This is a genomic window from Micromonospora sp. WMMD708, assembly GCF_049315245.1.
GTDB lineage: Bacteria > Actinomycetota > Actinomycetes > Mycobacteriales > Micromonosporaceae > Micromonospora > Micromonospora wenchangensis.
Map to the genome: position 1 here is coordinate 4,905,159 of NZ_CP186060.1, position 57,671 is coordinate 4,962,829.

47 protein-coding genes and 1 riboswitch (1 of these 48 only partly in view) are annotated in these 57,671 nt (G+C 74.6%); of the genes, 15 read left to right on the forward strand and 32 right to left on the reverse strand.

Going from position 1 to position 57,671, the window contains the following annotated elements:
* Positions 1 to 2,106, reverse strand: the 5' portion of a protein-coding gene (locus ACN260_RS21580) for a Na+/H+ antiporter subunit A (RefSeq protein WP_422752781.1). 729 nt of this gene lie to the left of the window's left edge; only the first 2,106 of its 2,835 coding nucleotides appear in the window; the start codon lies at positions 2,104 to 2,106; its stop codon lies off the left edge, out of view.
* 107 nt (positions 2,107 to 2,213) lie between these two features.
* Positions 2,214 to 2,591: a hypothetical protein gene (locus tag ACN260_RS21585; RefSeq protein ID WP_422752782.1), complete on the reverse strand. Its 378-nt coding sequence runs from the start codon at positions 2,589 to 2,591 to the stop codon at positions 2,214 to 2,216.
* 179 nt (positions 2,592 to 2,770) lie between these two features.
* On the opposite strand from ACN260_RS21585, the gene ACN260_RS21590 reads away from it, so the two are divergent.
* Entirely contained in the window at positions 2,771 to 7,444 is a 4,674-nt protein-coding gene (locus ACN260_RS21590; protein ID WP_422752783.1) for an Lhr family helicase, read from the forward strand.
* Between the two features lie 55 nt (positions 7,445 to 7,499).
* Here the strand turns inward: ACN260_RS21590 and ACN260_RS21595 are convergent, their stop codons facing one another.
* A complete protein-coding gene (locus tag ACN260_RS21595) occupies positions 7,500 to 8,018 on the reverse strand; it encodes a hypothetical protein (RefSeq protein ID WP_422752784.1) in 519 nt (172 codons plus the stop codon).
* Between the two features lie 126 nt (positions 8,019 to 8,144).
* Between ACN260_RS21595 and ACN260_RS21600 the strand changes: the two genes are divergently transcribed.
* On the forward strand, positions 8,145 to 8,939 hold the full coding sequence (locus ACN260_RS21600; RefSeq protein ID WP_422752785.1) for an SAM hydrolase/SAM-dependent halogenase family protein: 795 nt from the start codon (positions 8,145 to 8,147) through the stop codon (positions 8,937 to 8,939).
* A 63-nt stretch (positions 8,940 to 9,002) separates the two neighbouring features.
* The gene (locus tag ACN260_RS21605; RefSeq protein ID WP_240762684.1) at positions 9,003 to 9,224 is read left to right on the forward strand and encodes a CPCC family cysteine-rich protein; all 222 of its coding nucleotides are present in this window, start codon (positions 9,003 to 9,005) and stop codon (positions 9,222 to 9,224) included.
* 51 nt (positions 9,225 to 9,275) lie between these two features.
* Here the strand turns inward: ACN260_RS21605 and ACN260_RS21610 are convergent, their stop codons facing one another.
* Entirely contained in the window at positions 9,276 to 10,520 is a 1,245-nt protein-coding gene (locus tag ACN260_RS21610; RefSeq protein ID WP_422752786.1) for a hypothetical protein, read from the reverse strand.
* A gap of 145 nt (positions 10,521 to 10,665) precedes the next feature.
* Between ACN260_RS21610 and ACN260_RS21615 the strand changes: the two genes are divergently transcribed.
* Both ACN260_RS21615 and ACN260_RS21620 read left to right on the forward strand, forming a co-directional pair.
* A complete protein-coding gene (locus ACN260_RS21615) occupies positions 10,666 to 11,496 on the forward strand; it encodes a zinc finger domain-containing protein (protein WP_422752787.1) in 831 nt (276 codons plus the stop codon).
* Positions 11,497 to 11,648: 152 nt separating this feature from the next.
* Complete coding sequence (locus ACN260_RS21620; protein WP_422752788.1) at positions 11,649 to 15,242, forward strand: fibronectin type III domain-containing protein; 3,594 nt, start codon at positions 11,649 to 11,651, stop codon at positions 15,240 to 15,242.
* Positions 15,243 to 15,317: 75 nt separating this feature from the next.
* On the opposite strand, the gene pspM is transcribed toward ACN260_RS21620, so the two are convergent.
* The 11 genes from pspM to ACN260_RS21675 form a co-directional block, all read right to left on the reverse strand.
* Positions 15,318 to 16,106 (reverse strand): phage shock envelope stress response protein PspM, encoded by a 789-nt coding sequence (gene pspM / locus ACN260_RS21625; RefSeq protein ID WP_422752789.1) that lies wholly within the window; start codon positions 16,104 to 16,106, stop codon positions 15,318 to 15,320.
* A gap of 22 nt (positions 16,107 to 16,128) precedes the next feature.
* Positions 16,129 to 17,001 carry a PspA/IM30 family protein gene (locus ACN260_RS21630; RefSeq protein ID WP_422752790.1) on the reverse strand — a complete coding sequence of 291 codons (873 nt, stop codon included), beginning with the start codon at positions 16,999 to 17,001 and terminating at the stop codon, positions 16,129 to 16,131.
* Positions 17,002 to 17,187: 186 nt separating this feature from the next.
* Complete coding sequence (locus ACN260_RS21635) at positions 17,188 to 17,631, reverse strand: helix-turn-helix domain-containing protein (RefSeq protein WP_145918449.1); 444 nt, start codon at positions 17,629 to 17,631, stop codon at positions 17,188 to 17,190.
* 167 nt (positions 17,632 to 17,798) lie between these two features.
* A complete protein-coding gene (locus ACN260_RS21640) occupies positions 17,799 to 18,374 on the reverse strand; it encodes a CinA family protein (protein ID WP_422752791.1) in 576 nt (191 codons plus the stop codon).
* 129 nt (positions 18,375 to 18,503) lie between these two features.
* Positions 18,504 to 19,169 carry a response regulator gene (locus ACN260_RS21645; RefSeq protein ID WP_422752792.1) on the reverse strand — a complete coding sequence of 222 codons (666 nt, stop codon included), beginning with the start codon at positions 19,167 to 19,169 and terminating at the stop codon, positions 18,504 to 18,506.
* 124 nt (positions 19,170 to 19,293) lie between these two features.
* On the reverse strand, positions 19,294 to 21,351 hold the full coding sequence (locus tag ACN260_RS21650) for a sensor histidine kinase (RefSeq protein WP_422752793.1): 2,058 nt from the start codon (positions 21,349 to 21,351) through the stop codon (positions 19,294 to 19,296).
* A gap of 45 nt (positions 21,352 to 21,396) precedes the next feature.
* A complete protein-coding gene (locus ACN260_RS21655; RefSeq protein WP_422752794.1) occupies positions 21,397 to 21,858 on the reverse strand; it encodes a hypothetical protein in 462 nt (153 codons plus the stop codon).
* Positions 21,859 to 22,261: 403 nt separating this feature from the next.
* Positions 22,262 to 25,453 (reverse strand): hypothetical protein, encoded by a 3,192-nt coding sequence (locus tag ACN260_RS21660; protein ID WP_422752795.1) that lies wholly within the window; start codon positions 25,451 to 25,453, stop codon positions 22,262 to 22,264.
* Between the two features lie 197 nt (positions 25,454 to 25,650).
* Complete coding sequence (pgsA, locus tag ACN260_RS21665) at positions 25,651 to 26,238, reverse strand: CDP-diacylglycerol--glycerol-3-phosphate 3-phosphatidyltransferase (RefSeq protein ID WP_402892389.1); 588 nt, start codon at positions 26,236 to 26,238, stop codon at positions 25,651 to 25,653.
* Between the two features lie 68 nt (positions 26,239 to 26,306).
* Positions 26,307 to 27,845: a 30S ribosomal protein S12 methylthiotransferase RimO gene (rimO, locus tag ACN260_RS21670; RefSeq protein WP_422752796.1), complete on the reverse strand. Its 1,539-nt coding sequence runs from the start codon at positions 27,843 to 27,845 to the stop codon at positions 26,307 to 26,309.
* Between the two features lie 182 nt (positions 27,846 to 28,027).
* Positions 28,028 to 28,951: an ornithine cyclodeaminase family protein gene (locus ACN260_RS21675; protein WP_422756784.1), complete on the reverse strand. Its 924-nt coding sequence runs from the start codon at positions 28,949 to 28,951 to the stop codon at positions 28,028 to 28,030.
* Positions 28,952 to 29,042: 91 nt separating this feature from the next.
* Positions 29,043 to 29,109, forward strand: a riboswitch (guanidine-III (ykkC-III) riboswitch).
* Between the two features lie 57 nt (positions 29,110 to 29,166).
* Between ACN260_RS21675 and ACN260_RS21680 the strand changes: the two genes are divergently transcribed.
* Positions 29,167 to 29,481 (forward strand): DMT family transporter, encoded by a 315-nt coding sequence (locus ACN260_RS21680; protein WP_145918443.1) that lies wholly within the window; start codon positions 29,167 to 29,169, stop codon positions 29,479 to 29,481.
* Positions 29,482 to 29,517: 36 nt separating this feature from the next.
* Here the strand turns inward: ACN260_RS21680 and ACN260_RS21685 are convergent, their stop codons facing one another.
* Positions 29,518 to 30,048 carry a DinB family protein gene (locus ACN260_RS21685; RefSeq protein ID WP_422752797.1) on the reverse strand — a complete coding sequence of 177 codons (531 nt, stop codon included), beginning with the start codon at positions 30,046 to 30,048 and terminating at the stop codon, positions 29,518 to 29,520.
* A gap of 160 nt (positions 30,049 to 30,208) precedes the next feature.
* On the opposite strand from ACN260_RS21685, the gene ACN260_RS21690 reads away from it, so the two are divergent.
* Positions 30,209 to 30,454 (forward strand): hypothetical protein, encoded by a 246-nt coding sequence (locus ACN260_RS21690; protein ID WP_088645592.1) that lies wholly within the window; start codon positions 30,209 to 30,211, stop codon positions 30,452 to 30,454.
* 97 nt (positions 30,455 to 30,551) lie between these two features.
* Here the strand turns inward: ACN260_RS21690 and ACN260_RS21695 are convergent, their stop codons facing one another.
* A complete protein-coding gene (locus ACN260_RS21695) occupies positions 30,552 to 33,023 on the reverse strand; it encodes a DNA translocase FtsK 4TM domain-containing protein (RefSeq protein WP_422752798.1) in 2,472 nt (823 codons plus the stop codon).
* Between the two features lie 113 nt (positions 33,024 to 33,136).
* On the opposite strand from ACN260_RS21695, the gene ACN260_RS21700 reads away from it, so the two are divergent.
* Together ACN260_RS21700 and ACN260_RS21705 are read left to right on the forward strand one after the other, a co-directional pair.
* A complete protein-coding gene (locus ACN260_RS21700) occupies positions 33,137 to 33,613 on the forward strand; it encodes a YbjN domain-containing protein (RefSeq protein WP_422752799.1) in 477 nt (158 codons plus the stop codon).
* Positions 33,610 to 35,214 carry a YbjN domain-containing protein gene (locus ACN260_RS21705; RefSeq protein ID WP_422752800.1) on the forward strand — a complete coding sequence of 535 codons (1,605 nt, stop codon included), beginning with the start codon at positions 33,610 to 33,612 and terminating at the stop codon, positions 35,212 to 35,214. The genes ACN260_RS21700 and ACN260_RS21705 overlap by 4 nt, the downstream gene beginning before the upstream one ends.
* Before the next feature lie 81 nt (positions 35,215 to 35,295).
* Here the strand turns inward: ACN260_RS21705 and ACN260_RS21710 are convergent, their stop codons facing one another.
* Positions 35,296 to 36,495, reverse strand: coding sequence for a S1 family peptidase (locus tag ACN260_RS21710; protein WP_422752801.1), 1,200 nt, complete (start codon positions 36,493 to 36,495; stop codon positions 35,296 to 35,298).
* 183 nt (positions 36,496 to 36,678) lie between these two features.
* On the opposite strand from ACN260_RS21710, the gene ACN260_RS21715 reads away from it, so the two are divergent.
* Positions 36,679 to 36,918, forward strand: coding sequence for a hypothetical protein (locus ACN260_RS21715; protein ID WP_422752802.1), 240 nt, complete (start codon positions 36,679 to 36,681; stop codon positions 36,916 to 36,918).
* A gap of 117 nt (positions 36,919 to 37,035) precedes the next feature.
* Here the strand turns inward: ACN260_RS21715 and ACN260_RS21720 are convergent, their stop codons facing one another.
* The 5 genes from ACN260_RS21720 to ACN260_RS21740 form a co-directional block, all read right to left on the reverse strand.
* Positions 37,036 to 38,724, reverse strand: coding sequence for a ribonuclease J (locus ACN260_RS21720; protein WP_363652156.1), 1,689 nt, complete (start codon positions 38,722 to 38,724; stop codon positions 37,036 to 37,038).
* Between the two features lie 52 nt (positions 38,725 to 38,776).
* Positions 38,777 to 39,703 (reverse strand): 4-hydroxy-tetrahydrodipicolinate synthase, encoded by a 927-nt coding sequence (dapA, locus tag ACN260_RS21725; protein ID WP_422752803.1) that lies wholly within the window; start codon positions 39,701 to 39,703, stop codon positions 38,777 to 38,779.
* Between the two features lie 46 nt (positions 39,704 to 39,749).
* Positions 39,750 to 40,493 carry an FAD-dependent thymidylate synthase gene (thyX, locus tag ACN260_RS21730; RefSeq protein WP_088645583.1) on the reverse strand — a complete coding sequence of 248 codons (744 nt, stop codon included), beginning with the start codon at positions 40,491 to 40,493 and terminating at the stop codon, positions 39,750 to 39,752.
* 148 nt (positions 40,494 to 40,641) lie between these two features.
* A complete protein-coding gene (locus tag ACN260_RS21735; RefSeq protein WP_422756785.1) occupies positions 40,642 to 41,220 on the reverse strand; it encodes a DUF2752 domain-containing protein in 579 nt (192 codons plus the stop codon).
* A gap of 124 nt (positions 41,221 to 41,344) precedes the next feature.
* Complete coding sequence (locus ACN260_RS21740) at positions 41,345 to 42,574, reverse strand: winged helix-turn-helix domain-containing protein (protein ID WP_422752804.1); 1,230 nt, start codon at positions 42,572 to 42,574, stop codon at positions 41,345 to 41,347.
* Positions 42,575 to 42,652: 78 nt separating this feature from the next.
* On the opposite strand from ACN260_RS21740, the gene ACN260_RS21745 reads away from it, so the two are divergent.
* Entirely contained in the window at positions 42,653 to 43,204 is a 552-nt protein-coding gene (locus tag ACN260_RS21745) for a GNAT family N-acetyltransferase (protein ID WP_422752805.1), read from the forward strand.
* On the opposite strand, the gene ACN260_RS21750 is transcribed toward ACN260_RS21745, so the two are convergent.
* Positions 43,103 to 44,437 (reverse strand): glycosyltransferase 87 family protein, encoded by a 1,335-nt coding sequence (locus ACN260_RS21750; protein ID WP_422752806.1) that lies wholly within the window; start codon positions 44,435 to 44,437, stop codon positions 43,103 to 43,105. The genes ACN260_RS21745 and ACN260_RS21750 overlap by 102 nt on opposite strands.
* Positions 44,438 to 44,473: 36 nt before the next feature.
* Here ACN260_RS21750 and ACN260_RS21755 point away from each other — a divergent pair, with 36 nt between their 5' ends.
* Both ACN260_RS21755 and ACN260_RS21760 read left to right on the forward strand, forming a co-directional pair.
* Positions 44,474 to 45,055, forward strand: a complete 582-nt coding sequence (locus ACN260_RS21755) for a GNAT family N-acetyltransferase (RefSeq protein ID WP_422752807.1) — start codon at positions 44,474 to 44,476, stop codon at positions 45,053 to 45,055.
* A gap of 115 nt (positions 45,056 to 45,170) precedes the next feature.
* Positions 45,171 to 45,551 carry a VOC family protein gene (locus ACN260_RS21760; protein ID WP_219468478.1) on the forward strand — a complete coding sequence of 127 codons (381 nt, stop codon included), beginning with the start codon at positions 45,171 to 45,173 and terminating at the stop codon, positions 45,549 to 45,551.
* Positions 45,552 to 45,563: 12 nt separating this feature from the next.
* On the opposite strand, the gene ACN260_RS21765 is transcribed toward ACN260_RS21760, so the two are convergent.
* The 7 genes from ACN260_RS21765 to truB form a co-directional block, all read right to left on the reverse strand.
* Positions 45,564 to 46,034, reverse strand: coding sequence for a GNAT family N-acetyltransferase (locus tag ACN260_RS21765; RefSeq protein WP_422752808.1), 471 nt, complete (start codon positions 46,032 to 46,034; stop codon positions 45,564 to 45,566).
* A 103-nt stretch (positions 46,035 to 46,137) separates the two neighbouring features.
* The gene (gene dapB / locus ACN260_RS21770; protein WP_422752809.1) at positions 46,138 to 46,905 is read right to left on the reverse strand and encodes a 4-hydroxy-tetrahydrodipicolinate reductase; all 768 of its coding nucleotides are present in this window, start codon (positions 46,903 to 46,905) and stop codon (positions 46,138 to 46,140) included.
* A gap of 162 nt (positions 46,906 to 47,067) precedes the next feature.
* Positions 47,068 to 48,432 (reverse strand): M16 family metallopeptidase, encoded by a 1,365-nt coding sequence (locus ACN260_RS21775; RefSeq protein ID WP_422756786.1) that lies wholly within the window; start codon positions 48,430 to 48,432, stop codon positions 47,068 to 47,070.
* A gap of 128 nt (positions 48,433 to 48,560) precedes the next feature.
* Positions 48,561 to 50,936, reverse strand: coding sequence for a polyribonucleotide nucleotidyltransferase (locus ACN260_RS21780; RefSeq protein WP_422752810.1), 2,376 nt, complete (start codon positions 50,934 to 50,936; stop codon positions 48,561 to 48,563).
* A gap of 223 nt (positions 50,937 to 51,159) precedes the next feature.
* On the reverse strand, positions 51,160 to 51,429 hold the full coding sequence (gene rpsO, locus ACN260_RS21785) for a 30S ribosomal protein S15 (protein WP_067302624.1): 270 nt from the start codon (positions 51,427 to 51,429) through the stop codon (positions 51,160 to 51,162).
* A gap of 219 nt (positions 51,430 to 51,648) precedes the next feature.
* Entirely contained in the window at positions 51,649 to 52,575 is a 927-nt protein-coding gene (locus ACN260_RS21790; protein WP_422752811.1) for a bifunctional riboflavin kinase/FAD synthetase, read from the reverse strand.
* A gap of 124 nt (positions 52,576 to 52,699) precedes the next feature.
* The gene (gene truB, locus ACN260_RS21795) at positions 52,700 to 53,584 is read right to left on the reverse strand and encodes a tRNA pseudouridine(55) synthase TruB (protein ID WP_422752812.1); all 885 of its coding nucleotides are present in this window, start codon (positions 53,582 to 53,584) and stop codon (positions 52,700 to 52,702) included.
* Positions 53,585 to 53,678: 94 nt separating this feature from the next.
* On the opposite strand from truB, the gene ACN260_RS21800 reads away from it, so the two are divergent.
* Together ACN260_RS21800 and ACN260_RS21805 are read left to right on the forward strand one after the other, a co-directional pair.
* Complete coding sequence (locus tag ACN260_RS21800; RefSeq protein ID WP_088645572.1) at positions 53,679 to 53,975, forward strand: hypothetical protein; 297 nt, start codon at positions 53,679 to 53,681, stop codon at positions 53,973 to 53,975.
* A gap of 115 nt (positions 53,976 to 54,090) precedes the next feature.
* The gene (locus tag ACN260_RS21805; RefSeq protein ID WP_422752813.1) at positions 54,091 to 55,113 is read left to right on the forward strand and encodes a hypothetical protein; all 1,023 of its coding nucleotides are present in this window, start codon (positions 54,091 to 54,093) and stop codon (positions 55,111 to 55,113) included.
* A 45-nt stretch (positions 55,114 to 55,158) separates the two neighbouring features.
* Here ACN260_RS21805 and ACN260_RS21810 read toward each other — a convergent pair whose 3' ends face one another.
* Positions 55,159 to 56,484 carry an MATE family efflux transporter gene (locus ACN260_RS21810; protein WP_422752814.1) on the reverse strand — a complete coding sequence of 442 codons (1,326 nt, stop codon included), beginning with the start codon at positions 56,482 to 56,484 and terminating at the stop codon, positions 55,159 to 55,161.
* Between the last annotated feature and the right edge of the window lie 1,187 nt (positions 56,485 to 57,671).

Below are 57,671 nucleotides of genomic sequence, written 5' to 3' on the forward strand. Positions count from 1 at the left end.
GGCGGTGGAGACGGACACGGCGGTCCGGGCCCCGGAGGCGACCAGCGCCAGCCCGGCCAGCACCACGCCCACGGCGATGCCGAGCACCCGGCGGGCCCACCGGCTGCGGCGCAGCGGCCGGGCCGAGAACCGTTCCGGCAACCGACGCAGCACCAGCACGAACACGGCGATGGTGGCGGTCTCCACCAGGAACTGGGTCAGCGCCAGGTCGGGTGCCCCGTAGAGCACGAACAGCATGGCGGTGCCGTAGCCGGTCACCCCGACCAGCAGCATCGCGGTCAGCCGCCGGCGGGCGTTGACCGCGAAGACCGCCGCGACCCCGATGACCAGCCCCACGACCAGTTGCAGCGGGCTGTCCCAGACCGCGATCCGGGTCCGCCACGGGCCGGTGCTGAGCAGCGCGGCACCCGGCACCAGCACCAGGGCCAGCAGGACGGTGCCCAGGTACAGCGGCAGCGAGCCGCGCTGGGTGGCCCCGGTGACCTCGATGGCGAGCCGGTCGAACCGGTGGGTGGCCCACTCGTACCCCTGGTTGCCGGTGAACGGCAGCTTCCACCGGGCCAGCGCCGGGGCGAGCGGGCCGCGTACCGCGTGCAGCAAGGCCCCGCCGGCCAGGGCGAGTGCGGACAGGACGAGGGCGGGGGTCAGGCCGTGCCAGAGGGCGAGCGTGGCGTGCGGCGGGCCGAAGAGTCCCGCGTACGGGTCGAGCAGGCCGTTCAGCGCGGCGGCGGCCGGGCCGGCGACCAGCCCGGCGACCGCGAGCAGGGCGGGTGGGGCGAGCATCGGCCACGGCACCGGCTCCGGGGCGGCTTCGGGGATGCCGGGGCGGGTGGCGAAGGCGCCCCAGAGGAAGCGGATGCTGTAGGCGACGGTGAGTACGGTGCCCAGGACCAGCCCGGCGAGCACCACCGGGCGGGTGGCCAGGGCGGTGAAGACCGCCTCCTTGGCGACGAAGCCGAGCAGCGGCGGCACGCCCGCCATCGAGGCGGCGGCGAGCGTGGCGACCACCGCCAGCGCCGGGGCCCGGCGGCCGAGGCCGGACAGTTCCCGCAGGTCACGGGTGCCGACGTCGTGGTCGATGATGCCGACGACGAGGAACAGGGCGGCCTTGAACAGGGCGTGGGCGAGCAGCATCGCGACCCCGGCGAGCGCGGCGTCGGCGCTGCCGGTGCCGATCGTCACGGTCAGCAGGCCGAGCTGGCTGACCGTGCCGTAGGCGAGCAGCAGTTTCAGGTCGCACTGGCGCAGCGCCGCCCAGCCGCCGACGAGCATGGTGACCAGGCCGAGGGTGAGCAGCACCGGCCGCCACGGGCCGGTGCCGGCGAGCACCGGGGCGAGCAGGCCGATCAGGTAGACGCCGGCCTTGACCATCGCCGCCGCGTGCAGGTAGGCGCTGACCGGGGTGGGTGCGGCCATCGCCACCGGCAGCCAGCCGTTGAACGGCACGATCGCCGATTTGGCCAGCGCGCCGGTCAGGATCAGCAGCGTCGCGGCGACCAGCGTCCCGCCGCCGGGCAGTGGCGCGGCGGCGATCTCCGACCAGCGGTAGCTGCCGGCGTGCCCGCCGAGGATCAGGAAGCCGAGCAGCATGGCCAGGCCACCGAGGGTGGTGACGGTGAGCGCCTGGGCCGCCGCCCAGCGGCTGGAGCGGCGCTCGGTGCTGTGCCCGATGAGCAGGTAGGAGAAGACGGTGGTGAGTTCCCAGAAGACGTAGAGCAGCAGCAGGTCGTCGGAGAGGACCAGGCCGAGCATGGCTCCGGCGAAGGCGACCAGCACCGCGACGAACCGGGGCAGGCCCGCCGAGCCGGGCGCGAAGTACCGGCCGCAGTAGACCAGGACGAGCGCGCCGACCCCGCCGACCAGCAGGGTCATCAGCCAGGACAGCGTCGTCATCCGCAACGCCACGTCGAGGTCGAGCTGGCCGATCCAGTGGTACGTCTCGACGACCGCGCCGCCGTCACGGACCGCCGGGGTGCGGATCAACGCCCAGCCGAGGGCGGCGGCGGGCACCAGCGCCAGCGGGTAGCAGGCACGCGGGCCCCACCAGCGGACCAGCAGTGGCGCGACGAGCGCCGCCACCAGATGGAGGAGCAGCAGTACGAGCACGCGTCCTCCCCGTCGAACTGGCGGCGCGCGCCGGGCGAGTTGTCCGGCCAGCACCGATCACACGCCAGTTCCGCCCGCTATGGGGCCTTTTCGGGGAAATCGTCCGGTCAACCGGTGGCTGTGTCACCACCGGGCAGCGCGGGCGTCAGGGCACGCCGGCGCTCGACGAGCAGGTCGGGACGGCCGAGCTGGAGGGCGACCTTGTCGACCACCCGCTGGGCGACGGCGAGCGAACGCACCGGCAGCATCGCGCCGCGACTCTCCCGGCGGAGCACGAAGTAGTGCACGGCGACCCGCACCTGCCCCCGGTCGGCGGCGCTGGACTGGGCGGTGGAGACGACCAACTCCCGCAGGCTGTCGGCGAGACGCTCGGCGAGCGCCAGCTCGGGGCCGCGCAGACTGGTCCGCAGGGCGGTGAGGTGACCTTCGACCTTGCGGATGAGCACGTCGGTGCCGGGCGTCGGGCCACGCTCCTCGACGAACATCCGATTCCTTTCACCTGGTGCAGCTTTCCGGGAGAAGTTACTTTATGTTGTGGGTCACTAGCAAGCAGTTAAGTAAGACTTAAAGCGCAAAACGTACAATCAGCGTGCAATTTTCTCTTAGCCAGGCAGAACGGCAGCGGTTTCGGCGGAGTGTCATACCGTCGGGGCAGGATGGGGGCGTGACGGGGCGACAGGGCGTGACGGGCGGGGCGGCGGTCCCGGCCGGGTTCGGTCCGGCCACCCGGGAGTGGTTCACCGCCGCCTTCGCCGCTCCCACCGCCGCCCAGACCGGTGCCTGGCGTTCGATCGCCGCCGGCCGCAACGCCCTGGTGGTCGCGCCCACCGGCTCGGGCAAGACCCTCGCGGCGTTCCTCTGGTCGCTCGACCGGCTGGCCGACGCGCCACCCCCGGACGACGCCCGGCACCGTTGCCGGGTGCTCTACGTCAGCCCGCTCAAGGCGCTCGCGGTCGACGTCGAACGCAACCTCCGCGCCCCGCTCGCCGGCATCCGGCAGGCCGCCACCCGGCTCGGCGTGACACCACCGGACATCACCGTCGGAATGCGTACCGGCGACACCCCCGCCGACGAGCGGCGGGCCTTCGCCCGCACCCCGCCGGACATCCTCATCACCACCCCTGAGTCGTTGTTCCTGCTGCTCACCTCCGCCGCCCGGGAGTCGCTGCGCGGTGTGGAGACGGTCATCCTCGACGAGGTGCACGCCGTCGCCGGCACCAAGCGCGGCGCCCACCTCGCACTCTCCCTGGAACGCCTCGACGGGCTGCTGGCCCGGCCCGCCCAGCGGATCGGTCTGTCCGCCACCGTCCGGCCGATCGACGCGTGCGCCCGCTTCCTCGGCGGCGCCCACCCGGTCGACGTGGTCCAGCCGGCCACCCCCAAGACGATCGAGGTGAGTGTCCAGGTCCCGGTGGAGGACATGACCCGGCTCGACGAGACCGAGCAGCCGCCGGACGACACTCTCGGCGGCCCCGGTCCCCGCCGGGCGTCCATCTGGCCGGCCGTCGAGGAACGGGTCTTCGCACTGATCCGGGCGCACCGCTCGACCATCGTGTTCACCAACTCGCGGCGCAGCGCCGAGCGGCTCTGCGCCCGGCTCAACGAGCTGGCCACCGAGGAACGGGAAGCCGCCGGGGCCGCCTCGACCGCCGGTGCGGGCGACGGGCCGGGCGGGGCGGACAACGGGCCGGGCGAAGCAGACGGGCCGGGCGGGGCGCAGCGGTGGGGCGGCCCGGTGGGGCCGCTGCGGACACCCCGCCCCCCGGCCGAGGTGATGGCCCAGTCGGGCACGGCGACCGGCGCGGAGGCGGTGATCGCCCGCGCCCACCACGGCAGCGTCTCCCGGGAGGAACGCAAGCAGATCGAGGAGGCGCTCAAATCCGGCCGGCTGCCCGCCGTGGTCGCCACCTCCAGCCTGGAGTTGGGCATCGACATGGGCGCGGTCGACCTGGTGGTGCAGATCGAGGCCCCACCGAGCGTCGCGGCCGGCCTGCAACGGGTCGGCCGCGCCGGGCACCAGGTGGGCGCGGTGTCCCGGGGCGTGGTCTTCCCCAAGCACCGGGGCGACCTGCTCTCCTGCACCGTGGTCGCCGAGCGGATGGCGGCCGGCGCGATCGAGGAGCTGCACTACCCGCGCAACCCGCTCGACGTGCTCGCCCAGCAGATCGTCGCCATGGTCGCCCTCGAACCCTGGTCGCTCGACGACCTGGCGGTGCTGGTCCGCCGGGCCGCGCCCTTCGCCGAGCTGCCCGACTCGGCGTTGCACGCGGTGCTCGACATGCTCTCCGGCCGCTACCCGTCGACCGCCTTCGCCGAGCTGCGGCCCCGGCTGGTCTGGGACCGGGCCACCGACGTGCTCACCGGCCGCCCGGGGGCCCAGCGCCTCGCCGTCACCAGCGGCGGCACCATCCCCGACCGGGGCCTGTTCGGGGTCTTCCTGGCCGGGGCGGAACGCGCCGCCCGGGTCGGCGAGCTCGACGAGGAGATGGTCTACGAGTCCCGGGTCGGCGACGTCTTCCTGCTCGGCTCGTCGTCCTGGCGGATCGAGGAGATCACCCCCGACCGGGTGCTGGTCTCCCCCGCGCCCGGCCAGGCCGCCCGGATGCCCTTCTGGAAGGGTGACCAGTTGGGCCGGCCGGTCGAGCTGGGCCGGGCCATCGGCAGCCGGGTCCGGGCGTTGCTGCGCCAGGACGACACCACCGCCCGCGACGCGCTGCGCGCCGGTGGCCTGGACGACTGGGCGGCCGACAACCTGCTGGCCTACCTGCGGGAACAGCAGGCCGCCACCCGCTCGCTACCCGACGACCGCACGGTGCTGGTGGAGCGGTTCCGCGACGAGCTGGGCGACTGGCGGCTCGCCGTGCACAGCGTGCTCGGGGCCCGGGTCAACGGCCCGTGGGCGTTGGCGATCGGCCGCCGGCTGGCCGAACGCTACGGGGTGGACGCCCAGGTCATGCCCTCCGACGACGGGATCGTGGTGCGGCTGCCGGATACCGCCGACGAGCCGCCCGGGGCCGACGTGGTGGTGTTCGCCCCCGACGAGATCGCCCAACTGGTCGAGGATTCGGTGGGCACCTCCGCGCTGTTCGCCGCCCGGTTCCGCGAGTGCGCCGCCCGGTCGCTGCTGCTGCCCCGGCGGGACCCGCGCCGCCGGCAACCGCTGTGGCAGCAACGCCAACGCGCCGCCCAGCTCCTCGACGTGGCCCGCGAGTACGCCGACTTCCCGGTCACCCTGGAGGCCGCCCGGGAGTGCCTGCAGGACGTCTTCGACCAGCCCGCCCTGGCCGAGCTGATGCGCGACCTGGCCAGCCGCAAGGTCCGCCTGGTCGAGGTCGAGAGCGAACGCCCCTCGCCGTTCGCCAGGTCGCTGCTCTTCGGCTACGTCGGCGCGTTCCTCTACGAGGGGGACGCCCCGCTGGCCGAACGCCGGGCCGCCGCGCTGGCGCTGGACTCGGCGCTGCTCGGCGAGCTGCTCGGCCGGGTCGACCTGCGCGAGCTGCTCGATCCGGCGGTGCTCGCCGAGACCGAACGGCAGTTGCGCTGGCGCACCGAGCAGCGTCGCCCCCGCGACGCCGAGGACGTGGTCGAGCTGCTGCGGGTCGTCGGCGACCTGACCGCAGCGGAGCTTTCCGAGCGGGGCGTACCGGAGGACTGGCTGACCGGGCTGGCGGCGGCCCGCCGGGTGCTGCGGGTCCGCATCGCCGGTGCGGACCGCTGGGTGGGCATCGAGGACGCGGCCCGGCTGCGCGACGCGCTCGGGGTGGCGCTGCCGGTGGGGGTGGCCGAGGCGTACCTGACGCCGGTGGCCGACCCGCTCGGCGACCTGGTAGCCCGGTACGCCCGCACCCACGGGCCGTTCGCCGCCGCCACCTGCGCCGCCCGGTTCGGGCTCGGGGTGTTCGTGGTGGAGCAGGCGTTACGCCGGCTCGGCGCGACCGGGCGGGTGGTCTCCGGCGAGTTCGCCCCGGACAGCGTCGGCACCCAGTGGTGCGACGCCGAGGTGCTGCGACTGCTGCGCCGCCGGTCGCTCGCCGCGCTACGCCGGGAGATCGAGCCGGTACCGCCCCGGGTGCTGGCCGGCTTCCTGCCGCGCTGGCAGCAGATCGGCTCGTCGGCGCGCGGGGTGGAGGCGGTGGCCGCCGCCGTCGAGCAGTTGCAGGGCACGGCGGTGCCGGCGTCGGCGTGGGAACGGCTGGTGCTGCCCGCCCGGGTCGCCGACTACTCCCCCGCCCAGCTCGACGAGCTGTGTGCCGGTGGGGAGGTGGTCTGGGCCGGTTCGGGGGCGATCTCCGGCGGCGACGGGTGGATCACCCTGGCGTACGCGGACGTCGCGCCGCTGCTGCTCCTCCCGCCGGACGACGGCTTCGTCGGCACCCCGCTGCACGACGCCGTGCTGGACACGCTCGCCGACGGCCAGGCGCTGTTCTTCCGTTCGCTCGCCGACCGGGTCGGCTCCACGGACGACGCTGCTCTCAGCGCGGCGATCTGGGACCTGGTCTGGGCGGGCCGGCTCACCAACGACACCCTGGCCCCGCTGCGGGCGGCGCTCGGCGCGGGCGGGGCGCACCGGTCCCGTCCGGCGGCCCCCCGAACCCGGTACCGCCGCCCGGGTCGGGTGGCGCTGCCCAGCCGGGGCGGTCCGCCCACGGTGGCCGGACGCTGGTCGCGGCTGCCGGAGCGGGACACCGACCCGACCCGGCGGGCCGCCGCCCTGGCCGACCTGCTGCTCGACCGGCACGGGGTGGTTACCCGGGGCGCGGTGGTGGCCGAGCAGGTGGTGGGCGGGTTCGCCGCCGTCTACCCGGTGCTCGCCGCGCTGGAGGAACGCGGCGCGGCCCGGCGCGGCTACTTCGTGGAGGGGCTGGGCGCGGCGCAGTTCGCGGTGCCCGGGGCGGTGGACCGGTTGCGGGCGTTGGCCGAGCCGGCCGACACCGGGCGCGGCGACGGGCCGACCACGGTGCTCGCCGCCACCGACCCGGCCAACCCGTACGGCGCGGCGCTGCCGTGGCCGGAGCGGGCCGTCGACTCCGGTGACGGCACCGCCCCGGGCAGCGGGCACCGGGCCGGCCGCAAGGCCGGTGCGGTGGTGGTGCTGGTCGGCGGCGGGCTGGCCCTCTACGTCGAGCGGGGCGGCCGGACGATCCTCTCCTTCACCGACGATGCCGACGCGCTGGCCGCCGCCGGGAAGGCGCTGGCCGACGCGGTGCACTCCGGCGCGTTGGGGGCGATGTCGGTGGAGCGTGCCGACGGCGGGGCGGTGCACTCCTCGCCGCTGCACGACGCGCTCACCGCCGCCGGGTTCCGGGCCACCCCCCGGGGCCTGCGGCTACGCGGCTGACCGGGCGGCCCACCCCGCGTCGCCGGCCGGGCCACCCGACCGGCGGCGGGCGGGGTCAGCCGAGCTTCGCCAGGACGTCGTTGTAGCGCTTCTGCTCGGCGGCGCTGGTCCGGGTGCCCAGGTAGTTGAGCACCACCGCACCGGCCCGGTACGCCTTGGTCCCCCACACGTCGGTCTGGTTGGTGGCGCTCGCCTCGTCGGGGAAGACGTACACCGAGACGGTGTCGGTGACCAGCAGTTGGGCGCAGCCGACACCCGTACCGTCGGGGCCGCAGTCCTTGGAGCGGTCTCGCGGGTCGGGCACCTTGAGGCCGGCGGCCTTGAACGCGTCGACCACCTTGCGGGCGGCGGGGGCGCTGGTCTGCTTGGTCGGCAGCACGAACGGCGGGGTGGAGGGGCTCTCCCGGGGCGTGCTGCCCGCCTTCCCGGCCTTCGGTGGGCCGTCGGCCGGGGGCGCCTCGCTGGTGGCCGGGGCCTTCGACCGGCCGTCGGCCCACGCCCCGCCGTCGCGTTCGTCGCCGGGATCGTCACCGCAGCCGGCGAGGGCCAGCGCGAGCAGGACGGTGGTGGTCACGGGCAGGAGGCGAAGGCGTTTCGTCACCCCGGCAGTCTGCCGAACCGGGTGCGCGCCCGGCACCGGCCGGTCGGTCGATCGGGGTGTCCGGTCAGTGATAGAGCGTCACCGCACTAGCCTGCCGGCATGACCCCGACCCCCTGGATCTCGCTGACCACCGACTACGGGCTCACCGACGGGTTCGTCGCCGTCTGCCACGGGGTGATCGGCCGGATCGCCCCGGCCGCCCGGGTGATCGACGTGACCCACCTGGTGCCGGCGGGCGACGTCCGGCGCGGTGCGGCGGTGCTCGCCCAGGCGGTGCCGTACCTGCCGTACGGGGTGCATGTGGCGGTGGTGGACCCGGGGGTGGGCACCGCCCGGCGCGGGGTGGCGCTGGTGACACCGGGCGGCCTGCTGGTCGGGCCGGACAACGGGCTGCTGCCGGCGGCGGCGCAGGCGTTGGGCGGGGTCACCGCGGCGGTCGAGTTGACCGCGCCGGGGTGGGTGGCGGCGGAGGTGTCGCGCACCTTCCATGGCCGGGACGTGTTCGCCCCGGTGGCGGCCCGGCTGGCGCTCGGCGACCCGCCGGCCGACGCGGGCCCGCCCGTCGATCCGGCCGGCCTGGTGACCCTGCCCGCGCCGGTGCTGCGTCGGGAGGCCGACGGGTTCACCGCCGAGGTGCTCACCGTGGACCACTTCGGCAACGTGCAGCTCGCCGCCGGGGCCGACCTGCTGGCGGGGTTGCCCGGCACGGTACGGGTCGACGGCCATCCGGCGCTGCGGGGCGCGACGTTCGCCGACGCGCCGGCCGGGGAGCTGGTCGTGCTCGTCGACTCCGCCGGCCTGGTGGCGGTGGCCCGCAACGGCGGCCGGGCGGTGGACCTGCTGGGGGTGGCCCCCGGTGCGACGGTGACGGTGCGGGGGCGCTCCGGAGGGTGAGCTGCGCTCCCTGTCGGGCGTCCGGTGTGGAATGCTGCTGCGGTGGGTGAAGTGTGGGTTCCGGTGGGCTGTCCCTGTTGTGCGTCCCGGACGGGTGGGGGCACCTGTCCGGTCTGTTTCTGGACCGATGACGGCCAGGGCGACGCCGATGCCGACGTGGTGCGGGGCGGTCCCAATGGTGACCTGAGCCTCACCCACGCCCGGCTGAACTTCGCCGTGTACGGCGCCAGCCACCCCCGCTACCAGGACATGGTCCGCCCGCCCCGCCCGGACGAGCGGCCCTGAGCCACCCCCGCCCCCGACCCGGCTGGTCGGTGGCGGGGGCGGCGTACCGGTTCAGCAGCGGGACACGGTGCCGCCGTACACCGTGGACACGTACGCGTGGCTGACGTACTGGCCACCGGCCAGCCGGTTCCACCTGTTGGTGGTCCGGTACGTCCCGGCGACCGTCTGCCCGGTGACGTAGCACTGGATGGGCACGTTGGCGTGGGTGGCGGCGAGCCCCCGCACCGGGTACGAGGTGCCGGGGCCGGTACGGACGTTGAGCGGCCCGGAGCCGACGACGCCGCGCGGTCCGCTGCCGGTCCACAGGTACGTCACGTCGACCCAGGCGTTGTCGGTGAGCAGCAGGCCGTCCCAGAAGGTGCCGTCGGCGAGGTCGATGCCGGCGGGGTTCAGCACGGTACGCCCGAACTGGTCCTTGCCGCCGTTGTAGCCGTACTGGTAGGCGGCCTGTGCCTCGGGTCGCCCCTGCGGCAGGTCCTTCCAGTTCTCCCGGACGGCGGCGGGGTTCCAGTAGTCGTCGCGGGTGTTCCACGGGCCGACGTCCCAGACGGGTGCGTACTCGCAGCGGCTGCCGCTGGTGGTGCAGACCCGCACGGTGTAGTCACCGGTGCCGATCGGGGACAGTCCGCGTCGGGACGGCAGGGCGACGAAGTGGTCCCGGGGTGCGATGGTGTGCCCGTTGGCGGTGACCCCGCCGACCTCGCCTTCCCGGGTGGCGAAGACCCGGTAGCTGCGGACGGCGGTGGGGGCCGGGGCGGCGGTGGTGCCGGTGTCGGCGGTGAGCCGTACCGCGCGTACCGCTGCGGCGGCGTGCGCGTCGCGGGTGGTGAGCAGCACCCGGGCCTGGACCCGGGTGACCGGGCGGTCGAAGACGGCCGGCCCGGTGCCGGCCTCCCGCCACTCGGTCCAGCCGGTGGCCCGCCAGCCGCGCACCTGGACGCCGACGGTGGCACCGGTGGCCGCCTCGGCGGTGAGGTCGACGCGGACCCGGTTGGCCGGACCGGCGAGGGTACGCGCGGGGGCGAGCAGCACCCCCTCGGCGACCGGCACGCCGAGGGCGGCGGGCCGGGTGCGCCGGGTCGGGTGGGGGTCGGCGAGGCGCAGCAGGCCGGCACCGAAGCGGACGTTGACGTCGTCGCCGCCGGCCACGGCGAGGTCGACGGTCCAGTGCTCCCCGCCGGTGGGTGCGGCTGGGGCGGCGGCGTGGCCGGTGCTCTGGCCGGGGGTACGGGGTGCGGCGGTCGCGGCGGTCGGGACGAGACCACCGGCCAGGGTCAGGGTCAGCAGACCGACCAACAGGGACGATGGGGGACGACAAGGGCCAAAGGCCATAATATTCTCCTCAAGACCCCTTCATAGTGCATTTTTTCGTAGATCGACAGGAAGTACGCTACAAATAGCGATACATGCGAATCCTGTTCGGACGAGGGAGAATGCTGGGGTGCCCGAGGGAGACACCGTCTGGAACACCGCCCGCGTCCTGCACCGCGCCCTCGCCGGGGCCCGGCTCACCGGCAGCGACTTCCGGGTGCCCGCACTGGCCACCACCGACCTGACCGGCTGGACGGTGGCGGAGTCGGCCAGCCGGGGCAAGCACCTACTGCTGCGGCTGACCGCACCGGCCCCGGTGGCCTCGACCACCGCCTGGACCCTCCACTCCCACCTGCGGATGGACGGCGTCTGGCGGGCGTACGCCCCGGGCGAACGCTGGACGGCCCGGCCGGCGCACCTGATCCGGGCGGTGCTGCGCAGCGCGGAGGCGGTGGCGGTCGGCTACCACCTGCACGAGCTGGCCCTGCTGCCCACCGCCGGGGAGGAGCGCCTGCTCGGGCACCTCGGTCCCGACCTGCTCGGCGCGGACTGGGACCCGGCCGAGGCGGTCCGCCGGCTGGCCGCCGCACCCGGGGTGACCATCGGCGAGGCGCTGCTCGACCAGCGCAACCTGGCCGGGGTGGGCAACCTCTACAAGTGCGAGCTGCTGTTCCTGCGCGGAATCTCGCCGTGGACGCCGGTCGGCGCGGTGCCCGACCTGCCCGGCACGGTGGCCCTGGCCCAGCGGCTGCTGGCCGCCAACCGGGGCCGGTGGACCCAGAGCACCACCGGTTCGCTGCGCCGGGGCCAGACCAGCTACGTGTACGGCCGGCGGGCCCAGCCGTGCCGCCGCTGCGGCACCGCCATCGCCAAGGAGGACCTGGGTGACCGGGTCACCTACTGGTGCCCGACCTGTCAGCCGGCCCCACCGCCGGCCGGCCCGGGAACACCTCCCGCCTGACGGGACAACCCGCAGACACGGACGAATGGGTAATTCCTATCCGGCCGCCGACGTCGCATGCTGCGGTGGAGCGCTCACCGTTCGTGACCATCGGACGCGACCGCCCACCACGCCGGGGTGGGGGCGGCGGGTCCCCGTGCCCGGGGAGAGCCATGACCCTGTTCCGCAGACTGCGACCGCACTGGACGACCCGGGTCGTCCGCCTCCACCGGCCCGACCGGCCCACCGTGCCGGCCGCCCGCACCGGCGAACCCGATCCCGCCCCGGCGACCCTCGACCCGGCCGCCGTGCCGCGCTGCTTCGGCCCGGTGCCCAACTTCGCCGGCAGCCCGCTGCCGGTACGCGACCCGCAGGGCCGGGTGCTCACCGGCACCGGCCTGCGCAAGTTCGTCGACGCGCTGCCGCTGCCCGGCCCGGCCGGCCGCACCGAACTGGGCGGTTACCTGCCGGTCGCCACCCCGGACACGGTGAGCTGGCCGGGCTGCGACTACTACGAGATCGGGCTGGCCGAGTACACCCAGCGGCTGCACCGGGACCTGCCCACCACCCGGCTGCGCGGCTACCGCCAGCTCAACCTGGGCACCGACCCGGACGGCCACAACACCGTCGCCCCGCCCGACCGGCCCTACCACCTCGGCCCGCTGATCGTGGCGCGGCGGGGCCGGCCGGTCCGGATCAAGTTCATCAACCAGCTCCCCACCGGCCCGGCCGGCGACCTCTTCCTGCCTGTCGACACCAGCCTCCCCGGAGCCGGGGCGGGACCGCTGGAGGGACCGGCACCCTACCCGCAGAACCGGGCCGTGCCGCACCTGTCCGGCGCGCACACGGGCTGGATCAGCGCCGGCAACCCGTGGCAGTGGGTGACCCCGGCCGGCGAGATCACCCCGTACCCGACCGGACCGGGCCTGGCCCACGTGCCGGACATGCCGCCGCCGGGGGCGGGAGCCACCACGCTCTACTACCCGAACGCGCAGAGCGGCCGCCTGATGTGCCTGCACGACAACACCCTCGGCCTGTCCCGGTTGACCGTCCTGTCCGGCCAGTTCGCCCTCTACCTGCTCACCGACCCGGTCGAGGAGGAGTTGACCGCCGACGGGGTGCTCCCCGCCGACCAGGTCCCGCTGGTGATCCAGGACCGCACCTTCGTCCCCGACGACGCCCAACTCGCCGCCGAGGACCCCACCTGGGACCGGGACCGCTGGGGCACCCGGGGCAACCTGTGGCACCCGCACGTCTACCAGCCCCGGCAGGACCCGTACCGGGACGGCGGGCGCAACCCCACCGGCCGCTGGGACTACGGCCCGTGGCTGCCCGGCGGGGACGGGCCCCGGGTCGGCCCGGTGGACAACCCGCACCACGATCCGGTGGCCGCCCCGCAGGAGCCGCCACAGGCACCCGGGGTGCCGCACCCCAGCGCCGTGCCCGAGGCGTACGGGGACACCATGCTGGTCAACGGGGTCGCCTACCCGTACCTGCGGGTGCGGCCGACGGCGTACCGGTTCCGGATCGTCAACGGCTGCGCCGACCGGTCGCTCAACCTCCAGCTCTACCGGGCCCGCTCCGACGGGCCGATGTGGCGGTCCGACGGCAGCCTCGCCGACGCCGACGCCGGTGAGGTGCCCATGGTGGACGCGGTCCGCGCCCCCGGCCGGCCGGCCGACTGGCCCACCGACGGACGCGACGGCGGGGTGCCCGACCCGGCCGCCGCCGGGCCGTCCATGATCCAGATCGGCAACGAGTGCGGGCTGCTCCCCGCCCCGGTGGTGCTGCCCAACCGGCCGGTCGGCTACCGCTACGACCGCCGCGACCCGACGGTGCTCAACGTCGACTCGGCCGCGCTGCTGCTCGCCCCCGGCGAACGGGCCGACGTGATCGTCGACTTCTCCACCCTGCCGCCCGGCGCGACGGTGCTGCTCTACAACGACTGTCCGGCCCCGCTGCCCGGCTTCGACCCCCGCTACGACCGGCACACCGCCGCCGGGGACCGGCGCGCCGAGGGCGGCGGCCCCGGCACCCTGCCCGGGTACGGCCCGAACACCCGTACCGTGCTCCAGTTCCGGGTGGCCGGCACCCCCGGCCGCCGGTACGACCTGGACCGGCTGGCCGAGCGGCTGCCCGCCGCGTACGCCGCCAGCCAGCGACCGCCGGTGGTGCCGCACCCCGTGTACGACCCGGCGTTCGGCACCACCACCGGGCGGGCGACGGCCGCCTGCCCGCAGGCCACCTCGCTCACCTTCACCCCGCCGGGCGGCACCGCGCCGGTCACCCTGCCGATCCAGGTCAAGACCGTGGGGACCGTCTTCGAGCCGGAGTACGGGCGGCGGGCCGGCCGGCTCGGCGTACCCCATCCGGGTGCCGGCCCGCTGGGGCCGGTGACCCTGCCGCTCGGCCCGACCGACCCGGCGACGGAGATCCTCGTCGCCGCCGACCCGACGGTGGGACCGGCCGACCCGGCCGACGGCATCCAGGTGTGGCGGATCAGCGGAACCGGCCGGCAGACCCACCCGGTCCGCTTCGACGGCTGCGACGTGCAGGTGGTCAACCGGATCGGCGGGGACGGCACGGTCCGCGCCCCCGACGGCGGGGAGCGGGGCTGGAAGCAGACCGTCCGGGTCAACCCGGCCGAGGACGTGGTGGTGGCGCTGCGGCCCGAGGTGCCGCCGCTGCCGTTCAAGGTCGCCGACAGCCTGCGGTTGCTCGACCCGACCCGACCCGCCGGGGTACGCCTCGACGCCGGGGTAAGCCCCTGCGACGGCCGGCCGGCGATCGTGGTCAACCAACAGGTCAACCTGGGCTGGGAGTTCCGCTGGGTAAGCGGCGCGGCGGGGCTGCGGGACCTGGGCATGAGCCGGCCGCTGGTGCTGCGGGTGTCGCCGCGCGCGCCGACCGGGCTGACCGCGACCCCGGTGCCCGGCTCGGCGACCGCGCTGCCGGCGATCGCGTTGGCCTGGACGGGCAACGGCAGCCGGCCGGCGGCCACCGGTCATCTGCTCCAGCGGGCCACCGACGCCGGTTTCACCGCCGGCCTGACCACCATCACCGTGGCGGCGACCGCGACCCGGTACACCGACGCCAGCGTCACCCCCGGCGTGACCTACCACTACCGCATCCGGGCCGAGAACGCGGCCGGCTGCTCCGCCTGGTCGAACAGCAGCCCGGCGTCGGTGCGCCTGCCCGCGCCGGGAGGGCTGGCCGCGACGGTGCCACCGGCGGCCCCGCTGCGGGTGGCGTTGCGCTGGGTGAACCGCTCCTTCGCCACCGGGCTCGACGTGCAGCGGGCCACCAACCCGACCTTCACCAGCGGTCCGGGCACCACCGCCGTGCCGGTGGCCGACCACCACCTCGATCCGGCGGTCGCCCCGGACACCACGTACTACTACCGGGTCCGGGCCACCTACCTCGGCGCGGCGTCACCGTGGTCGACGGTGGCGACGGTGACCACCCCACCGGTGCCGGAGCTGCCGACGCGGCTCACCGCGACGGTGGGCCTCCCCGCGCCGGACACGGCGACGGTGTCGGTGACCTGGGCGGCGGACGCCCCGACCGGCCCGGGAGCCGGGTTCGTGGTGCAGCGGGCGGTGGACCCGGCGTTCGACCGGGAGGTGGCCAGCTTCACCGTCACCGGCCGCAGCTTCACCAACACCGGCCTGACCCGCGGGGTCACCTACCACTACCGGGTCCGTACGTTCAACGTGGTCGGCAGCTCACCGTGGACCGCCCCGCTGCCGGTCCGCACGCCCGACTGAGGTTCCCGGCCCGGCAGCGGGCGGGACGGGCGGCCGGTCCGGCGCGGCGGTCCGGCCGGCCCGCCGCGCGGGCGCTCAGCGGGTGGGGGTGCGTTGGGGTTCGCCCACGGCACGCAGCTCGGCCAGGGCGGAGGCGACGCCGTGCAGCAGGTCGGTCGCCTCCATCAGCCGGGCGGCGGACGGGTCCGCGACGACCTCCGGGTGGGCGTCCTCGGCGACGTACCCGGCTGCGGCGGCGACCAGCCCCTCGTAGGCGGTCACCCCGGCGACCAACTGGTCGAGCAGGGCGCGGTGGGCCTCTTCGAGCCGGGGCCGGGCCTCGGGTGGGGCGAGCCGCAGGGCGCGCTCCACCCCGGCCGTGCGGTCGGCCAGGTCACGCAGCGAACGGTCGGCGGCGGCGGCCTCCAGCACGGCCGGCTCGGCCAGGCCGGTCAGCCGGGGCGCGATCCCGGCCAGGGTGAGTGCGGCCCGGTCCAGCCGGGCCCACGAGTCGGCGGCGGAGGTGCCGCGCAGCGCGAACCGGGAACGGAACCGGCGGGCCTCGGCCAGCACGCCGGGGCCCACCGGGAGGCGTTCGACGGCGGCGACCAGCCGGGCCCGGGAACGGGCGGCGGCCTCGGCCGGGTCGAGGGCGGGTGGCACCGGGCGGGCCGCGAACGCCCGCAGGTCGATCCAGCGCCAGGCGGCCAGCGCGACGGCGCTGCCCGCGGCGCCGGCCCAGGCCGCGTCGGGCAACCCCAGCCCGGCGTACGGCGTCAGCACCGCCGCCGCGCCGGTGAGCCCACCGGCCAGGACGCTCCACCGGCGGGCGGAGCGCCGCAACCGGCCCAGTCGACGGAAGTGTCGCGTTCGCTCGTCGGCCACCCGTACCTCCTCGTGCCGGCGGTCAGCCGGCGGTGGTGTCCCCCACGCCGCGGTCGCGGCTCATGCTGGCCCGGAGCTCGTCCAGCCGGGCGGCGGCGGCCGGGTCGGCCGTCGGGGCGGCCGGCTGGGCCTGCTGCTGCACCGCCGGCTGCTCCTGCCGGCTGCCGAGCTGGTCGCCGGCCATGCTGGCCCGGATCTGCTCCAGCCGGGACGACCCGGCGCTGTCCAGCGTCGACTTCTGGATCTCCAGCATCCGTCCCTCGACGGAGTTGCCGGCCAGCTCGGCGCGGCCCATCGCGTTGGCGTAGCGGCGCTCGATGCGGTCGCGCACCTCGTCCAGCGAGGGGGTGTTGGCCGGTGCGGTCATCGACGACATCGATTCCAGCGACCGGGCCACGCTCTCCTGCATCTTGGCCTGTTCGAGCTGGCTGAGCAGCTTGGTGCGCTCGGCGAGCTTCTGCTGGAGGATCATGGAGTTGTTCTCGACCGCGCGGCGGGCCTGCGCGGCGGCCCCGATCGCCTGGTCGTGCAGGGTCTTGAGGTCCTCGGTGGCCTGCTCGGCGGAGACTAGCTGGGTGGCGAGCACCTGGGCGGACTGCTCGTAGCGGCCGGCCTCGGCCTCGTCGCCCTTGGCGCGGGCCTGGTCGGCGAGGACCAGCGCCTGCCGGGCGTTGCCCTGCAACCGTTCGACCTCGGTCATCTGCCGGGAGAGCTTCATCTCCAGCTGCCGCTGGTTGCCGATCACCGCCGCCGCCTGCTGCACCAGCGCCTGGTGCTGGCGCTGCGCGTCCTCGATGGCCTGCTGGATCTGCACCTTGGGATCGGCGTGCTCGTCGATCTTGGCACCGAACAGCGCCATCAGGTACTTCCAGCCCTTGACGAACGGGTTCGCCATCTCCGCGGTATCCCCTCAGTAGCGTCGCTGCGCCCCGGCCACACCCGGGACCGGGCGGGCCGCACGGCGCTCCCCCATCGTCGCAGGCGGACGCCAGCAGGGCCGTTCGTACCGCGGGGTGCTCCGGCGGCCTGCGATCAACACTACGCGGCGTCGGCCAGCCCGGCCACGGGACGGACGGCGGGGTCAGGCGGCGCAGACCACGTCACGGTCACTCGGGCGGACCCGGGCGCTGCGCAGGGTGGCCTTGAGGGGGGAATCCTGGCGGACCGAGACGGCGACCGCACCGTCGGTGGTCACCTGGCGCACGCCCCGACCGGTGGCCTTGCGCACCCCGGCGGCCGGACCGGCGGCGGCCGGCTCGTCCTGCACGGGCATGAGCACGCCCGGCAGCTGCTCGGCCAGCGCCACGGTGTCGCTCACCTCACGCAGCAACTCGGACAGGCGGGCACCGAGCGCGTCGCAGATGGCGGCGAGCAGCTCGCTGGAGGGTTCCTTCTGGCCGCGCTCGATCTCGGAGAGGTAACCGAGGCTCACGTTGGCGGCGGTGGAGACTTCGCGCAGGGTGCGGTGCTGACCCTGGCGGCGCGCCCGAAGTGCGTCACCGATCACCCGGCGTAGCAGGACCATCGCACCTCCCCCTGACGGGATTTCACGCGCTCCGGCGGATGGCCGCCCGCGCCGGACGCGGTGGACCGCGCCGCCGCCGACGCCGTACGCCGGAGCCTTCCCGCAACCGTACCCGTTGGTCGGCCCGGCGACATCCCACCCCGCCTGTCGGATCTGGACAACGCCGCTCAGCGCCGGCCCGCGCCGGCCGGCGGCACCACCGCCGCGGGCCCGTGGCGCGGGCCCGGCCCCGGCTCGGGAAAGGCCCGGTGAATACGCGCCGCGAGCAGGCGTAACGCCTCGATCACCGCCGCCGCGCGGATGTGGTCGCGGCCCCCGTCGAGGTCGAGCCGGCGGACCACCGGGCCGCCCGGCCCGGCCACCGCGACATAGACCAGGCCGACCGGTCTACCGTCCTGCGGCTCGGGACCGGCCACCCCGGTGGTCGACAGCCCCCAGTCGGCGGCACAGCGCCGCCGGCCCCCCTCGGCCAGGGCGATGGCCACGTCCGGATCGACCGGTCCGCGTTCGGCCAGCAGATCCTCGGGTACGTCGGCCAGCCGCGCCTTGAGTTCCGTGGCGTAGGTCACCAGGCCGCCCCGGTAGACGGCGCTCACCCCGGCTATCTCCACGATCGCGGCGGCCAGCAGGCCGCCGGTCAGGGACTCGACGGTGGCCAGCGTCTGCTGCCGTTCGTGCAGGCTGTGCACCACGCCCGCCGCCGGGCTGCCTGCGGGTCGCTCGTGCTGCGCGTCGGTCCCCATGCCGTCCTCCTTCCCCGACGTCATCCTGCTACTCATCCCGGCCCGACCGATCGCCGTGTCCGGGCCCGCGCCGCCGGTGCGGCGTCCCGGGCGGCATCGTCGGATCCGCTCCCGCCCGTCGGATCAGGGTCAGCCGGTGAGGCCGGCGTCCCGGGCGAGCAGGGCGGCCTGGACCCGGTCGGCGACACCGAGCTTGGCGAAGACGGCCGAGAGCTGGTTGCGGACGGTCTTCTCGCTGAGCCCGAAGTGGCGGGCGATCCGGGCGTTGGTGTCACCGCCGGCCAACCGGCGCAGGATGTCCCGCTCGCGCGGGGTGAGCCGGTCGAACGGGGGCGGCAGCTCGACCGGCTGGCGGCGCAGGCTGGTCAGCACCTGCGGGCCGACCCGGGGGCCGAGGACCAGCCCACCGCCGGCCACCGTCCGCAGCGCGTCGACGATCACGTCCGGGTCGGTGTCCTTGAGCACGTAGCCCCGGGCACCGGCGCGCAACGCCCGACCGACCACGTCCTCGTCGTCGGTCATGGTCACCATCAGCACCCGGGTGTCCGGTCGGCCCTGCACGATCCGCCGGGTCGCCTCCACGCCGTCGCCGTCCGGCAGTGCCACGTCCATCGCGACCACCCCGACCGGCTCGGTCGACGCGATGCCGACCGCCTCGGCGCAGGTGGCGGCCTCCAGCACACCGTCGACCCAGGTCTCGCCCTCCAGCATCGTCCGCAGGCCCCGGCGGACCACCGGATGGTCGTCCACGATCAGCACCCGGACCGCCCGGCCACGGGCCCCCTCCGCCGTCACTGCCCTCCCCCTCCCGCAGCGGTGTCCGCCACCCGAACCCCGCCCGCCCCACCCCGCACCGGTTGCCCGGAGCCTGCGGCGATCGGCCGGGACCCTCCGGCGGCCGACCGGGAACCCTGTGTGATCAAGAGGTTGGCGTCATCCTCCGGGCGGATTCTGACGCAAACCTCTTGATCACCGGAAGCGGGCGCGGCGGGGCGGGCGAGCCGGAAGCGGGCGCGGGGGGTAGTGGCAGGCGGACCCGGATCAAGGTGCCGTGCGGGTCACGGTCGACGATGTCGCTGCCGCCGCCCAGCTCGGCGGCCCGCTCCCGGATCGAGTCCAGGCCGACGCCGCCGGGCCGGCGGGCGACGATCCCGGTGCCGTCGTCGGACACCTCCACGACCAACGCCCGGCCCCGGCGCACCACCACGTCGCAGCAGGTCGCCCCGGCGTGCCGGGCGGTGTTGGCGAGCGCCTCGCCGACGATCCGGTACGCCGCCACCTCCACCGCCGCCGGCAGCCCGTGCAGCGGGTCCGCCACGCTCAGCCGTACGGTCAGGGTCGGGCCGTCGAAGCGCTGGCACTCGGCCCGCAACGCCGACTCCAACCCCCGGTCCAGGGCCGCCGGGCGGAGCTGGTCGACCAGTTGACGTACCTCGCCGGTGCAGGTGAGCAGGTCGTCGGCGAGCCCGTCGAGGATGCGGGCCAGCCGGGCCTGGTCGACGGCGGCGAGCTTGCGGGCCGCGCGTACCTGCATCGACATGCCGGCCAGGGTGGGGCCGAGCCCGTCGTGCAGATCCCGGCGCAGCCGGCGGCGCTCCTCCTCCCGGGCGGTGACCAGGCGTTCCCGGGAGTCGCGCAGGTCGCGGATCAGCCGGGCGGTCGCGGCGGCCACCGAGGCGTGCAACGCGACGTCGTTGAGCAGCCGCCGCTCCACCGGGGTGAACCGGGTGCCGGGCGCCCGCCGGGCCACCACCAGCCGCCCCACCCGCTCGCCGTGGGTCACCATGTCGAAGCGCTCCAGCCCGGTGGTGGCGTCGCCGTGCGCGGCGTGCACCCGGGCGGGCCGCCCGTCGTCGGGCTCCCCGCCGAGTTCCACCGCCACGTACGGCACCTGGAGCGAACGGGCGATGGTGCCGGTCAGCAGCGGCAGCACCGCCTCCGGCTGGACCGTACGCTCCAGCAGGTCGCCCAGGCGGGCCAGCACCGCGTACGGCTCGTCGCGGTCGCCGTAGAGCAGCCGGTTCACCCCGCGCTGCACCCGCCGCCGCAGCGGTTCGAAGGTCACCGCGATCAGCCCGGTGGCCGCCAGCGACGCGTTCGACGTGTCCCCGCGCAACACCAGATCCCGCAGCAGGGCGACCACCCCGACGAACGCGGCGATCACCAGCAGGCTCATCACCAGCCAGACCAGGGTCCGGTTGATCACCTGTTCGAGGCCGTAGAGCCGGTAGCGGAGCACCGCCAGTGTCATCGCGCCCGGGACCGCGATCACCATCAGCACCCACGCGCCGGAGAGGTTGAGCCAGTCCAGCAGGAAGCCGAGCAGGAACAGCACCCCGGCGGCCAGCAGACAGGCGAGTTGCTGGCGGGCCTCGCCGACGGCCCGCCGAAAGCGTCGGGCGAGCGCCACCAGCACGGCGACCACCAGCAGCAACTCCACCCCGACGGTCAGCAGGGCGACCCGGACCAGCAGCCGCGCGGTCGGGTCGGCGGCCGTCGTCGCGGACAGCAGCAGGCCCCGGGGGTCGCTGGTCGCGGCCACCGCCAGCGCCACGGCCACCACCGCCGTGGTGACCACCAGCCCGACCGCGACCGACCGGAATCCCCGGCCCGGCAGCCGGCCGTCCGGGAACACCAGCAGGGCCAGGAAGATCAGCCCGTACGGCGGCCACCAGAGCCACTGGCCCAGCCAGGCCAGCGGGGTGACCGTGGGCCAGCTCAACGCCAGCACCGCCGTCCCGGCGACGAGTCCGGCGGCCAGCATCAGCCGGCCGACCGGGTGACCGGGCAGGCCGGCGAGCACCAGTGCGCCGAGCGCGGTGAACGCGACCGCGACCGTGCCGGTCAGCGTCGCGGGCCCGACCGCCGACGGCTGCGGGAACCACCACTGCCCGGCCAGGACGAGCCCGGCGACGACCAGGCCCGCCCCGGCCAGGACCCGGCGGGAAGGGGACAGCGCGGCGATGGGCGACGGCACGGCAGGCCCTCCCGGGGTTGGTCGTCGGTGGTGGGACCGGCGGGGTCAGTCGGCCCAGCCGGCGGCGTGCATCGCGTTGTGCAGCCAGTTGCCGGTGTCGTGTTCGAGGTGTTCCGGCAGGGCGCCGATGACCTCGGACAGGTCCGGGGCGTCGAGGCGGGGCAGCTCGGACAGCGCCCGCTCCAGCGAGATGCGGGACCGGGTGAGCACGTCCGGATGGTCGCGGACGTACTGCGTCACGTGCGCGATCACCGTGGTCAGCCGCTGCCGGACGACGTCGGGCAGCGCCGGGCCGGTGCCGGCCTGCAACGCCTCCAACCGCCAGTCGGCGGAGAAGACCGGGTGCAGCCGTCGGCCGGTGACGTCGAAGAACTCGACCGCCCCGGCGAGCTTCTCGCCGTGGTCGGCGGTCGCCAGCAGGTCGGCCAGGTCCTGGTAGACGTGGCAGAACGTGTCGTTGGTGGCGATCAACAGGATCCGTCGGTCGTCGCCGGCGTTCGGCGTCATGATCACTCCTCGGGTGCCGTACGCGGACGGGCGGGGCCGTTCCCCCGGCACCCGTCCGCCGCAGCGTAGGTGGTCGACCGTCCACAGTGGCACCGCCGGGCGGGCCGGCGGGGTGGACGGTCGAGCCATCGTCACCCGCCGGCTGTCCCGCCGACCCGGGTCGGATGTCCCGGCCCGGCGGGACCGATCGGACGGCGGGCCGGGCCGGTGACCCGGGGAAGCGCCCCGACCGCCCCGCGACGCGGGGAAAGGGCCAGACCCGCGACGCGGGGAAAGGGCCAGACCCGCGACGCGGGGGAAGGTCCAGACCCGCGACGCGGGGGAAGGGCCCCGGCCGGCCCGGCGGGCGGGGGAAGGGTCCCACCCGCCCGGGCCGTCGGGGCCCTTCCCGGTCGACGCGCGGTCAGCCCGCCGGGTGCACGCTCACCGTGGTCGCCCGGGTCATGTCGGTCGCCGCGGTCACCTCCGGCAGCCCCTCGGTGTGCCCGCCGGAACGCACCCGGGACGACCGGTGGTCGTACCGCTGGCCGAGCTGGTTGACCCGGACGAACGCCGCGCTGGCCAGGCAGGCGCTCAGCGGGTCACGCGGCTTGTCCGTCACACTGGCCTGGACGCAGCCGGCGCCGTACTGGCCCTGGTCGCGCAGCGGATCGAAGCCCGACCGCTCCCCGTCGCACGGGTTCCAGTCGAACGTCTGGACGCAGTCGGCGTAGTTGGCCACCGCCTGCGTCATCGCGTTGCGCAGGTGCTGGTGGGCCGACTGGTCGACGTCGCTGCGCGGGCGGATGTAGTCGGCGGGCAACCCCTGGCTGCCGTAGAGCAGGCCGGCGAGGCTGTCGTCGAGTTCCAGCGCGGTGCCCCAGCCCAGTTCGGTGTACGCCTGCAACAGCCGCAGTGCGTCGGAGACCGCCTTGCCCTTCTGCCAGAGCACCCGGGACACCTCCCAGGTGTCGCTGCTCGGCGGGTTCGGCCCGGTCCCGGCCCGCATCACCCGGTAGAAGTACTTCTGCCGGCCGGACAGCATCGCGGCGGCCTTGCTGCGGGCGGACGTCGCCTGGGTGGCGACGACCGGGATCGCCGCCGACTCGAACGCCGGCTTGTACGTCCCCGCCCACCGGTCGGTGAGGTACTTGTTCTCGTCGTAGCAGTAGCCCTGCGGGACCGGGGACCGGACGTCCCACGAGCAGAACGTGCCGATGGGGAACACCCGGGTAGCGGTCTGCACCTCCTGCCAGTCCCCGCCGGCCCACTTCACCCGCGACCGCAGGGTGATCTGGAGGTCGCCGGTGGTGGTCTGGAACCGGGGCCCCTCGTGCTCCTCGACGTTGACGAAGTTCGCGTCGTAGCAGGTGGAGAACTCCGGGGCGTGCCCCGGCGGCATGGCGTGGCGGGCCAGGTGGAACGCATTGGGCAGGTTGCTGCGGCGGAGCGTCGACGGGATCGGCCGGCCGACCCGGGTCGGGCCGCACCCGCCGATCGACTCGGCCTCGGGAATCCGGTTCGCGGCCGGGAGTTCCTGGTCCGGGCTGCCCCACATGTCGTGCACCGGCAGGGTGTCGCTGCCGTTCCACACCACCGCCTTGCGGACGTTCTCCACCTGGGCGTTCCAGCCGGCGACCGCGGTGCGGTAGTCGGCCATCAGCGCGGTGAACAACGGGTTGGTGCCGCCGTCGGCGGTCGGCTGGCTGAACTGCCGGACCCGCTCGTTGATGGTCCGCCCGGCCTCGGCGACGGCGTCGCCCCGCCCGGCGGCCACCTGCGCGGCGAACTGCGGGTTCTCCAGTTGCAGGATGTTGTAGACCCGGGCGGCGGTGGACCAGGCGGCGGCGTTGGCGACCGGGCCGACGGTCCAGGTGCCGCCGACCCGGTTACGCGCCCACTGGCCGAGGTAGTTGATCGAGCCGGCGGGCAGGTGGGTGTCGAGCACGCTGACCGGGTCGGCGAGGCTGGTGCCGGCCGGCGCGGTGAAGGTGCCCTCGTCGGCGGCGTTGACGGTGGCGAAGGTGAAGGTCGGCGACTCGGCCTTCGGGAAGTAGGTGCCCAGGTAGTCAGGGATCGGCTGCCCGGTGATCTCCCGGTGGTGCACGTACGTGGTGATCACCTGGTTGAGCTGGCTCTTGGCGATGTTCTCCAAGGCCACGTGGGTGGCGAGCGCCATCGAGTCGACCTTGCGTTCGATGGTCTGCAACTGGGTGGCGATCCGGCCCAGGTTGGCGCGTACCTCGTCGAGGCCCCTGGTGAGCGCGTCGAGCTGGGCGACCAGTCCGGCGTACATCTCCTTGAGCGCCGACTCGATCCGGTCGAACCGCTTGTCGATCCCCTTGGCCAGCCGGTCGATCTGCTGGCGCAGCTTGCCGATCTCCGCCTGGATCGCGGCGTTCGGGTCACCGCCCCCGGCGAACAGGCCGATCAGGCTCACCGCCGCGCCGAGCAGGTTGCCGGTCAGCACCGCCGTGCCCATCGCCGTCGCGGCCATGGTCAGCCCCTGCCCGAGCACCGTCGTCACGTACGTGTTGATCGCGGTCACCGAGGTCACCACGGCCTTGCCGATGGTCTCCAGCTGCTTGCCGAACTTCTTGTCGACGAAGCCGACCAGGGTGGACAGCACCGTGACGGTCGACCCGAGGCCCTCGAAGATCTTGCGGTTCGACTCGGTCTTCGCCTTCTCCGCGTCGATGACCGCCTGGCTGGGCTTCGGGTCCTGGTTGAGCGGGTACGTGGTGGCGTAGCCGACCACCTCGGTGATCCGGTTGTTGCCGTCGGTGTCGAGCACCTTCAGCGTCGCGTACGCCCGCTCCTGCACCAGCGCCTTGAAGGCGGTCGCGTCACCGCGGACGTCGCGGATCGCGGACAGCGGCACGTAGTAGCCGAGGGTGCCGGTGTTGCCGTCGGCGCGCGGCTCGTGGATCCGCGCGGCCAGCAACCCGTCGACCGGGGTACGCACCCCGGTGCCGGTGCGCCCGGCGAACGCGCTGTCCCAGCCGGTGGCCAGCGCGTCGTCGGTGGCGGCCCGCCGGTGCAGCTCCCGCCAGGTGTCCTGGACCAGGTCCCGGGAACGGGCGTTCCACGCCGCGTCCTGGTAGCCGCCCCGGACCAGGTTCAACGCGTCCGGCACCACGTTCGCGCCCTCCGCCCCGACCGTGCTGGTCAGGAAGGCCCGCACCGCCGGGCCGGTGGTCACCGCGCCGCTGGACTCGGCGAGCCGGGCCAGCACCGCCATCGCCACGGCGAACCGGGACCGGTCCTCGGCCCGCGCGTCGCCGACCGCCGCGTCGGCGACCGCCCGGGTGGTGGCCACGTGCCCGACCACCTGCGTCGCGTCGGCGCCCGGCTGGGCGGTACGCCAGTCCAGCAGCTCGGCCGTGAGCAGGGCGTCCTTCAGCCCGGCCGCTCCGGCGTCGCGCAGCTGCACCACCGCCCCGAACAGCGCCCCGTGCACCGCCTGCTCGTCGAACGGCACAGGGTCGGCGGCCCGGGCCGGGGTCTGGTGCATGGTGACCGCCAGCACCGCCGTCAGGCCGGCCGCCCACAGCCGGCGGCTGCGCCAGCCGCCGCCCGGGGACCGCCCCCGGGCATGTCTCGTCGCTGTCCCCACCGCTGCTCCTCCCGCCTGCGGGCACAACCCCGCCCGCCGTCGTCGGGCGTCGACCCGGACGGACCGACGCCGCACCGGGCCGCAGGGGGCCGGTGCGGTGACGACTCTGCGGGGCGGGACGTCCCGACCGGCAGGGACAGCCGTCCCGCCGCACCGGGATTCCGGCGCGGCGGCTCAGCGGGAGCGGTGCTGGCCGGTCAGGGCCGGGGGCGGCGCAGGCGCAGGGCCTGGGCGACGTAGTCGAAGCCGGTGACCACGGTGACCAGCACGGCGGCCGCCATGATCCAGGGCCCGACGGCGGCGAGGGCGGCCGGCATCGGCCACAGGTACCAGGCGATGGCCAGGATCTGCAGCGCCGTCTTGAGCTTGCCGCCCCGGCTGGCGGCGATCACGCCGTGCCGGATCACCCAGAACCGCAGCCCGGTGATGCCCAGCTCGCGGACGAGGATCAGCACCGTCACCCACCAGGGCAGCCGGTCGTAGACGGAGAGCAGCACCAGGGCGGCACCGGTGAGCGCCTTGTCGGCGATCGGGTCGGCCACCTTGCCGACCGAGGTGACCAGGCCGAAGCGGCGGGCGATCCAGCCGTCCACCAGGTCGGTCATCGAGGCGAACGCGAAGATCAGGCAGGCGGCGATCCGCCACCCGCCGTGGGTCATGCCGGAGGCGACCACCGACGCGGCGAAGACCGGCACCAGCACCAGCCGCAGCAGGGTCAGGCCGTTGGCCGCGTTGAGCACCGGCACCCGGGCCACCGGCGGCGCGGACTCCGCCGCCCCGGTCACCGCCGCGCCCCGCTCCGGACCACCTGGCACCGCCCCACCTGGCTCCCCCGCTCCGTCCGGGCCCACCGTCACCGTTCCGCGCCGGGCGCCGCCGAGATCATCTCATCCGGCACGGCCACCAGGTCGACGCCCTCGGTCGCGGTGACCGTGGCCCGGACCAGGTCGCCGGGGCGCAACGCGGCCAGGTCGACCCCGCCGCCGACCGGGGCGACCAGGGTGGTCGAGCCGTCGACCTCGGGGGCCTGGTGCGCCGCCCGGCCCTCCACCACGCCGTCGTCGACCGTGTCGACGAGCACCTCGACGGTGCTGCCGAGCCGCTCCTCGGCCCGCTGCGAGCACAACTCGTCGGCGAGCGCGGCGAGCCGGTCGTAGCGGCGCTTGACGGTGGCGGCGGAGAGCTTGCCGGGCAGCCCGGCGGCCTCGGTGCCGTCCTCGTCGCTGTAGTCGAACACGCCGATCGCGTCGAGCCGCGCCTCGGTCAGGAAGCGGGTCAGCTCGGCCACGTCCTGCCGGGTCTCGCCGGGGAATCCGACGATGAAGTTGCTCCGCGCGCCCGCCTCCGGGGCCAGGGCGCGGGCGCTGGCCAGCAGCTCCAGGAACCGGTCGGTGGAGCCGAACCGGCGCATCCGGCGCAGCACCGGCTCGCTGGAGTGCTGGAAGGACAGGTCGAAGTAGGCGGCCACGCCGGGGGTGGTGGCGATCGCCTCGATCAGGCCGGGGCGGGTCTCGGCGGGCTGGAGGTAGCTGGCCCGCACCCGGACGATGCCGTCGATCGCGGCGAGCTGCGGCAGCAGCTTCTCCAGCGCCCGCGGGTCGCCCAGGTCCTTGCCGTACGACGTGGAGTTCTCGCTGACCAGCACCAGCTCACGGACGCCCGTCTTGGCCAGCCACTCCGCCTCGGCCAGCAGCTCGTCGGGGGTACGCGAGACGAACGCCCCCCGGAACGCGGGGATCGCGCAGAACGCGCACCGCCGGTCGCAGCCGCTGGCCAGCTTCAGCGAGGCCACCGGGCCGGTGTCGAGCCGGTGGCGCAGCACCTGCCGCAGGTGCGCCGGGGTGTGCTCGTCGGTCTCCGGCGCGACCCGGGTGGGGGTGCCGTGGCCGGGCAGGGAGACCGCCGACTCCCGCCGGGCGACCGGGGTCAGCGGCAGCAGCTCGCGGCGGTCGCGGGGGGTGTGCGCGCCGATCGACTCGCCGGCCAGTACCGCGTCGAGCCGGGCGGCGATGTCGGGGTAGTCGTCGAAGCTGAGCACCGCCTGCGCCTCGGGGAGGCTGTCGGCCAGCTCCCGGCCGTACCGCTCGGCCATGCAGCCGGCGGCGACCACCTTCGCCCCGGTGTCGGCGGCGGCGAGCAGGGTCTGGATAGAGTCCTGCTTGGCCTTCTCCACGAATCCGCAGGTGTTGACGACCACCACGTCGGCACCCTCGCCGTCGGTGGTGACCTGCCAGCCGTCGGCGTGCAGCCGGGCGGCCAGCTCCTCCGAGTCGACCTCGTTGCGGGCGCAGCCCAGGGTCAGCAGGGCGACCCGCCGGCCGTCGGCGGGCGATGGCTGCGGGGCGGGCCGCGACGGGCCGGCGTTGTCAGGCGTGGGGGTGGCGGACACCATCCGAGGGTACCGGGCGACGGAGCGGGCCCGACCGACGGCGGCGTGCGGTGTCGGCCGGTTCACCCCACCGCCCGGCCGATCGTTGATCAAATGACGAGAATGCACACGACACGCCGGGAACACCCGCCGGAATTGCAATCCGATCATGGTGCAGCCGCCCGCCGCAGCCGACGTACCGCCGGTCAGACCGTCGCCGCGCCCACCCGGACCAGCCGGTCCAGCAGGGCGACCTCGGTGCCGGCCAGGCCGGTGGAGCAGAACACCGACACCTGGTCCGCGCCGGTGCGGCCGGGGACCGCCCCGGCCAGCACCGCCCCCAGGTCCCGCAGCCTTTCCCGGTACGGCCCGACGGCGGTCAGCATCGGTGGGTCGTACGCCGCCGCCTGGGCCGGCGAGTCGGTGACCAGCACGTCGGCGGCGTCGAGCAGGTCGGTGCCGAACTCGTGCCGGTGCACCTGCTTGAAGCCGACGGTGTTGACGTGGGTGCCCGGGGCGAGGTCGGCGGCGGCCAGCACCGGGGTGACGCTGGTGGTGGCGAGCACCACCACGTCCCGGTCGCGGACCGCCTCGGCGGCGGAGCCGACGGCGCGGGCGGGTGTCCCCAGCTCGGCGCGGACCCGGGCGGCGAACGCCTCGCGGCGGGCCGCCGAGCGGCTGTGCACGGTCACCTCGCGCAGGGGCCGGACGGCGGCGGTCGCCCACACCTGCGTCCACGCCTGCCCGCCCGAGCCGATCACGCCCAGGGTGGCGGCGTCCGGGCGGGCCAGGGCGTCGACGGCCACCGCGCCCAGCCCGCCGGTACGCCGGGAGCCCAGCTCCGCGCCGACGGCGATGGCCCGTACCGACCCCGTCCGGGCGTCGTGCAGCACCACCAGTTGCTCGCCGGCCGGGTGGCCGAGGGTGTCGTAGGAGCGGAAGCCGTACCACTGGTCGGTGAGCTGCCCGGCGGTGAGCACCATCCGCCCGCCGGCCAGCGGCGCGGACGCCCGGGGTGGGGCGACGAGCCGGCCGGCGTGGGCGGCCAGCAGGGCGTCCCGCATCGCCGCGACGGTGGTCGGCGCGTCCAGGGTGGCGGCGACCTGCCGGTCGTCGAAGAGCAGCGTCATGGTCCCCATGCTGAAACCTCAAGCTGACTTCAGCTCAAGGTGTGGTGGGCAGGATCACCCCACCCCGCCGGCCGGCGGTGCTAGCGTCGGTCGTGGTGGCCCGCGCGGCCACCCCGGACGAGTCGCGGGCGTACCCGGTCAGGCCAAGACGCCCCGTACCGAACCGACTCGTCCCCGGCCGACGGCCCGGGACCGACCCCCCGAGGTGATGCCCGATGGCCTGGATCGTGCTGGTGCTCTCCGGACTCCTGGAGACCGCGTGGGCGGTCTCCCTCGACCGCAGCGCCGGATTCACCCGGCCGCTGCCCTCGACCGTCTTCGCGGTCACCCTGGTCGCCAGCATGGCCGGCCTGGCGTACGCGCTGCGCGACATCCCCGTCGGCACCGGTTACGCGGTCTGGGTCGGCATCGGGGCGGTCGGCACCGCCGTGGTCGGCATGGTCGCCCTCGGCGAGTCCACGAGCCTGCCCCGACTACTCAGCCTGCTGCTGGTGGTGGCCGGCGTGGTCGGCCTCAAGCTCTTCCACTGAGCCGCGCCACGGCCGCCCGGGAAGCCGCCCGGCGGGTCAGGGCGCGTCGCCCGCACGCCGCAGCAGCCGAAGCTGGCCGATCTCGGCGACGTTCTTCATCAGCTCGGCGTTCACCCAGGCGATCATGTGGGCGACGGTGTACGTGGGATCGTCCCGCCACGGGAACGACGCGGTCGCGTCGAGATCGGTGTCGCCGAGCTGGTCGAACACCGCCAACCACGCGGTACGCAGGTCACCCAGCCAGGCCACCGTCCGGTCCCGGTCACCGGGCCAGCCGATCTCGGTACGCTCCCGCGGCCGACGCCCCCGGGCATGGTCGCAGGCGACCGACCACCACCAGCCGATGTGCCAGGTGATCCAACCGATCGTCGGGACGGGGACCGGGTCGGGTTCGACGTCCGCCCAGTCCGGCACCCACCCGCCAGCGGCATCCGGGCGCATCGTCCAGCAGAGCGGCCCGGGTTCCCAGAGCAGGTCCGCCGGCTCCAGGCGTTCCAGGTGGTACCCGAACAGGGACCAGGTCAGGTCGAACTGCGAACGCAACAGGTCACGACGGGATGCCGGCACCGGGTGACCCTGTCATACCGCAGACCCCGGATCGACCGGAATTCCCGCGCCGGCACCCAAGTCGGCCGGGTGGGATGTCGCCGCCCGGTGCGTAGTTTCCGTCCGGTGTGGGTAGTGATCCATCACCACAGCAACCAGGCCCCCGACCACGGAGGACGTCATGGCCGACATCCACGCCCCCGCCCGCCCGCGTACCAACGCCGCCCGCATCTGCACCATCCTGGCGTTCGTCTTCGCCGTCGTCGCGCTGCTGATCGCGCCGGTCATCTTCGGCATCATCGGCCTGGCGCTCGGCATCGTCGGCGCGGTGCTCGGCGACAAGCCGCTGGGCTGGTACGCCGCCGCCGCGAACGTGGCCGCCATCGTCCTCAGCCTCGTGCTGATCAGCGCCATGATGAACAGCTGACCGGACACGACCCGCACGAACGGGCCCGCCGGATTCCGGCGGGCCCGTCGCACGTCCCGGCCCGGTCGGGGCTACGCCCCCGCGGGCGCGCGCCGGTTCAGTCCAGGTCGCCGCGCAGGCCGACCAGCACCTCTTCCAGTTCCTCCGGCTTGACCAGCACGTCGCGGGCCTTGGAACCCTCGGACGGGCCGACCACCCCCCGGGTCTCCATCAGGTCCATCAGCCGGCCCGCCTTGGCGAAACCGACCCGCAGCTTGCGCTGGAGCATCGAGGTCGAGCCGAACTGCGAGGTCACCACCAGCTCCACCGCCTGCACCAGCAGGTCCAGGTCGTCGCCGATGTCCTCGTCGATCTTCTTCTTGCTGTCCTGCGCCGGGGCCAGCACGTCGGAACGGAACTCCGGCTCGCGCTGGTCCTTGCAGAACTTCACCACGTCGGCGATCTCACGCTCGGTCACCCAGGCACCCTGGATGCGGATCGGCTTCGACGCGCCCATCGGCAGGAACAGCCCGTCGCCCCGGCCGAGCAGCTTCTCCGCGCCCGGCTGGTCGAGGATCACCCGGGAGTCGGCCAGCGACGAGGTGGCGAACGCCAGCCGGGACGGCACGTTCGCCTTGATCAGACCGGTCACCACGTCGACGCTCGGCCGCTGGGTGGCCAGCACCAGGTGGATGCCGGCGGCGCGGGCCAACTGGGTGATCCGGACGACCGAGTCCTCCACGTCGCGCGGGGCGACCATCATCAGGTCGGCCAACTCGTCCACGATCACCAGCAGGTACGGGTACGGCCGCATCTCCCGCTCGCTGCCCGGCGGGGCCTTGATCTCGCCGTTGCGAACCTTGCGGTTGAAGTCGTCGATGTGCCGGACCCCGTTGGCGGCGAGGTCGTCGTAGCGCATGTCCATCTCGCGCACGACCCACTCCAGCGAGTCGGCCGCCTTCTTGGCGTTGGTCACGATCGGGGTGACCAGGTGCGGAATGCCCTCGTAGCCGGTCATCTCGACCCGCTTGGGGTCGATCAGCAGCAGCCGCACCTCGTCCGGCGTGGCCCGGGTCAGGATGGACACCAGCAGGGTGTTGAGGCAGCTCGACTTGCCCGCGCCGGTGGCCCCGGCGATCAGGATGTGCGGCATCTTCGCGAGGTTGGCCACCACGAAGCCGCCCTCGATGTCCTTGCCGAGGGCCACCACCATCGGATGGTGGTCGCTGGTCGCGGCCCGGGACCGCAGCACGTCACCGAGGGCGACGTTCTCCGGGTCGGTGTTGGGGATCTCCACCCCGACCGCGCTCTTGCCCGGGATGGGGCTGAGGATGCGTACGTCGGGCGACTTCACCGCGTACGCGATGTTGCGGGAGAGCTGGGTGATCCGCTCGACCTTGACCCCGTGCCCCAGCTCGACCTCGTAGCGGGTGACGGTGGGGCCCCGGGTGAAGCCGGTGACCTCGGCGTCCACCCCGAACTGGTCGAAGACGCCGGTCAGCGCGGCGATCACCTCGTCGTTGGCCTTGCTGCGGGTCTTCGGGGCCGCGCCACCGCTGAGCATGTTGGCCGGCGGCAGCACGTAGTCGCCGGCCAGCCCGGTCAGCGCGAGCTGCTCGGCGCGGGTGGGCGGGGCGGAGTGCTCCGGCGGCTCCACCGGCCTGCGGCTGGCCGGCACCCGGCTCGCCGGCCGGCGGGGCAGCACGATCGTCTCCTGGAGGTCGACCTCCGGGCCGACGTCGTCGAAGTCGTCCGGGTCGGGAGGCGGGGGCGCGGCCTTGCGGGCCGGGCGTTTACGGGCCGGCTTCGCGACGACATCCGTCGGCTCGGCGTCCTCCTCCGTCGGGGCGTCGGGCGGGGCGACCAGCGTGCCGGCGAGCAGACCCAGCCGCTCCGGGATCTTGTTGATCGGGGTGGCGGTCACCACCAGCAGGCCGAAGACGAGCAGCAGGATCAGCAGCGGCATCGCCACCCAGGCGGTCACCGCCCGCTCCAGCAGGTCGCCGATGCCGGCGCCGACGAGGCCACCGGCGTAGTCACGCTGCACCGGGTCGACGGGATTCTGTCCGATGTGCAGCATCGCCGCCGTGGCGACCAGCATGGAACCCCAGCCGACCAGGCCCCGCCCCCGGTGCTCCGGGGCAACCGGGGTCCGCATCAACCGCCAGGCGCCGATCATCAGCAGCACCGGCACCACCACCGCGATCGCGCCCAGGAACAGGCGTACGGTGTCGGCCAGCCGTGCGCCGAACGGGCCGGCACCGGAGAACCAGATCGCCACCGCGCTGAGGATGGCCAGCCCGAACAGCAGCAGGCCGGCGCCGTCGCGGCGGTGCTCCGGGTCCAACTCCCGGGCCGAGGCGGCCTGCCGGCCGGCGGCCCGGAACCCCCAGCCGACCCCGTGCGCCAGCCCCATCCACAGTGCCCCGACAGCCCGACCCACGTACGCCGCCGGAGCGGGCCGGGGAGCCGGTCGCCGCCGGGCCGTCGCCCGGGTGGTCTTCTTCGCCGGCTGACGGGCACGACTGTTCGTGGTGCCGCGCGGCGACGCGCCGCGTCGCCGGCTCGCCTGAGAGGTACGGCCCGCCATAGAGTCACCGTAACGGCGTGACCCGGTAGATCGCCGCTTTTCCGGGTCGTGTCCGCGCGTCGCAGCACGGACCACGCCCGCAGACGTGTTATTCGCCTCAGAAGGGATGCCCGATGGCGTCGCCTGCTTTCGCGGACCGTCCCGACCCCCTCGCGGGTGACCCGCAGGCTCTGCGCCCGTTGACCGCCGACCTGGTCGCCGCCGTACTGGGCACCCGGGGGTACGTCGTGGTCGCCGACGGCGACGGGGACCTCGTGGGGCGCTGGGACGACAGCCTGATCTGGTTCCTACGCCAGGGCGGCCACGGCGAGCTGCTCCAGGTCCGCACCCTGGCGGCGGCGACGTTCGGCATCGAGCACGTGCCGGCGCTCTACGCCTTCTGCAACTCGTGGAACCACGAGCGGTTCTGGCCGAAGGCGTTCGTGCACGTCGACGACGACGGTCGGGCCCAGGTCTGCGGCGAGGTGACCACCGACCTGGAACGCGGGGTCACCCCGCACCAGCTCGACCGGCTGCTCGACCGTGGCATCACCGAAGGCTGCCGGCTCGCCGCCGCCGTCGGCCAGTTGCCCGGCCGGACGCCCGGATGACCGGCGGGTTCCGTCCCGGGGCGGACGGGCCGGCCGCGCCGCGCGACCCGGGCCTGGCCGCCGCGTTCGCCGACGCCGGGGACCTGCCCGACGGGGAGGCCCGGCTGGCCGAACTCGACCGGATCGCCGCCCGCGCCGACGCGCTGGGCGACCCGCACTCCGCCCTGGACGCCCGGTTCGCGCTGGTAGCGGCGTACCTGCGGCACGGTGGACGGTGGCGGATCATCGAACCGGTCCGCCGCCTGCTGGCCACCGTGGACCGGTCCCCCGACCTGCTCGACGCCCGCCCCGGCGACGCGGAACTGCTGCGGCGGCACCTGCGCCAGGCGGTGGAGGCCGCGATCGGCACCCCCCGGATCGGGCTGGACCAGGCCAACGTCCTGCTCGACGCGCTGGCCCGCCGGGTCGGCGCGGAGGCCGGCGTGGTCGCCCAGTTACGCTGCCGGCTCGCCGATCACGCCGGTGACGAGCCCACCGCCCGCCGGTGGTACGACAGGTGGACGGCCGCCGCGCCGGACCCGGAGGCCGGCTGCCCCGCCTGCCTGGCGGTACGCCGCGCCGAACTGCTCGCCGGCTGGGGCGACGACCGGGCCGCGTTGGCGGCGCTGCGTCCCGCGCTCGACGCCGGGGTCGACTGCACCGACCAGCCGGAACGGGCCCTCGCGGTGGGGCTGCTGCCGTGGTTGCGCACCGGGGCGGCCGGTCGGGCCGCGACGGCGCACCTGCGGGCGTACCGGCGGCACCGGCGGGAACGGTCCGCGTTGCCGTACCTGGCCGCGCAGTTACGGTTCTGCGCGCTGGCCGGGCATCCGGACCGGGCGCTGGACCTCCTCGCCGAGCAGTTGCCCCGGCTGGACCACCCCTACGACGACCTGTCGGCGATGGAGTTCGCCACCGCCGGGGCGCTGGTCTGCGCGCTCGCCGCCGAGTCCGGCCGGGACGCCCGCCGGATCCGCCGCCCCGGCCACGCCGACCGGCCCGCCGCCGACCTGGACGTGGCGACCCTCGGCACCGACCTGCTGGCCGAGGCGAACCGGCTCGCCGGCAGCTTCGACGCGCGCAACGGCACCGGGCACCACGCCGGCCGGATCGCCGCCTGGCTGGCCGAACGGCCCACCGGTGACCCGGTGCCCCTGCCGACGCCGGAGAGCGTCGACGACCCCGCCGACGAACCGTTCCTGCCCTCGGCCGAGGAACCGGCCCCGCTGAGCCTTTCGCAGCTCACCGCCGTGCTGGATACCCGGGGCGACGTGTACGCGGTGGATGCCGCAGGCGTGGTGGTCGGTCGCTGGGACGAGGCGGTCGTGCAGTTCCGCCTGCTGGGCCGGGACGGGGAGATCCTGCACGCCCGGGTGGTGGCGGCCCGGCGGCTGGCGGCGGGCCGGCTCGCCGAGGCGTACGAGTTCTGCAACGCGTGGAACCACGACCGGCTGCTGCCGAAGGCGTACGTCCACGAACTGCCCGGCGGTGAGCTGGTGCTGGCCGGCGACGTCACCACCGACCTGGCGCACGGGGTGGCCCCGGCGCAGCTCGGCATCCTCGTCGACGCGGCGGTGAGCACCGGCGTCGCGTACGCCGCCGCGGTCGCCGCCCTGCCCTGACCGCCACCGCCCGCACACGGCAGCGGCCCCCGACCTCCGGGCGGTGGAGGTCGGGGGCCGCGGTACCGGGGCCGGGGGTGGTTACCGGCCGCGTCGCGTCGCCTGCTGGCCACCGTTCGCGGTGACCAGGGTCAGGTTGTTGCGCTGGAGGATCTCGTTGACCGGCTGGAAGAAGGTGACGCCGCCGACGGTGCAGTCACCGGAGCCGCCGGAGGTGACGCCCTGCGCCTGGTCACCGGCGATCCACGACCCACCGGAGTCGCCCGGTTCGGCGCAGACGTCGGTGCGGGTCAGCCCGGTCACCGTCCCCTCCGGGTAGTTGACGGTGGCGTTGCGGGCCTGGACGACGCCGCACCGGGCCCCGGTGGTGGAGCCGGAACGGCAGATCGACGCGCCGGGCGGCACCTCGACGGAGCCGTTGACCGGCACCGTACCGCCGTTGAAGTCGCTGACCACCCCCTGCGGGGTCCACTGGCCGTTGGTGCGCACGAACGCCCAGTCGTCACGCGGGAACGACGACGCCGCGAACACCCCCTGCCGGGCCTGGTTGAACCCGGTGGTGCGGTCCCCGACCCGGCCGCAGTGCCCGGCGGTGACGAACCCGCCCACCACGGAGAAGCCGATCGAGCAGCGCCCGACGTCGTTGATGAAGAACGGGTCGCCGCCGACCAGGTCGAACAGCGGTCGCGGCTGCTCCCGGGAGGTGGTGACCCGCACCGCGTCCGCCGGGGCCCCGCTGCCCGCCGCCCACCGGCGGGCCCGCGCCTCGGCACCCGGCTGGGCGAGCACCACCACGGAGTTGGTGGCGACGTCGACGTACCAGCCGGTGATGGCCGGGGATGCCTGACCGCCCACCGCGTCGAGCCGGGTCTTCGCCGCGTCCAGCTCGCCGACGGCCCGGTCGACCGGCTTGGGCACGGCACCGGCGGCCCGGACCCGGTCGGCCTTCGCGGGGTCGGCGACCGCCACGTTCAGGGTGGACCCGTCGCCGCTGAGCCAGGCCCCGCCGTAGTCGTTGCCGAGCGCGGCCCGCAGCCCGGTCAACCGGGCTGCGGCCTGCTGCTCGGCGGTCAACCGCCGGACCGCCTGGTCCCGGCTGATCCGCAGGTCGCGGCTGAGCGCGTCCACCACCTCGGGGGCCGGCCCGCCGGCCGCGCGGGCGTCAGGGCCCCCGGCGCGGGGCGCGCCCTGGTCACCGGCGAACGACGGCAGGGTCACCGCCGCCGTCAGTCCCGCCGCCGCCAGCACGACGCCGATCGCTGTCATCCGTCTGCGGTCCATCCGCCATGCTCCTCCCGGCCGACGCGGGGTACGCCCGCCGGACGGAGGTACGCAGACGACCGCCGTTCGGATGAGCCGATCGGCAGTTATCGACGTACGGTGACCGTCGGGTCACGCATTCCCGCGCTGCCTGTCCCCCGCAGGGTGTGGTTGGCCCGTCGACCGCTGCCGATACTGGGAGCCATGCAGGCGCGACGACAGCTCGGCGAGTTCCTCCGCTCGCGACGCTCCCGGCTCAGCCCCGAGGAGGTCGGAGTGGCCACCTACGACGACCGACGGCGGGTGCCGGGCCTGCGCCGGGAGGAGCTGGCCCTGCTGGCCGGGGTGAGCCGGACCCTGCTGACCGGTGCCGACGGGCTCCAGAACCCCACCTCGGTGGCCGTACGCGGACACACGGTCCTGGTGGCAGCGCCGCCTACGTGACCGCGACCGACCCCAACCTGATCGTGGCCACCCTGCGCCACCGCTGAGCCGACCGGACGCAACGGGCCGGCCACCGTCGACGGTGGCCGGCCCGTTGCGTCCGGGTGGGGAACCCGCTCAGACCTCGACGACGGTCGGGACGATCATCGGGCGGCGGCGGTACGCGTCGTTGACCCAGCGCCCCACGGTGCGCCTGACGATCTGCTGGAGCTGGTGCGGGTCGGTGACGCCGTCCGCGGCGGCCCGGTTCAGCGCCTCGGTGACCAGCGGAATCACCGGGTTGAACGCGGCCGGGTCCTCGGAGAAGCCCTTCGCCGACAGGGTCGGGCCGGCGACCACCTTGCCGGTGACCGAGTCGACGACCACGGTGGTGGCGATGAAACCGCCGTCGCCGAGGATCCGCCGCTCGGTGAGCAGCGACTCGCTGACGTCCCCCACGGCCAGGCCGTCGACGTAGACGTAGCGGCTCTTCACGTGCCCGACCACGCTGGCCCGGCCCTCGACCAGGTCGACGACGTCGCCGTCCTCGCAGATCACCACGCGGTCCGGCGCGACACCGGACTCGATGCCGAGCCGGGCGTGCGCCCGCAGGTGCCGCCACTCGCCGTGCACCGGCATCAGGTTGCTCGGGCGCACCACGTTGAGCAGGTAGAGCAGTTCACCGGCCGGGGCGTGCCCGGAGACGTGCACCTTGGCGACGTCCTTGTGCACCACCACCGCACCGGCCCGGGCCAGCCGGTTGATCACCCGGTAGACCGAGGTCTCGTTGCCGGGCACCAGCGACGAGGCGAGCACGACCGTGTCCCCGGGGGCGATGGTGATGTGCCGGTGGTCGCCGCTGGCCATCCGGCCCAGGGCGCTCATCGGCTCGCCCTGCGAACCGGTGGACATCAGCACGATCTGGTCGGGCGGCAGCGTGGTGGCCTCCTCGATGCCGATCACCAGCCCGGCCGGGATGTTGAGCAGGCCGAGGTCGCGGGCGATGCCCATGTTGCGGACCATCGAGCGGCCGATCAGCGCCACCTTGCGGCCGTGCTCCAGCGCCGAGTCGAAGACCTGCTGCACCCGGTGCACGTGCGAGGCGAACGAGGCGACGATGATCCGCCCCTTCGCCTTCGCGAAGATCGAGTCGAGCACCGGCCCGATCTCCCGCTCCGGGGTGACGAAACCGGGGATCTCGGCGTTGGTGGAGTCCGACAGCAGCAGGTCGACGCCCTCCGCGCCGAGCCGGGCGAAGCCGGCCAGGTCGGTGATCCGGCCGTCCAGCGGGAGCTGGTCCATCTTGAAGTCACCGGTGTGCAGCACCAGGCCGGCCGGGGTACGCACCGCCACCGCCAGGGCGTCCGGGATCGAGTGGTTGACCGCGAAGAACTCGCACTCGAACGGGCCCAGCCGCTCCCGGCCGCCCTCGCGGACGGTGAGCGTGTAGGGCTGGATACGCCGCTCGGCCAGCTTCGCCTCGACCAGGGCGAGGGTGAACTGGGAGCCGACCAGGGGGATGTCCGGCTTGTGGGCGAGCAGGTACGGCACCGCGCCGATGTGGTCCTCGTGACCGTGGGTCAGCACGATCGCCTGCACGTCGGCCAGCCGGTCCAGGATCGGTGCGAAGTCGGGCAGGATCAGGTCCACCCCGGGCTGCTCCACGTCGGGGAAGAGCACCCCGCAGTCGACGATCAGCAGCTTGCCGTCGTACTCGAAGACGGTCATGTTCCGACCGATGGCACCGAGTCCGCCGAGCGGGATGATCCGCAGCCCGCCCTCGGGCAGCGGCGGGGGCAGTTCACCCTCGAATTGCGCCTCGGTCACGCGTCCACCTCATTCTGCGACGCCGTAACCCGGCGTCCGTCGTGTCGTTCGATCATTCGGGCAGGTTCAGGCCCGCCGCCGCGCAGTCCGCGCGCAGCAGGGCCAGTTCGTCGTCGGTGGCGTCCACCAGCGGCGGACGCACCGGTCCGGCGGGCAGGCCCAGCACGTTCAGGCCCGCCTTCACCAGGATGGTGCCCGGGCTACGGAAGATCCCGGTGAACAGCGGCAGCAGCCGCCGGTGCAGGGCCAGCGCCGTGCCGGTGTCACCCGCGTCGTACGCCTCGATCATCTGCTTGGCGAGCGCGCCGGTGAAGTGGGTCGACGTGCCGACCAGCCCGACCCCGCCGACCGCGAGGGTGGGCAGGGTGAGCGAGTCCTCGCCGCTGTAGAAGGCGAGGTCGGTGCGGCTGGTCACCCAACTGGTGGCGGTCAGGTCACCCTTGGCGTCCTTGACCGCGACGATCCGCTCGTGCGCGGCGAGCCGCACCAGCGTCTCGGTCTCGATCGGCACCCCGGCACGGTGCGGGATGTCGTACATCATGATCGGCAGGCCGGTGCCGTCGGCGACGGCGGTGAAGTGCGCCACCAGCCCCCGCTGCGGCGGCCGGCTGTAGTACGGGGTCACCACCAGCAGGCCGTGCGCGCCGGCCTTCTCGGCCATGGCGGCCAGCTCGATGGTGTGCCGGGTGTCGTTGGTGCCGACGCCGGCCACGATCCGCGCCCGGTCACCGATCGCCTCGACCACCGCGCGGATCAGGGTCTCCTTCTCCGCGTCCGAGGTGGTCGGCGACTCGCCGGTGGTGCCGTTGAGCACCAGCGCGTCGTTGCCCTGCTCGTCGACGAGGTAGGTCGCCAGCCGGACGGCCCCGTCCAGATCGAGGGAGCCGTCGGCGGTGAACGGGGTCGCCATCGCGGTGAGCAGCCGCCCGAACGGGCGCGACACGCCCCGGTCGGGGGCGGCAGGGTGGTCGTGCGTCATGCTCACAACCTAGCGGACGAGCACCGGACAGCCGGTGGGGAAGGGCTCAGGACAGCTGTGCGTGCGGGCTGGTCGCCACCTCGGTGCCATCGGGCAGCGTCGAGACGACGAAGTCGGCGAAGACGTTCGGGGCGACCCGCTGGAGCTGCCGCAGGCACTCCACGGCCAGCTCACGGATCTCCACGTCGGCGTGCTCGGTGGCCCGCATCCCGATGAAGTGCCGCCAGGCGCGGTAGTTGCCGGTGACCACGATCCGGGTCTCGGTGGCGTTGGGCAGCACCGCCCGCGCCGCCTGCCGGGCCTGCTTGCGGCGCAGCGTCGGGTTGGGCTCGTCGGCGAACCGCTGCTCCAACCCCTCCAGCAGCTCGGTGTACGCCCGCACGCTCGCCTCGGCGGCCTCGACGAACCGCTTGTGCAGCTCCGGGTCGTCGGCGATCACCGCCGGCTCGACCATCGCCGCGTCCCGCTCCGGCACGTAACGCTGGGAGAGCTGGGAGTAGGAGAAGTGCCGGTGCCGGATCAGCTCGTGGGTGAACGAGCGGGACACCCCGGTGAAGTAGAACGTCACGCTGCCGTGCTCCAGCACCGACAGGTGCCCGACCTCCAGGATGTGCGCCAGGTAGCCGGCGTTGGTGGCGGTCGCCGGGTTCGGCTTCTTCCAGCTCTGGTAGCAGGCCCGGCCGGCGAACTCGGCGAGCGCCTGGCCGCCCTCGGCGTCGGTCGACCACGGCACGCCGTCGGGGGCCTGGAACTGGGTCCACGCGATCAACTGCACCTGGGGCTGCACCATCTCCGGCATTCCTGCGACTGTAATGGCCCGGTGGGCTGCGGGGAAACTCGGGCCACCGCGCTGACCAGCGAGATCATGGACAGTTCCGGCCGGGGGCGGTGGCGGGTGGCCAACGTCTCCCACCCGGCCCGCCGCCCGCCCCGGCCGGTCAGACGTAGAGCGCGGTGAACGGCGCCCAGGGCAGGTTGCGCAGCACCGAGAAGGCCATCCAGACGGCGAGGAACCCGCCGATCACCGGGGAGCTGAGCCGAAGCTCGGGCAACCGCCACCCGAACGCCTGCCGCCCCGCCCAGGCGACGAAGAGGTACGCCAGGAAGGGCACCGCGAAGACGAACACGGCGTGGTGGCGGGCGGCGGCCGGCAGGTCGGCGTGCAGCAGGTACCACAGCGCGCGGGTGCCCCCGCAACCCGGACAGTCCAGCCCGGTGGTCAGCTTGAGCAGACAGCTCGGCGCGGCGTCCGGGTCGCTGGTGGTCGGGTCACTGACCAGCGCGTACGCCATGCCGGCGGCGACACAGCCGAGTGCGGCCAGCGGGGCGGCCCAGCGCGGTGACCGGGCGTGCAGCCGGAGCACGAACCGGGTGAGCCGGTCCGGCTCGGGCTGCTGCCACACCACCGGCGGCCCCGCCGGCCAGGACCCGGGCGGCACCCCGTCGACGCCCGCCCCCGCCGCCGGGTGGAGGTGCGGGTCGGTCGGCGTGCCGGCGGGGTACGGACCGGTCGGCATGCCGACGGCGGGCGGGTCGCTCAGCGTGTGGGTGGTGCCGGCCGGTGCGGAACCGGTCGACGTCGGATCGGTGCCCTGCCCCGACCGGGTCGGCCCGGTCGGCCCGTCAACGCTCGTCACGGCCTCACGGTACACCGGCGAGGCTGCGCAACGCGGCGGCCAGCGGGGCGGCCAGGTCGCCGGCCGCCGGTGGGGCGACCGCGTCCAGGCCGAGCCAGCCGGCCAGCCGGTACAGCTCGGCGGCGAGCGCGACGGCGGTGTCCCCCGGGTCGACGCCGGGCTCCTGCCAGGCCGCCGGCACCAGCAGCACCCCGGCCTTCCGGTCGGCCTTGAGGTCGACCCGGGCGGTGAAGCGTTCCCCCTGCAGGAACGGCAGCACGTAGTAGCCGTGCACCCGCTGCGCGGCCGGCACGTAGATCTCGATCCGGTAGCCGAAGCCGAACAGCCGCTCGGTGCGGGCCCGCTCCCAGACCAGCGGGTCGAACGGGCTGACCAGGGTGTTGCCCCGCACCCACCGGGGCAACCGGGCGTCGACGTGCCGCCAGGCCGGCTGCCGCCACCCCTGCACCGTCACCGGCACCAGCTCACCGGCCTCGACCAGGTCGGCGACCGCCTGCCGGGCACCGGCCAACGGGAGCCGGAAATAATCCCGCAGCTCCGGCTCGGCGGCCACCCCCAGCGACCGGGCGGCCACCCCGACCAGGGTGCGGTACGCCTGCGCGTCGGTCGGCGTGGGCGCGTCGAGCGCGGCCGCCGGCAGCACCCGTTCGGGCAGGTCGTAGCGGCGGGCGAAGGAGGGCGTCCGGTCGGCGGCGGTGACCTCGCCGGCCCAGAACAGGAACTCCAGCGCCCGCTTCACCGCCGACCAGTTCCAGCCCCAGTTGCCGGTCTCCCGGGGCGCGTCGTGTTCGATCTCGGCGGCGGTCAGCGGCCCGGCGGCGGCCACCTCGTCGCGCACCCAGGCGACCAGGTCGGGCTGCTCGGCGGCGATCCGGCGCATCCCGCCCCAGGCGTCGTCGCGGGCCTTGGCCATCCGCCAGCGCAGCGCGGCGTGCAGCCCCACCGGCACCAGGGACGCCTCGTGCCCCCAGTATTCGAACAGCTCGCGGGGGCTGCGGTAGGCCGCGGTGTCGAGCAGGGTGGTCGGGTAGGGGCCGAGCCGGCTGTAGAGCGGCAGGTAGTGCGCCCGTTGCAGCACGTTGACCGAATCCATCTGGATCAGCCCGACCCGGTCGAGCACCCGGCGCAGGTGCCGGCGGGTGGGCGCCCCGGCGGGCGCGGGGTCGGCGAAGCCCTGGGCGGCGAGCGTCATCCGCCGGGCCTGGGCGAGCGAGAGCGATTCCGGTGCGGCCATCGCCGACGACCCTAGACCAGCGGTACGACTCCGGAGCGGACACTGGACCGACCGCCCGTCGGGGCATAGAACGGACGCATGCTCACCATCCGCCGCGAGGAACCCGACGACGCCGAGGCGATCGCCCGGGTGCACATCCACGGCTGGCAGGCCGGGTACGCCGGCATCATGCCCGCCGAGGTGCTGGCCCGGCTCAACCCGGTGGCCTGGGCGCAACGCCGGCGGGACGTGGGCACGGCCGACCCGGAACATCCGTTCACCACCCTGCTCGCCGAGGTGGACGGGCTGCCGGCCGGGTTCACCACCTTCGGGCCGTACCGCAACAACCAGGACCGGGGCGACCTGGACCCGGCGTACGGCGAGGTGCTGGCGATGTACGTGGAGCCGGCGCACTGGGGCGACGGCACCGCGCGGCGGCTGTTCGCCGCGGCCCGCGACGGGCTGGCGGCACGCGGCTGGCGGGAGTACCGGCTCTGGGTGCTCGCCGACAACGCCCGCGCCCGCCGGTTCTACGAGCGGGCCGGCCTGTCAGTCGACGGCGAGCGGTCCCGTTACCCGGTGCCGCTGGCCGGTGGCGGTCCCCCGGTCCACCTCGACGAACTGCGCTACACCGGCCGGTTGCCCGGCTGAGCCCGCCGGCCGCCCGGCGCCGGGGTCGACCGGTCCCGCCGGCTCGCCGGGCCGGCCGCCGACCGGTGCCGCCCAGGTGCGGACCGGCAGCAGCACCAGCAACGCGAGGCTGATCCAGACGTAGGTGTTACTGCCCAGGAAGCCGCCCACCCCGGTGAAGTCCTTCTCCCAGGCCCAGACGATCCGGCTGCACAGCAGCAGGTAGGAGACCACCGCGAGGGCCGACAGCGCGCGCCGCCGCAGGCTGCCGGTGGGCGCGGCGACCGCATTGTCGACCAGCAGGATCAGCGCCGGGATCAACCAGACCAGGTGGTGCACCCAGGTGACCGGGCTGACCAGGCACATCAGCGCGCCGGTCAGGGCCAGCCCGGTGGCCTCGTCGCCCACCGCCACGGCGGACCGGCAGCGCCACGCCCAGACGGCCAGGGTGACCAGCACCAGCACCAGCCAGGCCAGGGTGCTCGGATGTTCCGGGTCGAGCCGGGCCACCATCCCGCGCAGCGACTGGTTGGACACGAACGCCAACTCGCCCACCCGGTCGGTGTTCCACAGCGCCGACGTCCAGAACTCCCGGGCGGCGTCGGGGAAGAGGGCCGCGGCGAGCAGGGTGGCGGCGGCCGCGGCGGCGACGGCGGTGCCGGCGGCCCGGAACCGCCTGGTGACCAGCAGGTAGACGATGAACACGCCCGGGGTCAGCTTGATCGCGGTGGCCAGCCCGATGCCGACCCCGGCCCACCGGTTGCCGGCCGGCAGCAGCCGCAGCAGGTCCACCGCCACCAGGAACAGCAGCAGCATGTTGACCTGGCCGAAGTTGACCGTCTCCCGCATCGGCTCGAACGCGGCGGCCAGGCAGAGCGCCACCGCCAGGACGAACCACCGGGTCCAGCCGGCCCGCCGGGCGACCGGGTCGAGCAGCCACCAGACCAGCACCGCACTGACCACCACCGTGGCGGCCACGCTGACGGTGATCGCGGCCGGCCACGGCAGGTACGCCATCGGCAGCATCACCAGCGCGGCGAACGGCGGGTAGGTGAAGCCGTACTGGGTGCCGGGCTTGAGGTAGTCGTAGATCTCGCCGTGGTCGTGGACCCAGAAGGTCAGTGCGCCGTAGTAGACCTTCAGGTCGAAGAAGCCGTGCCGGACGGCCGCCACGGAGAGGAAGGCGGCCACCGCGACGGCGAGCACCACCACCGCGACGACCTGCCCGGCCGTCCGCCTGGCCCCCTGCGCCACCGTCGTCTCCCTCGCTGTGGCCTAGGCTTTCGTGCCATGGCTCTGGGGTACGTCCGCCCGGCGCGTCCCGAGGACGCCGCCGAGATCGCCCGTGTGCAGCTCGCGACCTGGCGGGTCGCGTACCGTCGGCTGCTGCCCCGGCACGTGCTCGACAACCTGGACGAGGCCTGGCTCGCCCGGCGGTGGAGCGCGGCGGTGCAGGAGCCACCCTCGGCTGCGCACCGGGTGCTCGTCGCCGTGGAACAGGCCGAGCAATCCTATCTGGTGGGGTTCGCGGCTTCCGGGCCGGCGGACGCCGAAGCGCTCGCCCCGGGCGAGCCGGAGGCGGCGCTGGGCGCCGGGGTGGTCGCGGTGACCGACCTGCTGGTCGAGCCGCGCTGGGGTCGGCGCGGGCACGGCAGCCGGCTGCTCGCCGCCGCCGTGGACGCCTGGCGCGGCGACGGGTTCACCCACGCGGTCGCCTGGACGTTCGACGGCGACGAGGCGACCCGGAAGTTCCTCACCAGCACCGGCTGGGAGCCGGACGGCGCGGCCCGCGCGCTGGACGTCGACGACATGCTCGTCCCCCAGGTACGGCTGCACGTCGCGGTCCCCACCGAGCCGGACGACACGCCCTGACCCGGCGGCGTGTCGGCAGCGGTCGCGGCCCGGTCGACGCGTCCCGGCCGGTTCTGTCGGCCCACCCTGGTAGACCGGAGGCGGCGGTGCGCCACCGACGGTGAGGGAGACGGGCATGTTCCGGGACACGAAGGCGTTCAGCGGGTTCTCGGCCGACGACACCGACCGGGCCCGGGAGTTCTACGCCGGCACCCTCGACCTGCGGGTGTCGCAGCTCGGCGGCCCCGGTGGGCTGCTGATGCTGCACCTGGCCGGCGACCGGGACGTGGTGGTCTATCCCAAGGCCGACCACGTGCCGGCGACGTTCACGGTGCTCAACTTCCCGGTGGCCGACGTCGACCGGGCGGTCGACGAACTCACCGCACGCGGGGTTCGGTTCGCGCGCTACCCGGGTCTGCCGCAGGACGACCGGGGGATCATGCGCGACAACGGGCCGACCATCGCCTGGTTCACCGACCCGGCCGGCAACATCCTGTCCGTCATCGAGCAGGAGTGACCCCGCGCCGGGTCAACGACGCAGCTCGACGACCAGCTCGTCGTCCTCCACCGCCCCGGTCGGGGTGAACCCCAGCGAGGTGTAGAGCCGGGCGGCGGCCATGTTGTCCGGGTGGTACGACAACCGGACGGGGTGCTCGCCGTCCGGCCCGCCCAGCCAGGCGGCGAGGGTGCGTACGGCGGCCCGGCCCACCCCCCGGCCCTGCTCGGCGGCGTCGATCAGCATCCCGCCGATCCACCGCGACCCGTCGTCGTCCACGCCCCACATGACGTGGCCGGCCACGGTCTCGTCGGCGTGCACCGCCAGCGACGTCCAGACCTCGGAACGCGAGGTCAGCACCAGGTAACGGGCCGCCAGCGCCGGCACCCACCCCCGTTGGTCGTCGCGGGGGGCCAGGTCGGCCACCGCCCGCCAGTTGTCGTCGTCCACCGGGCGCAGGGTGACCCGCCGCCCGAGCCGATCGGTATGTCCGGAATCCAGCACCGGGGCAGCCTAGGGCGCACCCCGGCGCACCGCCAACGAATTCGCCGCCACCGCCGCACCCGGCGTCGACGCGACCCCGACCGCCGGCCCCGGCCGGACGGGGCTAGTCGAGCAGGGCGTCCAGGCCGACGGTCAGCCCCGGGCGCTGCCGGACCGCCCGCACCGCCAGCAGCACCCCGGGCATGAACGACACCCGGTCGTACGAGTCGTGCCGGATGGTCAGCGTCTCGCCCAGGGTGCCGAACAGCACCTCCTGGTGGGCGAGCAGGCCGGTGGCCCGGACCGCGTGCACGCGTACCCCGTCGATGTCGGCGCCCCGCGCGCCGGGCACCTCGTCCCTGGTCGCGTCGGGAGCGGGGCCGAGGCCGGCCTCGGCGCGGGCCTGCGCGACCAGCCGGGCCGTGTGGGTGGCGGTGCCGCTCGGCGCGTCGAGCTTGCGTGGATGGTGCTGCTCGATGATCTCCACGGACTCGAAGTGCCGGGCCGCGCGGGCGGCGAACTGCATCATCAGCACCGCGCCGATGCCGAAGTTGGGGGCGATCACCACCCCGAGATCGGGCCGGTCGGCCAGCCAGCCGCGCACCTGCTCCAGCCGCTGCCCGGTGAAGCCGGTGGTGCCGACCACCGCGTGCACGCCCTGGTCGATGCACCAGCGCAGGTTGTCCATGACCACGTCCGGGGTGGTGAAGTCGACGACCACCTCGGCGGCGGAGGCGGCGGACAGCTCGTCACCCTGGTCGACGGCGGCCACCAGCGTCAGGTCGTCGGCCCCGTCGACCGCCCGGCACACCTCGGCGCCCATCCGGCCCCGGGCCCCCAGCACGCCGACCCGGACCGGTCCACCCGGGCCCTTCTCCTGCTCGTCAGTCACGCGGCACAACCTATCCCAATCGGGACGCGGGCCACCGCCGGACCACCACCGTCCCACCGGCCGGTCCCGGTACGCACTCCGGACCCGACCGCGGGTGGCCGCCTACCCCGGACACCGGCGGGTCGGACCACCGCCGGGACGCCCCGGCGGCGGGCGACGGGCTCAGCCGGCGAAGTCGTGCTCGCCGAACGGGCCGACCACCGCCAGCGACATCGGCCGGTTCAGCAGCTCGGCGGCGAGGGTGTTCACGTCGGCCACGGTCACCGCGTCGACCCGGGCCAGCAGCTCGTCCACCGGCATCAGGTCGCCGTAGAGCAGCTCACCCTTGGCCAGCCGGCTCATCCGGGAGCCGGTGTCCTCCAGGCCCAGCACGAACGAGCCCTTGCTCATCCCCTTGCCCCGGGCCACCTCCGCCTCGGTGAGCCCGTCGGCGGCCACCCGGGCCAGCTCGGCGCGGGTCAACCGGAGCACCTCGTCGACCTTGCCCGGCGCGCAGCCGGCGTAGACGGCGAACAGGCCGCTGTCGGCGTACTGGCTGGCGTAGGAGTAGACCGAGTAGGCCAGGCCACGCCGTTCCCGGATCTCCTGGAACAGCCGGCTGGACATGCCGCCGCCGAGGACGTTGTTGAGTACCCCGAGGGCGAACCGCCGCTCGTCGACCCGGTCGATGCCGGGGCAGCCGAGGATGACGTGCGCCTGCTCGGTCTCCTTCGGCTCGACCAGGACGGCGGCCGGCTTCGTGCGTACCGCCGGGGTGTTGCGCCGGGGCGTGCCCGGCGCGGCCGGGCCGGTGTCCAGCGGGGTGCCGCGCAGCGCCTGACGGACCAGCCGCACCACGGCGGAGTGGTCGAGGTTGCCGGCGGCGGCGATCACGATCTGCGGCGCGGTGTAGCGGCGGCGGTAGAAGCTCTGGATCTGCCGGCGGGTCATCGGGGTGACCGTCTCCTCGGTGCCGGAGATCAACCGGCCGAGGGGGTGGTCGCCGTAGACGGCGCGGGCGAACAGGTCGTGCACCTCGTCGCCGGGCTCGTCGTCGTGCATGGCGATCTCTTCGAGGATGACCCCGCGTTCGGTCTCCACGTCGGCCGGTTCCAGCAGCGAGTCGGCGACCGCGTCGCACATCACGTCGATGGCCAGCGGCAGGTCCTCGTCGAGCACCCGCGCGTAGTAGCAGGTGTATTCCTTGGTGGTGAAGGCGTTGGTCTCGCCGCCCACCGCCTCGATCTCGGCGGAGATCTCCAGCGCGGTGCGCTTGTGGGTGCCCTTGAACAGCAGGTGTTCCAGGAAGTGCGCGGCACCGGCCTGCGGGCCCGTCTCGTCCCGCGAGCCGACCGTGACCCAGATGCCGAACGAGACGCTGCGCATCGTCGGGATCGCCTCGGTGAGCACCCGCAGCCCGCTCGGCAGCACGGTCCGCCGCACGGTGCCGCCCAGCGGGTCGTCACTGATCGTGCGGGTGACCGCCCGGGACGGTGCCCCAGCACGGCCGGGCTGCCCGGCGACGGCGTGCCGGACCGGCGACGGCACCGGCTGCCGGCCCGGGGGAAACGACGAACGCTGGGCGCGGCTCACGCAGACCTGCTTCCCGTGCGACGAGGGGTGGAGGGAACACACCGGCCGGGTGACGACGTCGTCGTCACCCGGCCGGTCACTGCTCAGCTGTGCCGGGTACGCCGACGCGGACGCTCGCCGCCGTCGCCACCCTCGCCGCCACCCGGGCCACGCTCGCCGCGCTCCGGCGCGCGACCACCCCGGTCACCGCCCCGGTCACCGCGGTCACGCGGACCCCGGTCGCCGCCCCGACCGGCCGGCCGGTCGCCGCCGGCGGCCTCACCGGCGGCCGGTGCCTCGGCACCCTCCGGCCGGACCTTGTCCAGGTAGATCTTGCCGCGGGCGTCGATGTCCGCGATCTCCACCTCGACCTTGTCGCCGACGTTGAGGAAGTCCTCGACCCGCTCGACCCGCTTGCCGTCGCCCACCTTGGAGATGTGCAGCAGGCCGTCGCGGCCGGGCAGCAGCGAGATGAACGCGCCGAACGCGGCGGTCTTGACCACCGTGCCGAGAAACCGCTCGCCGGCCTTGGGCAGGGTCGGGTTGGCGATCCCGTTGATCCGGTCCACGGCGGCCTGGGCCGACGGGCCGTTGGTCGCGCCGACGTAGATCGTGCCGTCGTCCTCGATGGAGATCTCGGCGCCGGTCTCGTCCTGGATGGCGTTGATGGTCTGCCCCTTCGGGCCGATCACCATACCGATCTTGTCCACCGGGATCTTGACGGTGGTGACCCGGGGCGCGTAGTCCGACATCTCGGCCGGAGCCTCGATCGCCGCCTGCATCACCCCGAGGATGGTCTGCCGGGCCTCGTTCGCCTGCTGGAGCGCGGCGGCGAGCACGTCCGACGGGATGCCGTTGAGCTTGGTGTCGAGCTGGAGCGCGGTGACGAACTCCGGCGTGCCGGCGACCTTGAAGTCCATGTCACCGAACGCGTCCTCGGCACCGAGGATGTCGGTCAGCGTCACGTACTGGGTCTTGCCGTCGACCTCGTCGGAGATCAGGCCCATCGCGATGCCGGCCACCGGCGCCTTGAGCGGCACACCGGCCGACAGCAGCGCCAGCGTCGAGGCGCAGACCGACCCCATCGAGGTCGAGCCGTTGGAGCCGAGCGCCTCGGACACCTGCCGGATGGCGTACGGGAACTCCTCGCGCGACGGCAGCACCGGCAGCAGCGCCCGCTCGGCCAGCGCGCCGTGGCCGATCTCCCGCCGCTTCGGCGAGCCGACCCGGCCGGTCTCCCCGGTCGAGTACGGCGGGAAGTTGTAGTTGTGCATGTAACGCTTGCGGTTCTCCGGGGAGAGGGTGTCCACCATCTGCTCCATGCGCAGCATGTTCAGCGTGGTGACACCGAGGATCTGGGTCTCGCCCCGCTCGAACAGCGCGGAACCGTGCACCCGGGGCAGCACGCCGACCTCGGCGGTCAGCGGCCGGATGTCGCGCGGCCCCCGGCCGTCGATGCGGACCTGCTCGCGCAGCACCCGGTTGCGGACCTCGGACTTGGTCAGCGAACGGAAGGCGGCGGAGAGTTCCTTCTCCCGGCCCTCGAAGCGGGCCGTCAGCTCCTCGGCGACCCTGGCCTTGACCCGGTCCAGGGCCTCCTCGCGGTCGGCCTTGCCGGCGATCTGGAGCGCCTCGGCCACCTCGGCGCGGACCAGCTCGGCCACCGCCTGGTAGACGTCGTCCTGATAGTCGAGGAAGACCGGGAACTCGGTGACCGGCTTCGCGGCCACCTCGGCCAGCTCGCTCTGCGCGCGGCACAGCTCGCGGATCGCCGGCTTGGCGGCCTCCAGGCCGCTGGCGACGATCTCCTCGGTCGGAGCGGTCGCGCCGGCCGCGATCAGGGTCACCGCGTGCGGGGTCGCCTCGGCCTCGACCATCATGATCGCGACGTCGCCGTCCTCGAGTGCCCGGCCGGCCACCACCATGTCGAAGGTGGCCCGGGACAGCTCCTCCAGGGTCGGGAAGGCCACCCACTGGCCCTCGACGTGGGCCACCCGGGTCGCCCCGATCGGGCCGGAGAACGGCAGGCCGGACAGCTTCGTCGACATCGAGGCCGCGTTGATGGCGACCACGTCGTACGGGTGCTGCGGGTCGAGCGCGAGGACGGTCTCGACGACCTGCACCTCGTTGCGCAGGCCCTTGACGAACGACGGGCGCAGCGGCCGGTCGATCAGCCGGCAGGTGAGGATCGCGTCCTCGCTGGGTCGGCCCTCACGGCGGAAGAACGAGCCGGGGATGCGGCCCGCGGCGTACATCCGCTCCTCGACGTCGACGGTCAGCGGGAAGAAGTCGAACTGCTCCTTCGGGTGCTTACCGGCGGTGGTGGCGGAGAGGACGACCGTCTCGCCGAGCTGGGCGATGACGGAGCCGGCGGCCTGGCGGGCCAGCCGGCCGGTGGAGAAGGTGATCTCACGGGTGCCGAAGGACCCGTTGTCGATCACGGCGGTGCGGGATTCGGTGCCGAGGTTGGTCTCGGTCATGTGCTGCGGTACTCCTTCGCGTCGTGGGCCCACGACACCGGAGCTGCTCAGACGGCCGGTCTTCGATCGAAGCGCCCGGGTGGCCGGCATGTTGCCGGGATGCCCGGGGGCCACTACCGGAGACCGGTACGCTGACCGGCTCCCTCTCGGGTGGTCGCGCGGCCCTCTTCTTCTGGTGGTGCGCGGAACGGGGGAGCGACCCGGTGGCCGCTCCCCCGTCACGTCATCGGCGCAGGCCGAGTCGCTCGATCAGCGACCGGTAGCGGTTGATGTCCTTCTTCTGGACGTAGTTGAGCAGCCGACGGCGCCGACCGACCAGCAGCAGCAGCCCACGGCGGCTGTGGTGGTCGTGCTTGTGCACCTTCAGGTGCTCGGTCAGCTCCGCGATCCGCTTGGTGAGGACCGCCACCTGCACCTCCGGCGAACCGGTGTCGCCCTCGGCGGTCGCGTACTCCGAGCGGATCTTGGCCTTGGCTTCCTGGTCGAGCGCCATGTTCTCCCTGTTTCGGTGGGTTGACAACTGGTGTCCGTCGTTCGGGTCCGAACGGACCGGGGACGGACGAACCTCGCACCCGCGGCGTCGTGCAGGCACGCGAGGCCCCGCGTCGGTCATCCGACGTCACCGCCACACTACCAGCCCGCCGCGGAACCGCCCGGTCAAGGCCCGCGCGGCGGGCGTCGGCGGCCCGTCGACCCACCCCGCCGGGCCGTCTCAGGCGACCGCCAGCCGGGTCCGCGCGACGTCCTCGGCCATCTGCACCAACAGCGGCTCGATCGCGTCGTACCGGATCTGGCCGCGCAGGTGGGCGGCGAAGTCGAGAGCCACGTGCTCGCCGTACAGGTCGCCGGCGAAATCCAGCACGTGCGCCTCGACCCGGCGCTCCCGGCCGGCGAACGTCGGGTTGGTGCCGATCGAGATGGCCGCCGGCAGCCGCCCGGTGCCCCCGCGCACCAGCCAGCCGGCGTACACCCCGTCGGCGGGCACCGCCGCGTGCGGCGGGCAGCGCAGGTTGGCGGTGGGGAAACCCAGCTCCCGGCCGCGCTGGTCGCCCAGCACCACCACCCCTTCGAGCCGGTGCGGCCGGCCGAGCACGGCGGTCGCCGCCGCCACGTCCCCGGCCTCGATCCGGGCCCGGACGTACGTCGAGGAGAAGACCGTGCCGTCGGCGGCGACCAGGGGGGCGTTCTCCACCCCGAAGCCGTGGGTGCGGCCGAGCTGTTCGAGCAGCGCCACGTTCCCGGCGGCCCGGTGCCCGAACCGGAAGTTGTCCCCCACCACGACCAGCGCCGCGTGCAGGTGTTCGACCAGGATGTCGTGCACGAACGCCTCGGCCGGCAGCCGGGACAACTCGGCGGTGAACGGCACCACGCACAGCACGTCGACCCCGAGCGCCTCGATCAGCTCCGCCTTGCGGTCGGGCTCGGTGAGCACGGCCGGGTGCGCGCCGGGGCGGACCACCTCGGCCGGGTGCGGGTCGAAGGTCACCACCACCGACCGTACGCCCAGCTCACGGGCGCGCGCCACGGCGTGTCCGATGGTCGCCTGGTGCCCCCGGTGCACGCCGTCGAAGACGCCGATGGTGACGACCGACCGCCCCCAGTCACCGGGTGCCGCCTCGTACCCCCGCCACCGCTGCATGCCGCTCCTTCCCTGCTCCGCCGCTGACCGGCTCACACCCGTACCCACCGCCGCCGGCCGTGCCGGCCGTCGTCCCCGCGCCCGTCCCCGCCGCGCCGTCCGGCCGTGCCGGCCGGCGGCCCGGTCAGGCCGGGGCGAGCACGATCTCCGCGCGGGCCCGGCCGTCCCGCTCGCTGACGATAGCGATCAGGCCACCGTCCGGTCCGAAGACGGCGTACGGTCCGGCGATGCCCACCGGGTCCAGCGGGCCGCCGTGGGAGAGCACCTTCGCCTCGTCGGCGCTGGCCTGCCGACGGGAGAAGTACCTGTCGGCGGCGGTGTCGAGGGGCAGGGTGACCACCTCCGGCGCGCGCTGCTCCAGCGTCGCGAGGGTCGCCGACTCGGCCAGGGTGAAACTGCCCACAGCGGTCCGCCGCAGCGCGGTGAGGTGTCCGCCGACGCCGAGCGCCAGGCCCGCGTCCCGGGCCAGCGCCCGGATGTACGTCCCGGACGAGCAGTCGACGTCGATGTCCACGTCGACCACGTCCGGGGTGTCCCGGCGGATCGCCGACACGTCGAGCCGGGAGACGGTGACCCGCCGGGCGGGCAGCTCGACCTGCTCGCCGTCCCGGACCCGCTTGTACGCCCGCTCCCCGTTGATCTTGATGGCGCTCACCGCGCTGGGCACCTGGTCGATCTCACCGGTCAACGGCACGAACGCGGCCCGGATCTCCGCGTCGGTCAGCGCACCGGCCGGCGTGGCGGCGATCACGTCGCCCTCGGCGTCGTCGGTGACCGTGGACTGGCCGAGCCGGACCGTCGCGGTGTAGCTCTTGCCCGCCCCGATCACGTACGTCAGCAGCCGGGTGGCCCGACCCACCCCGATCACCAGCACCCCGGTCGCCATCGGGTCGAGGGTGCCGCCGTGCCCGACCCGGCGGGTGCGGGCCAACCGGCGGATGCGCGCCACCACGTCGTGCGACGTCACGCCGCCAGGCTTGTCGACCACGATCAGACCGTCACCGTTCACGACCGCCAAGCCTGCCAGACGGGTCCACCCCGCCCGTCACCGCACGGCACAATGCCCTCGCACCACGAGAGCCCCGTCACCCGTCAGGAGCCCCATGACCACGCCGCCCCCGCCCGAGCACCGTGCCCGGGTCGAACTCCCCGAGTGGATGCGTCACCCGGAGCCACCCCGTCGCACCCTCGGCCGGCGGCTGTCCGAGCTGGTCGAGGCCGTGCCGACGCTCCGCCGGGCACGCCTGTCGCTCTGGCGGTGGCGCGACCGCAGCCGATTCAGCGAACGTCACCCGGTGGTCGCCGGGATCGTCTCGTTCGTGCTGGTGGCGACGCTGGCCAGCCTGCTGGTCGGCGGCGCGCTCTACCTGTTCGCCCGGATGCGCGCCGGCACCCTCTGAGCCCGTGGCCCCCACCCCGGGCCAGTCCTCGTCCGTGGCCCCGGACGGGACAGCGCCGCGACCGCCCGGGCGCGAAGATCATGCGCCCCTCCCCGTCCGACCCAGGGAACACCGCGTGACTTACGACCCGACACCCACTGACCCACCCCCCGACAGGGCGGCGGTCGCCACCGCGGACGAGCCGGTCCGGATTCCGTCCTGGATGCGGGAACCCGAGGTGGAGCACGAGTTGACCCGCTCGGAACGGCTCCGGCTGCGTTGGGGTCGGTACGGCGGCACGCTGCTCGGCGCGGTGGGCGTCCTGCTGGTACTGGTGCTGGTCGGCGGGCTCGCCGTGGGCGGGTTCCGTTTCGTCCAACGGGCGCACGACGGCGCACCGCTGCTCCCTCGCCCCGGTGACGCGTCGCCGGCCGCTCCCCGGCCGACCGACGCCAGCGGCAACAGTCTCGGCCCGTTCGTCGCCACCCCGGCCGAGGCGTACGCCGAGGGCGCGGCGGCCGTCGTGCCGCCCGCCGCCCACCGGACCGGGCCGTTCACCGCCGAGCAGGTCACCGACGCGCTGGCGCGGGTCCGTCGGGCACTGGTCGAGGGGCGGGTGGAACCCCGGATGCTGGACGGCGATCCCGACGGGTTCCTCGCCGTGCTCGCCCCGCAGAACCGCGACTCCGTCCGTCGGGACCTGGCCTCCGGCATCAGCCTCGGCTTCGCCAGCCGGATCGCCGACCGCGCCGACCCGGGGCTGGACCGCGACGAGAAGGTGCGTGGCCGGGGCACCATGACGTACCGGTCCACCACCGCCGCCAGCGGGGTACCGGCGTTGGAGGTCACCACCCGGTTCGTCTGGGCCTACCCGTTCGACCTGTGGCGTCCCCAGGCGTACCGGCCGGGCGCGGAGCTGGTCACCCTGCGCGACGAGGTGGTGTGGCTGGTGCCGTACCCGGACGACGTCGGCCCGGCCGGGCGTGGTCTCTGGCTCGACTCGGCCCGAATCACCCTGCAGAACGCCGACTGCCCGGCGATGCGGCGGGGTTTCCTGGCGCTGGCCGCGGCCGAACCGCTGCGTCGTCGGACCGCGCCGGCCCCGACCGGCGACGTCTACGACGAGAGCTGGCGGGCCGGCGACGGCGAAGAGTGCTGACCGACGATCGCGGTGCTCCGGCCGGAAACCGTCGCAGCACAGCCGTCAGCGCACCGCGCCGACCACCGCCCACCTGCCGGACCGCAGCCGCAGCAGCACACCGACGAGCCGGATCACCACGAGCAGGGTGAGGCCGGCCCAGATGCCGCCCAGACCGAGGTCGAACGCGTAGGAGAGCCAGATCGCCGGCAGGAAGCCGCCGACCGCCGCGACCACGGTCAGGTTGCGCAGGTAGCGGATGTCGCCAGCGCCGATGAGCACACCGTCGAGGGCGAACACCACCCCGGCGAACGGTTGCATCGCCACGAACCAGGGCCACGCCACCATCGCCTGCCCGCGTACCTCGGGATCGGAGCTGAACAGGGACGGCACGACGCCGGCCCCGGCGGCGATCAGCACCGCGAAGGCCACCCCGCACACGCCGCCCAGCAGCGCGAACCGGCGGGCCAGGGCGCGCGCCCCGGCGGCGTCGCCCGCCCCCAGTGTCGCGCCGATCAACGCCTGCGCGGCGATCGCCAACGCGTCGAGCAGCAGCGCGGTGAAGAACCACAGTTGCAGCGCGATCTGGTGGGCGCCCACGGCGGCGGCGCCGAACCGGGCGGCGACGGCGGTGGCGGACAGGAAGCTGGCCTGGAAGGCGAGACCCCGGATGAGCAGGTCCCGGCTGAGCACCAACTGCTGGCGGATCAGCGCCGGCCGGGGCCGCAGGCCCACCCGCTCCCGCAGCAGCGCCCCCACGAAGAGGGCACCCGAGACGGTCTGGGCGATCGCGTTGGCCACCGCCGAACCGGTCACCCCCAGCCCGGCGGGGTAGACCAGCAGGGGACAGAGCAGCGCGGAGAGCAGGTTCGGCCCGAGCACGAACAGCAGCGGGCGGCGGGTGTCCTGGATGCCGCGCAGCCAGCCGTTGCCGGCGGCGGCCAGCAGCAGGCCGGGCGCGCCGAGGGCCGCGATCCGCAGCCACCGCCCGGCGGTGTCGGCCACCTCGCCACCACCACCGGCGAGGGTACGCGCCAGCGCGTCACCGCCGAACTGCATGCCGACGGCCACCAGCACGCCCACCCCGAACGCCAGCCAGGACGCCTGGACGCCCTCGGCCAGCGCCGCAGCCCGGTCACCGGCACCGAAGCGGCGGGCCGCCCGCCCCGTGATGCCGTACGCCAGCACGGTGCCGAGCCAGGCGGTGAGCGTCAGCACCGTGCCACCGACGGCGAGCGCGGCCAGCGGGACCCGGCCCAGGTGCCCCACGACGGCGGTGTCGACCAGCACGTAGAGCGGTTCGGCCGCGAGCACCACCAGGGCGGGCAGGGCGAGCGCGGCGATCCGGCGCGGCGAGGCGAGCGCGGTGGCGGTGGCGGTGGACTGGCTCATCGTCGCCGATCCTGGCACGCCTGCGGTAAGGAACGCAAGCCTCGGCATAGCTTACCGAACAAGGGTCGGCGGAACCGGTCCGGCGACGGACGTGACCGCAGGGGACGAGGGCGCGCGGGTGGCGGAGTGGGTGGGGCGGGGCGCTTCGGCCGAGCCGACCGGGCCGGGGCGAGCTGGGGCGGGCCCAACCCGGAGCGGGTCACCCTCGTACACCGCCGGGCGGTTGGACACGGGGCGGCCCGGCCCGGTCGGGCCGCGCTGAACGCGGCCGGAGCCGGGGACGGTAGGGCTGAGCGCAACCGGGGGCGGGGGCGGCCCCATGGCCGGAGGCGGGATCACGGCCGGGCGGGGTAACGCTGAAGCGCAGCCGGTGCAGGAACGGAAGGAACCCCACCGACACCGGGGTGGGGACGGCCCGGAGCAGGCGCTACGGCCGGGCCGGGCGGCACCTGGGCGGCACCGAGCCCGGCCAGCGCCGGGCCGTGGAACCGCAGGTGATCCGCACCCGACCGCGAAGGCGGGCCGGTGCCGGGTCCGGTGGGGCGGGCGAGAACGAGCCGGGCGGGGCGGGGCCGAGCACGACCACCGGCGCCAGGCTGAGTCGAACTCAGCCTGGCAGCGGGGTCATCGCCGGCGCGACAGGGTCACTGGCGGGTGTCCATCGAGGTCTGCAACGCGCGGCGCATCTGCTCGCGGGCCTCGTCGGTGGTCTCGGTCTTGGGCTTGGTCGCCATGGCGGTGTCCTTCCAGGGTGCGGACCACCGAACAGGTGGCCCGGACGGGCGGTCCTGCTGAGCGCCGGGAAGGCGGCCCGGGATCACCGGAGCGGCTCGCCTGGCAGCGTGAGCCCGGGTCGGTCAGACCCTGGAGGGAGGCGGCACCGGGTGTGGCACCACCGCCCGCGACCTGCGTCGCGGCGCGACGTCGGCCTCTCCCAAGTTAACGTTTACTTTCCACATGCTGCCCACTCTTCCCGCCATCTGGAAGAACCTGGCAGGCTCCCCGAGCACACCCGAACCGCGGCCCGGCACGAACGCCCGCACCACACCACCCCGCCGAGTGCCCGCGACGTCTCCGCCCGACCGGGCCACGTCGGCCCCGGGACGGGCACACCGCCGGCCGGGCCGGATGCGGCGTACGACGAGCTCCGAGCGGTCGGACCGACGGCGGTGCGGGACCGGTGGCCC

Coding starts and splice junctions, on each gene's coding strand:
- ACN260_RS21585 (WP_422752782.1), bottom strand. CDS start 2,591: ATGTTCGTCGAGGAGCGTGGCCCGACGCCCGGCACCGACGTGCTCATC.
- ACN260_RS21600 (WP_422752785.1), top strand. CDS start 8,145: ATGACCCCGACCCCCTGGATCTCGCTGACCACCGACTACGGGCTCACC.
- ACN260_RS21620 (WP_422752788.1), top strand. CDS start 11,649: ATGACCCTGTTCCGCAGACTGCGACCGCACTGGACGACCCGGGTCGTC.
- ACN260_RS21630 (WP_422752790.1), bottom strand. CDS start 17,001: ATGGCGAACCCGTTCGTCAAGGGCTGGAAGTACCTGATGGCGCTGTTC.
- ACN260_RS21635 (WP_145918449.1), bottom strand. CDS start 17,631: ATGGTCCTGCTACGCCGGGTGATCGGTGACGCACTTCGGGCGCGCCGC.
- ACN260_RS21640 (WP_422752791.1), bottom strand. CDS start 18,374: ATGGGGACCGACGCGCAGCACGAGCGACCCGCAGGCAGCCCGGCGGCG.
- ACN260_RS21655 (WP_422752794.1), bottom strand. CDS start 21,858: ATGACGCCGAACGCCGGCGACGACCGACGGATCCTGTTGATCGCCACC.
- rimO (WP_422752796.1), bottom strand. CDS start 27,845: ATGGTGTCCGCCACCCCCACGCCTGACAACGCCGGCCCGTCGCGGCCC.
- ACN260_RS21675 (WP_422756784.1), bottom strand. CDS start 28,951: ATGACGCTGCTCTTCGACGACCGGCAGGTCGCCGCCACCCTGGACGCG.
- ACN260_RS21680 (WP_145918443.1), top strand. CDS start 29,167: ATGGCCTGGATCGTGCTGGTGCTCTCCGGACTCCTGGAGACCGCGTGG.
- ACN260_RS21690 (WP_088645592.1), top strand. CDS start 30,209: ATGGCCGACATCCACGCCCCCGCCCGCCCGCGTACCAACGCCGCCCGC.
- ACN260_RS21695 (WP_422752798.1), bottom strand. CDS start 33,023: ATGGCGGGCCGTACCTCTCAGGCGAGCCGGCGACGCGGCGCGTCGCCG.
- ACN260_RS21700 (WP_422752799.1), top strand. CDS start 33,137: ATGGCGTCGCCTGCTTTCGCGGACCGTCCCGACCCCCTCGCGGGTGAC.
- ACN260_RS21705 (WP_422752800.1), top strand. CDS start 33,610: ATGACCGGCGGGTTCCGTCCCGGGGCGGACGGGCCGGCCGCGCCGCGC.
- ACN260_RS21710 (WP_422752801.1), bottom strand. CDS start 36,495: ATGGACCGCAGACGGATGACAGCGATCGGCGTCGTGCTGGCGGCGGCG.
- ACN260_RS21715 (WP_422752802.1), top strand. CDS start 36,679: ATGCAGGCGCGACGACAGCTCGGCGAGTTCCTCCGCTCGCGACGCTCC.
- dapA (WP_422752803.1), bottom strand. CDS start 39,703: ATGACGCACGACCACCCTGCCGCCCCCGACCGGGGCGTGTCGCGCCCG.
- thyX (WP_088645583.1), bottom strand. CDS start 40,493: ATGGTGCAGCCCCAGGTGCAGTTGATCGCGTGGACCCAGTTCCAGGCC.
- ACN260_RS21735 (WP_422756785.1), bottom strand. CDS start 41,220: ATGCCGACCGGTCCGTACCCCGCCGGCACGCCGACCGACCCGCACCTC.
- ACN260_RS21740 (WP_422752804.1), bottom strand. CDS start 42,574: ATGGCCGCACCGGAATCGCTCTCGCTCGCCCAGGCCCGGCGGATGACG.
- ACN260_RS21745 (WP_422752805.1), top strand. CDS start 42,653: ATGCTCACCATCCGCCGCGAGGAACCCGACGACGCCGAGGCGATCGCC.
- ACN260_RS21755 (WP_422752807.1), top strand. CDS start 44,474: ATGGCTCTGGGGTACGTCCGCCCGGCGCGTCCCGAGGACGCCGCCGAG.
- ACN260_RS21760 (WP_219468478.1), top strand. CDS start 45,171: ATGTTCCGGGACACGAAGGCGTTCAGCGGGTTCTCGGCCGACGACACC.
- ACN260_RS21780 (WP_422752810.1), bottom strand. CDS start 50,936: ATGACCGAGACCAACCTCGGCACCGAATCCCGCACCGCCGTGATCGAC.
- rpsO (WP_067302624.1), bottom strand. CDS start 51,429: ATGGCGCTCGACCAGGAAGCCAAGGCCAAGATCCGCTCGGAGTACGCG.
- ACN260_RS21790 (WP_422752811.1), bottom strand. CDS start 52,575: ATGCAGCGGTGGCGGGGGTACGAGGCGGCACCCGGTGACTGGGGGCGG.
- ACN260_RS21800 (WP_088645572.1), top strand. CDS start 53,679: ATGACCACGCCGCCCCCGCCCGAGCACCGTGCCCGGGTCGAACTCCCC.
- ACN260_RS21810 (WP_422752814.1), bottom strand. CDS start 56,484: ATGAGCCAGTCCACCGCCACCGCCACCGCGCTCGCCTCGCCGCGCCGG.